General features: G+C 64.1%; 49 protein-coding genes and 1 pseudogene (2 of these 50 only partly in view). 10 read left to right on the top strand and 40 right to left on the bottom strand.

Features of this window, described 5'->3' with window-relative positions:
- Positions 1–1,218: the 5' portion of an FAD-dependent oxidoreductase gene (locus MTY59_RS09765; RefSeq protein ID WP_221045462.1), read on the bottom strand. It extends 216 nt beyond the left edge of the window; 1,218 of the gene's 1,434 nt are visible here — the first part of the coding sequence; the start codon lies at positions 1,216–1,218; the stop codon falls past the left edge of the window.
- Between the two features lie 263 nt (positions 1,219–1,481).
- Between MTY59_RS09765 and MTY59_RS09760 the strand changes: the two genes are divergently transcribed.
- Complete coding sequence (locus MTY59_RS09760) at positions 1,482–2,123, top strand: DUF5134 domain-containing protein (protein WP_221046356.1); 642 nt, start codon at positions 1,482–1,484, stop codon at positions 2,121–2,123.
- A 7-nt stretch (positions 2,124–2,130) separates the two neighbouring features.
- Here the strand turns inward: MTY59_RS09760 and MTY59_RS09755 are convergent, their stop codons facing one another.
- The 3 genes from MTY59_RS09755 to MTY59_RS09745 all read right to left on the bottom strand — a co-directional run bounded on the left by MTY59_RS09755 (position 2,131) and on the right by MTY59_RS09745 (position 3,722).
- The gene (locus MTY59_RS09755; RefSeq protein WP_221045461.1) at positions 2,131–2,871 is read right to left on the bottom strand and encodes an SDR family NAD(P)-dependent oxidoreductase; all 741 of its coding nucleotides are present in this window, start codon (positions 2,869–2,871) and stop codon (positions 2,131–2,133) included.
- Between the two features lie 11 nt (positions 2,872–2,882).
- Positions 2,883–3,167 carry a hypothetical protein gene (locus MTY59_RS09750; RefSeq protein WP_221045460.1) on the bottom strand — a complete coding sequence of 95 codons (285 nt, stop codon included), beginning with the start codon at positions 3,165–3,167 and terminating at the stop codon, positions 2,883–2,885.
- Positions 3,168–3,248: 81 nt separating this feature from the next.
- Positions 3,249–3,722: a GtrA family protein gene (locus MTY59_RS09745; protein ID WP_250160789.1), complete on the bottom strand. Its 474-nt coding sequence runs from the start codon at positions 3,720–3,722 to the stop codon at positions 3,249–3,251.
- Between the two features lie 161 nt (positions 3,723–3,883).
- Between MTY59_RS09745 and MTY59_RS09740 the strand changes: the two genes are divergently transcribed.
- Positions 3,884–4,915, top strand: coding sequence for a fused (3R)-hydroxyacyl-ACP dehydratase subunits HadA/HadB (locus MTY59_RS09740; RefSeq protein WP_221045458.1), 1,032 nt, complete (start codon positions 3,884–3,886; stop codon positions 4,913–4,915).
- Between the two features lie 36 nt (positions 4,916–4,951).
- Here MTY59_RS09740 and MTY59_RS09735 read toward each other — a convergent pair.
- The 8 genes and pseudogenes from MTY59_RS09735 to MTY59_RS09700 form a co-directional block, all read right to left on the bottom strand.
- Positions 4,952–5,161 (bottom strand): annotated as a pseudogene (locus tag MTY59_RS09735) (NAD(+)--rifampin ADP-ribosyltransferase); the annotation flags it as partial.
- A gap of 3 nt (positions 5,162–5,164) precedes the next feature.
- On the bottom strand, positions 5,165–5,914 hold the full coding sequence (locus MTY59_RS09730; RefSeq protein WP_221045457.1) for an SDR family oxidoreductase: 750 nt from the start codon (positions 5,912–5,914) through the stop codon (positions 5,165–5,167).
- 390 nt (positions 5,915–6,304) lie between these two features.
- Positions 6,305–7,477 carry an acyl-CoA dehydrogenase family protein gene (locus MTY59_RS09725; protein WP_221045456.1) on the bottom strand — a complete coding sequence of 391 codons (1,173 nt, stop codon included), beginning with the start codon at positions 7,475–7,477 and terminating at the stop codon, positions 6,305–6,307.
- Between the two features lie 3 nt (positions 7,478–7,480).
- Entirely contained in the window at positions 7,481–8,632 is a 1,152-nt protein-coding gene (locus MTY59_RS09720; RefSeq protein WP_221045455.1) for an acetyl-CoA C-acetyltransferase, read from the bottom strand.
- Between the two features lie 327 nt (positions 8,633–8,959).
- Positions 8,960–10,570: a PEP-utilizing enzyme gene (locus tag MTY59_RS09715; RefSeq protein WP_250160788.1), complete on the bottom strand. Its 1,611-nt coding sequence runs from the start codon at positions 10,568–10,570 to the stop codon at positions 8,960–8,962.
- A gap of 177 nt (positions 10,571–10,747) precedes the next feature.
- Positions 10,748–11,713, bottom strand: a complete 966-nt coding sequence (locus MTY59_RS09710; protein ID WP_221045454.1) for a DUF7064 domain-containing protein — start codon at positions 11,711–11,713, stop codon at positions 10,748–10,750.
- An 8-nt stretch (positions 11,714–11,721) separates the two neighbouring features.
- Positions 11,722–12,858, bottom strand: coding sequence for an LLM class flavin-dependent oxidoreductase (locus tag MTY59_RS09705; protein WP_221045453.1), 1,137 nt, complete (start codon positions 12,856–12,858; stop codon positions 11,722–11,724).
- An 11-nt stretch (positions 12,859–12,869) separates the two neighbouring features.
- Positions 12,870–13,985, bottom strand: coding sequence for a phosphotransferase (locus MTY59_RS09700; RefSeq protein WP_221045452.1), 1,116 nt, complete (start codon positions 13,983–13,985; stop codon positions 12,870–12,872).
- Between the two features lie 461 nt (positions 13,986–14,446).
- Here MTY59_RS09700 and MTY59_RS09695 point away from each other — a divergent pair, with 461 nt between their 5' ends.
- Complete coding sequence (locus tag MTY59_RS09695) at positions 14,447–16,153, top strand: phytoene desaturase family protein (protein ID WP_221045451.1); 1,707 nt, start codon at positions 14,447–14,449, stop codon at positions 16,151–16,153.
- A gap of 119 nt (positions 16,154–16,272) precedes the next feature.
- Here MTY59_RS09695 and MTY59_RS27665 read toward each other — a convergent pair whose 3' ends face one another.
- The 3 genes from MTY59_RS27665 to MTY59_RS09680 all read right to left on the bottom strand — a co-directional run bounded on the left by MTY59_RS27665 (position 16,273) and on the right by MTY59_RS09680 (position 20,679).
- Positions 16,273–17,766, bottom strand: a complete 1,494-nt coding sequence (locus MTY59_RS27665; RefSeq protein ID WP_284145689.1) for a PEP-utilizing enzyme — start codon at positions 17,764–17,766, stop codon at positions 16,273–16,275.
- 194 nt (positions 17,767–17,960) lie between these two features.
- Positions 17,961–19,025, bottom strand: coding sequence for a DUF7064 domain-containing protein (locus MTY59_RS09685; RefSeq protein ID WP_250160787.1), 1,065 nt, complete (start codon positions 19,023–19,025; stop codon positions 17,961–17,963).
- Between the two features lie 622 nt (positions 19,026–19,647).
- Positions 19,648–20,679, bottom strand: coding sequence for a hypothetical protein (locus MTY59_RS09680; protein WP_415822655.1), 1,032 nt, complete (start codon positions 20,677–20,679; stop codon positions 19,648–19,650).
- A gap of 220 nt (positions 20,680–20,899) precedes the next feature.
- On the opposite strand from MTY59_RS09680, the gene MTY59_RS09675 reads away from it, so the two are divergent.
- Entirely contained in the window at positions 20,900–21,538 is a 639-nt protein-coding gene (locus MTY59_RS09675) for a TetR/AcrR family transcriptional regulator (RefSeq protein WP_221045447.1), read from the top strand.
- A gap of 95 nt (positions 21,539–21,633) precedes the next feature.
- On the top strand, positions 21,634–22,749 hold the full coding sequence (locus MTY59_RS09670; protein ID WP_221045446.1) for a phosphotransferase family protein: 1,116 nt from the start codon (positions 21,634–21,636) through the stop codon (positions 22,747–22,749).
- A 71-nt stretch (positions 22,750–22,820) separates the two neighbouring features.
- Here the strand turns inward: MTY59_RS09670 and MTY59_RS09665 are convergent, their stop codons facing one another.
- From MTY59_RS09665 to MTY59_RS09645, 5 genes are all read right to left on the bottom strand, one after another.
- Positions 22,821–23,711 (bottom strand): DUF7064 domain-containing protein, encoded by an 891-nt coding sequence (locus MTY59_RS09665; protein ID WP_221045445.1) that lies wholly within the window; start codon positions 23,709–23,711, stop codon positions 22,821–22,823.
- The gene (locus MTY59_RS09660) at positions 23,711–25,222 is read right to left on the bottom strand and encodes a PEP-utilizing enzyme (RefSeq protein WP_221046353.1); all 1,512 of its coding nucleotides are present in this window, start codon (positions 25,220–25,222) and stop codon (positions 23,711–23,713) included. Before MTY59_RS09660 ends, MTY59_RS09665 begins: the two co-directional genes overlap by 1 nt.
- Before the next feature lie 330 nt (positions 25,223–25,552).
- The gene (locus MTY59_RS09655) at positions 25,553–26,707 is read right to left on the bottom strand and encodes an acyl-CoA dehydrogenase family protein (RefSeq protein WP_221045444.1); all 1,155 of its coding nucleotides are present in this window, start codon (positions 26,705–26,707) and stop codon (positions 25,553–25,555) included.
- A gap of 139 nt (positions 26,708–26,846) precedes the next feature.
- Positions 26,847–27,452: a MarR family transcriptional regulator gene (locus tag MTY59_RS09650; RefSeq protein WP_221045443.1), complete on the bottom strand. Its 606-nt coding sequence runs from the start codon at positions 27,450–27,452 to the stop codon at positions 26,847–26,849.
- Positions 27,445–29,073, bottom strand: coding sequence for a pyruvate, phosphate dikinase (locus tag MTY59_RS09645; protein ID WP_221045442.1), 1,629 nt, complete (start codon positions 29,071–29,073; stop codon positions 27,445–27,447). Before MTY59_RS09645 ends, MTY59_RS09650 begins: the two co-directional genes overlap by 8 nt.
- Before the next feature lie 430 nt (positions 29,074–29,503).
- Here MTY59_RS09645 and MTY59_RS09640 point away from each other — a divergent pair, with 430 nt between their 5' ends.
- A complete protein-coding gene (locus MTY59_RS09640) occupies positions 29,504–30,241 on the top strand; it encodes a TetR/AcrR family transcriptional regulator (protein ID WP_250160786.1) in 738 nt (245 codons plus the stop codon).
- 19 nt (positions 30,242–30,260) lie between these two features.
- Here MTY59_RS09640 and MTY59_RS09635 read toward each other — a convergent pair whose 3' ends face one another.
- The gene (locus MTY59_RS09635) at positions 30,261–32,276 is read right to left on the bottom strand and encodes an oxidoreductase (protein ID WP_221045441.1); all 2,016 of its coding nucleotides are present in this window, start codon (positions 32,274–32,276) and stop codon (positions 30,261–30,263) included.
- On the bottom strand, positions 32,273–33,490 hold the full coding sequence (locus MTY59_RS09630) for a cytochrome P450 (RefSeq protein ID WP_221045439.1): 1,218 nt from the start codon (positions 33,488–33,490) through the stop codon (positions 32,273–32,275). The genes MTY59_RS09635 and MTY59_RS09630 overlap by 4 nt, the downstream gene beginning before the upstream one ends.
- 180 nt (positions 33,491–33,670) lie before the next feature.
- Between MTY59_RS09630 and MTY59_RS09625 the strand changes: the two genes are divergently transcribed.
- Both MTY59_RS09625 and MTY59_RS09620 read left to right on the top strand, forming a co-directional pair.
- Positions 33,671–34,318 carry an NAD(P)-dependent oxidoreductase gene (locus tag MTY59_RS09625; RefSeq protein WP_250160785.1) on the top strand — a complete coding sequence of 216 codons (648 nt, stop codon included), beginning with the start codon at positions 33,671–33,673 and terminating at the stop codon, positions 34,316–34,318.
- 64 nt (positions 34,319–34,382) lie between these two features.
- Positions 34,383–35,168 (top strand): enoyl-CoA hydratase/isomerase family protein, encoded by a 786-nt coding sequence (locus MTY59_RS09620; RefSeq protein ID WP_221045437.1) that lies wholly within the window; start codon positions 34,383–34,385, stop codon positions 35,166–35,168.
- 2 nt (positions 35,169–35,170) lie between these two features.
- Here MTY59_RS09620 and MTY59_RS09615 read toward each other — a convergent pair whose 3' ends face one another.
- The 9 genes from MTY59_RS09615 to MTY59_RS09575 form a co-directional block, all read right to left on the bottom strand.
- Positions 35,171–35,827: a TetR family transcriptional regulator gene (locus MTY59_RS09615; protein WP_221045436.1), complete on the bottom strand. Its 657-nt coding sequence runs from the start codon at positions 35,825–35,827 to the stop codon at positions 35,171–35,173.
- A 141-nt stretch (positions 35,828–35,968) separates the two neighbouring features.
- On the bottom strand, positions 35,969–37,561 hold the full coding sequence (locus tag MTY59_RS09610; RefSeq protein WP_221045435.1) for an AMP-binding protein: 1,593 nt from the start codon (positions 37,559–37,561) through the stop codon (positions 35,969–35,971).
- Positions 37,562–37,582: 21 nt separating this feature from the next.
- Entirely contained in the window at positions 37,583–38,620 is a 1,038-nt protein-coding gene (locus MTY59_RS09605; RefSeq protein ID WP_221045434.1) for an LLM class flavin-dependent oxidoreductase, read from the bottom strand.
- A gap of 31 nt (positions 38,621–38,651) precedes the next feature.
- A complete protein-coding gene (locus tag MTY59_RS09600) occupies positions 38,652–39,848 on the bottom strand; it encodes an alpha/beta hydrolase (RefSeq protein WP_221045433.1) in 1,197 nt (398 codons plus the stop codon).
- 102 nt (positions 39,849–39,950) lie between these two features.
- Positions 39,951–42,311 (bottom strand): acyl-CoA dehydrogenase family protein, encoded by a 2,361-nt coding sequence (locus tag MTY59_RS09595; protein ID WP_221045432.1) that lies wholly within the window; start codon positions 42,309–42,311, stop codon positions 39,951–39,953.
- 15 nt (positions 42,312–42,326) lie between these two features.
- A complete protein-coding gene (locus tag MTY59_RS09590) occupies positions 42,327–43,433 on the bottom strand; it encodes a cytochrome P450 (RefSeq protein WP_250160784.1) in 1,107 nt (368 codons plus the stop codon).
- Between the two features lie 203 nt (positions 43,434–43,636).
- Complete coding sequence (locus tag MTY59_RS09585; protein WP_221045430.1) at positions 43,637–44,746, bottom strand: NDMA-dependent alcohol dehydrogenase; 1,110 nt, start codon at positions 44,744–44,746, stop codon at positions 43,637–43,639.
- A gap of 50 nt (positions 44,747–44,796) precedes the next feature.
- A complete protein-coding gene (locus MTY59_RS09580) occupies positions 44,797–46,011 on the bottom strand; it encodes a cytochrome P450 (protein WP_221045429.1) in 1,215 nt (404 codons plus the stop codon).
- Positions 46,012–46,233: 222 nt separating this feature from the next.
- Positions 46,234–47,334 carry a TIGR03857 family LLM class F420-dependent oxidoreductase gene (locus MTY59_RS09575; protein WP_221045428.1) on the bottom strand — a complete coding sequence of 367 codons (1,101 nt, stop codon included), beginning with the start codon at positions 47,332–47,334 and terminating at the stop codon, positions 46,234–46,236.
- Positions 47,335–47,456: 122 nt separating this feature from the next.
- Between MTY59_RS09575 and MTY59_RS09570 the strand changes: the two genes are divergently transcribed.
- Complete coding sequence (locus MTY59_RS09570) at positions 47,457–48,116, top strand: TetR/AcrR family transcriptional regulator (RefSeq protein WP_221045427.1); 660 nt, start codon at positions 47,457–47,459, stop codon at positions 48,114–48,116.
- 34 nt (positions 48,117–48,150) lie between these two features.
- Here MTY59_RS09570 and MTY59_RS09565 read toward each other — a convergent pair whose 3' ends face one another.
- The gene (locus MTY59_RS09565; protein WP_221045426.1) at positions 48,151–49,848 is read right to left on the bottom strand and encodes a class I adenylate-forming enzyme family protein; all 1,698 of its coding nucleotides are present in this window, start codon (positions 49,846–49,848) and stop codon (positions 48,151–48,153) included.
- Between the two features lie 18 nt (positions 49,849–49,866).
- The gene (locus MTY59_RS09560) at positions 49,867–50,730 is read right to left on the bottom strand and encodes an SDR family oxidoreductase (protein ID WP_221045425.1); all 864 of its coding nucleotides are present in this window, start codon (positions 50,728–50,730) and stop codon (positions 49,867–49,869) included.
- A gap of 164 nt (positions 50,731–50,894) precedes the next feature.
- Between MTY59_RS09560 and MTY59_RS09555 the strand changes: the two genes are divergently transcribed.
- Positions 50,895–51,461, top strand: coding sequence for a TetR/AcrR family transcriptional regulator (locus MTY59_RS09555; protein WP_221045424.1), 567 nt, complete (start codon positions 50,895–50,897; stop codon positions 51,459–51,461).
- A 9-nt stretch (positions 51,462–51,470) separates the two neighbouring features.
- Here the strand turns inward: MTY59_RS09555 and MTY59_RS09550 are convergent, their stop codons facing one another.
- From MTY59_RS09550 to MTY59_RS09520, 7 genes are all read right to left on the bottom strand, one after another.
- Entirely contained in the window at positions 51,471–53,396 is a 1,926-nt protein-coding gene (locus MTY59_RS09550; protein ID WP_221045423.1) for an oxidoreductase, read from the bottom strand.
- The gene (locus MTY59_RS09545) at positions 53,393–54,622 is read right to left on the bottom strand and encodes a cytochrome P450 (protein ID WP_250160783.1); all 1,230 of its coding nucleotides are present in this window, start codon (positions 54,620–54,622) and stop codon (positions 53,393–53,395) included. Before MTY59_RS09545 ends, MTY59_RS09550 begins: the two co-directional genes overlap by 4 nt.
- A complete protein-coding gene (locus tag MTY59_RS09540) occupies positions 54,619–55,065 on the bottom strand; it encodes a limonene-1,2-epoxide hydrolase family protein (RefSeq protein WP_221045422.1) in 447 nt (148 codons plus the stop codon). Before MTY59_RS09540 ends, MTY59_RS09545 begins: the two co-directional genes overlap by 4 nt.
- Before the next feature lie 8 nt (positions 55,066–55,073).
- Complete coding sequence (locus tag MTY59_RS09535) at positions 55,074–55,469, bottom strand: limonene-1,2-epoxide hydrolase family protein (protein WP_085079860.1); 396 nt, start codon at positions 55,467–55,469, stop codon at positions 55,074–55,076.
- 51 nt (positions 55,470–55,520) lie between these two features.
- Positions 55,521–55,952 (bottom strand): nuclear transport factor 2 family protein, encoded by a 432-nt coding sequence (locus tag MTY59_RS09530; protein WP_250160782.1) that lies wholly within the window; start codon positions 55,950–55,952, stop codon positions 55,521–55,523.
- Positions 55,936–57,537: a class I adenylate-forming enzyme family protein gene (locus MTY59_RS09525; RefSeq protein ID WP_221046349.1), complete on the bottom strand. Its 1,602-nt coding sequence runs from the start codon at positions 57,535–57,537 to the stop codon at positions 55,936–55,938. Before MTY59_RS09525 ends, MTY59_RS09530 begins: the two co-directional genes overlap by 17 nt.
- 65 nt (positions 57,538–57,602) lie before the next feature.
- On the bottom strand, positions 57,603–57,671 hold the final stretch of the coding sequence (locus tag MTY59_RS09520; protein ID WP_221045421.1) for a pyridoxamine 5'-phosphate oxidase family protein. It continues 456 nt past the right edge of the window; 69 of the gene's 525 nt are visible here — the last part of the coding sequence; its start codon lies beyond the right edge, outside the window — the gene reads right to left on this strand; it ends in the stop codon at positions 57,603–57,605.

The following is a 57,671-nucleotide window of genomic DNA, read 5'->3' as shown; positions in this document are numbered from 1 at the left end:
CACCAGCGCCGACTGCCGGCGCCATGGAAAGGCGGTGGCGCCGGGCGCCACCGTGGCGAGGGCGCCGTCCATCGCGTGCATGATGGCCAGCATCCGGCCGGCACCGCGGGGAAAGGCATTGACCGCCGCGGCGATCCCCTGCGCCACCCCCGCGTTGACGGTGGCGAAGACGTCGGACCCTCCGACGTACCCCAGCGGTGAGGGGTTGAGGTTGCCGACGGCCAGATAATTCACCAGGTCCATGTAGTTGAAGGTGTGGTTCTCGGTACCCGATGGCTGCAGTCCCACCGCCTGGGTGATCGCGGCCGCAGCGCTGTTACCCGACCCGGCCGGACAGGTCGCCAGGATCCGGCAATGCACGCCCATCGGGTCGACGGTGGCGTCCGCCAGCGCCCAGCTGCTGCGGTCGGCGGTGCGAAGCCAGTTCTGCCACCCGACGAGGACCTGCGCGAACGACTGTGGCGGGAAGTTGAGGTTGACGACGTCGACGTCCTTGGTGGGGAACGTGGCGAAGGTCAGCGAGGTCGTCACGCCGAAGTTGCCGCCACCGCCACCGCGCAGTGCCCAGAACAGGTCCGGGTTGCTGGCGGCGGACGCGGTGACCGCCTGGCCACTGGGCAGCACCACCGACGCCGACGTCAACTGATCGCAGAGCAGGCCGGCGTGCCGGGATTGGGCTCCCATGCCGCCGCCGAGCGCGTGTCCCGCGGCGCCGACCGACGGGCATGTACCGGTTGGGATGCCGCGGCCGGCCGCGGCCAGCGTCCGGTGCATCGTGTACAGGCTCGTCGCCGGCGTCACCGTCACCTGTCCGGTGGCGGCGTCGTAATTGGCGTCCCCGGGCAGTTGTCGCAGGTCCAGCACCATGGCGCCGTTGGCGGTCGACGCGCCGATGTAGGAGTGTCCGCCGCTGCGCGGGGCGACCTTGAGGTTGTGCGCGGCGGCGAAGGCCATCGCCTTTTGGACGTCGGCCGCCGACGTCGGGGTGACTACCGCCGCGGGTGTCAGCCCGTTGTAGTTGGTATTGAAAACCTGCTTGGCTCCGGCGAATTGAGGACTGTCGGGAAGGAGTACCTTCCCGCCGAGGGCAGTGGATAGACCCTCCCAACCGGTAGCCCTGGGATCGGCGGCGACCCGGGGTGCGCCGAGGACCGCTCCGGTAGCCAACGCGCCGACGGCGCCCCGCAGAAACGTCTGCCGCGAGAACTCACGCGCCATCGTCGGACTCCCGCGATTGCGTCATGCCCCGAATTGTCAGTCACGTGATGCGTGGTGCCGCACGACGTGTCGGGAGGTGATTGAAACGTGCCCGAACCGTTACCGCACCCCCGCTGCGCGGGCTGGGCTGCCGGCTCCTCGCCGACACCCTCGACTATGGTTGGCTCAAATACCCCGTAGGGGTACGGTGGCGCCATGGGCGCGGCATGGGTTCGGGGCTGGGTGGGGCAGACGATATTCGTCAGGTCACGATGTTGCAGGCCATGATCGGCGAACCGGGGCTGCGCTGGGCTGTCACCGTTCTGTTCGGCATGAGCATCGCCATGTACGCGTACCTCACTGTTGCACAACATGATCGGTGGACGGGCCGGCTGACTCACCTGCTGCATCTGACGATGTCGGTGGCGATGGTCTTGATGGTGTGGCGCGTTGGGCTTGACCTGCCGGCAATCGGTCCGGCGCTCTTTTTTCTGGTGGCCGGCCTTTGGTTTGTGGGCGTTGCGGTCTGGGCATCTCCGGCATCACGTCAGCGACTGAAAACCTGCTACTACGCGGTGATGATGGCGGCGATGGCGTGGATGTACGCGCTGATGAGCGGGGCCGTGCGGGGCGTTTCCATACTCCCGCACTCACAACCGGATTCGCCGGTCATGGACATGCCCGGCATGAAGCTGCCCTCACACGACATGCCCCCGGCCACGACCGCCATCTCCTGGGTCTCCGCGGCGAACTGCATCGGGGTGGCGGCGTTCGCCGCCGTGGCCCTGTACTGGTCCTACCGGTTCGTCGGCGAACGCCGGATGCACCGGGTGCCGACCACCGCGCGAGTGGTGTGGTGGGAACCGCTGTATCAGGCGTCCACCGCCGCCGGCACCGCGCTCATGTTCGACGCGCTCGTCTGGTAGCGATCTGCTAGCCGGCGCCCTTGCCGTTGTCGACGCGATAGACGGCGCCGTGGACCGCGGCCGCGGCATCGCTGGCGAGGAAGGCGATCACGTTGGCGACATCAAGGGGCTGCATCATGCCGCGTGGTGAGGCTGTGCGCATGATCAGGTCGTAGTTGGGATCCTCTGGCGCGCTGAACTGTTCGATCTGCGGCGTGAGCATGCCGCCGGGGCATACCGCGTTGACGCGCAACCGATCCGCGGTGTATTCCACCGCCAAAGCACGGGTGAGACCGATCAGGCCGTGCTTGGCGGCACAGTAGCCGGCCGAATACGCCTGCCCCTCGACACCGGCGATGGAGCTGACGTTGACGATGTTCCCGCCGCGCTCCAGCAGATGCGGCAGCGCGGCCCTGCACAGGTAGAACGGCCCATTGAGGTTCACCGCGAGGTCTTGTTCCCAATCGTCGTCGGTCATCGACTCCGTCCGGCGCATCTGGTGGCGCCCCGCGACATTGACGAGGACGTCCAGGCCGCCGAAGTCACGGACGCAGTGCTCGACCGCATCCCGGCAAGCCCGCACCGATCCGATGTCCACCGACGCGAATCCGCCGCGTTCGACGCCGGCGAACACATCGCGCAAGCGGTCGACATCGCGACCTACACCGAAAACCGTTGCGCCCTCGCGGGAAAACAACTTCGCCGTTTCGGCGCCCAGGCCCGACGATGCTCCGGTCACCAGAGCGACTTTGTCCTGCAATGCAGCCATGCCAATGCACACTAATAGGACCGCACACGCACCGCACGGCCGCGGCGAAATTGGGGCGGCGCAACGACTCTCAGCCCGTATCTGGCGGCCACGTCGGCGACGATGCGCTCGGCCCGGAAGCGCTGCTGGATCCGGCGCGCGGTGATCATCGCGAGCAGGTTGATGGCCTGCCTGCCCAGAGCGATCCGGCTCGTTCGCTTTCTCCAGCTCGTCGGCGTCGAGGCCGCGCGCCGCCCGAAGTAGTAGCCGGTGCAGGCAGCTGTCGCGAGTGCGGCGATGACCGCGATTAGCGTCACGTGTCGAGCGTCCTTCGTCGCCGTCGCGGTCAGGTCACGCGCGGGCCACACCTCGGCCAACAAGTGCGGCCGGCGCGCAGTTCAGCGGCGGAACACCACCCACCGCATCGCGCTGTACATGTACACCGCTTCACACATGCCCGCCGCAAGCCGCGACAGCTGATACTGCACTCCAATGGCAGCCAGCGCGGTGGTCATCCCGAGGATGAAGGCCGAGTAATTGACGACGACCACCACGACGTAGGTCATTACCTGCGGCCCGACCGGTGCGTGGGACCGGAAATTGAACGTGCGATTGAGCACGTAGCTGAGCGCGAACGCGCAGACGTAGGCAGCCGTGACCGCGATCGGCACCGGGAGGCCGAGCACGCCACGCAGACCCGTGAGGATCGTCAGATCAACGCCGAAGGTGAAGCCGTTGATCACACAAAAGCCCACAAACGTCGGTGCGACGAGCGCCCCCACCCCGAACGGCAACCGCCCGACGAACGCCTCACACCAGGTATGGAACCGGCCGGCCAGGCGTGATTGGCCGGTCGACGGTTCCGCTCGCACATGAGCACGGTGACATGACCAGGTATCCGCCACGTGATCAACCGGCCAACGCTGCGTTCTTTGCATTGTCCCGTTCGCCGGCGCCGACACCCTACGATGCCCGCGCTAGTGTGCTCTGGTCCGTCTCGCGTGACCACCTCGCTAGGAAGTTGAACAAATTCATGGCCGCAGCAGCAGAAACGTCAACGCTCGAATCACGCGTCGGCCACTACTACCAACTTGACGGCATCTACCGGGTCGCCAGCGAGAAGGTGCGCGAGTACGCCCGCGCAGTGCAGGACTACCATCCCGCGCACTGGGATGTCGCCGCCGCCGCGAAGCTGGGGTATTCGGGCCTGGTGGCCCCGCTGACGTTCACGTCGATCCCCGGCATGGTCGCCAATCGGCATTTGTTCGAATCGGTGGTCGTCGGTTACGACATGTATCTGCAGACCGAAGAAGTCTTCGAGCAGCACCGGCCGATCGTGGCGGGCGACGAACTGCACACGGACGTCGAGCTGTCATCGGTGCGCAGAATCGCGGGCAGGGATCTGATCACCGTAACCAACACCTTTACGGACTCTGCCGGCGAGCGGGTGCACACCATGCACACCACCGTCGTCGGAGTCACGGCTGAGGACGTCGATCCGGCGATGCTGAAGGCCGCGGAGAACGTGGTGATGCATGACGTGAACCTCACCGGTATCGACACCTCCGAGGCGGCCTACCGCAAGACCGTCCGCCCCGCGGGCGAGGTTCGGATCGCCCAAGGAGGCGCGGACCGCATCCCCGGGACGCCCTCCTTCGATGACCTGAAGGTCGGCGACGAGCTACCGGTGCACCATGCCCGGCTGTCCCGCGGCGACCTGGTGAACTACGCCGGCGTGGCCGGTGACGCCAATCCGCTGCACTGGGATGAGAACGTCGCCAAGCTGGCAAGGCAGCCCGACGTGATCGCTCACGGAATGCTCACCATGGGTTTGGGTGCCGGATTCGCCTCCGCATGGTCGGGTGACCCCGGCGCGGTTACCCGCTACGCGGTGCGGTTGTCCCAGCCCGCGATCGTGTCGGCCACCGGAGGTGCGGACATCGAATACAGCGGCCGGATCAAATCGCTGGACCCGGCAACCCGCAGCGGTGTCATCATCGTCGCCGCGAAATCCAACGGCCGAAAGATCTTCGGCTTGGCGACGTTGAACGTCCGCTTCAGCTGACTTGCGGATGACGCTCAAAACGAGTTTGTGACAAGCGTTTGAGCAACAACCCAGTCGCGTACAGAGCCCGCGCGTCTGTCGAGCTGCAGCGAAGGGATCGTCCTCGAGTACGCCCAACGGTTCCACGACGTATATGCGACCCGGGCCGTGGGCCAGCGCAGCTCCCCGCACGGCGGCATCCAATGTCCGCGCCACATAGACTTGGTTTGGCATCCGCATTTCGTCATACTGCAGCGACTTCGCCAAGCGTTACGCAAAGCGCTTGATCAGCGGCAGCGGCAGTACCCGCATGAGTTGCACCATCGGCCCCCAGGGCCACCAGGGCACCGCCGCCCGTCCCGGCTCGCGCTCGATCGCCGAAACCAATGACTTGACCCCAGTCTCGTTGTCCACCATCAACATTGTGCTCTGCGACTTGGCGGTCATCTCCGACTCGATATAACCGGGCTCTATCACCGAAACCTTAATCGGCCCACGCGCATACTCGACGCGCAACGCTTCGCCCAACGAACTCAACCCAGCCTTGCTGGCCGCGTAAGACGCCTTCACGCCCGGCACTCCCCTGACGCCGAGCACCGAGGAAATCAACACCAGGTGCCCCGATCCTTGCTCATGAAACATCTGCAGCGCAGTCTCGATCTGCACCAGCGCCGCCACCAAGTTGGTCTCGAGAGTCGCCTTGTTGGCCCACAGTTTGCCCGACCCCAGGCGTGCACCCTTGCCGATGCCGGCGTTGACGATCACCCGGTCGATGCCGCCGAGTGCATCCGACAGCTCCTCGAACACCTTCGGCACCTGCTCGTGATCGTTGACGTCCAACGCCGCGATGGCAACTCTTACATCAGAATGTTGTTGCACGAGTTCATCTTTGAGATGAGCGAGCCGGTCGGTACGCCGAGCGCACAGTGCCAGGTCGCGTCCCTTGGCCGCAAACGCGTGGGCCATACCGGCACCCAGGCCGGAACTCGCACCGGTGATAAGGATCTTCTGCCGAGTCACATCCGTAGTATAACCTCTTGAGCGAAAACGACTTTGGTCGGTTTGCTGATACTTTGATTGTCGGCGGCTGCCATTGCAGCTTCAGGCGAGGTCACTCATGAGCTCTTCTCCTCGGGAGCCGGACCTGCGGCGTATCGCTTCGCCGTCTGGCTTTACGTCCAGTGCGAGCGAGATGCGATCCCACGTCCAATCCATTGAGCGAGCCTCCCGCACGGCAACTTCGGTCGCCGTCTGCGCCGCACGACGGGCTTCAACGCCGTTGATCAGCATATGCATTGCCGTAGCGGGGGCAACGTCACCCCGCCACGGCAAAGTTTCAGTACGCCCGTCGAGCCGCTCGCCAGTGGCAGCGACGCAGGCCGCGGACACCGAGACTAAAACGGCGTCACTTCATCTCCGTTTGGAAGTCGGGTCCGAGCCGGCGATCTCGCGGCCGATGAGCTCCTTCATGATCTCCGTCGTGCCGCCATAGATAGTCTGCGCTCGGGTGTCGAGATACGCTCGAGCAACGGGGTATTCAAGCATGTAGCCGTATCCGCCGTGGAGTTGCAGACACCGGTCGATAAGGCGGTGTTGAAGCTCGCTGACGTACCACTTGCCTTTTGCCGCATCAACTGGCGAAAGTTCACCCGCGTTGAACGCTTCTACCGATTTGTCGACGTAGGCTTCCGCGATATCGAGCTCCGTTGACATCTCTGCCAGTTCGAAGCGGATGTGTTGCTTTGCGGTCAGCGGCTGACCGAATGCCTTGCGCTGTCGGCAATACTCGACCGTGAGGTCGAATATTGCGCGTGTGGTCGCGATAGCCTGTGCCGTAACACCTAATCGCTCGCGCGGCAAATGGCTCATCAAGTATTGGAGGCCGCTGCCTTCCTTGCCGAGCAGATTTTCGACTGGAACGCGGGCGTCGTCGAAGAATAATTCGGCAGTGTCTTGGGCCGGTAGCCCGATCTTGTCCAGCTGGCGTCCGTGTCTGAATCCTGGGGTTTCGCGCTCGACTACGAACAAGCTGAAGCCTCGCGAGCCCGCCTCTTGATCGGTGCAAGCGGCTACCACGATGAGGTCGGCCATGATCCCACTGGAAATGAACGTTTTCTGCCCGTTGAGAACCCAGTGCTCGCCGTCGCGGCGAGCGCTCGTGCGGATCCCTCGGAGATCGCTGCCGGCACCCGGTTCCGTCATAGCGAGGGCGCCGATCAATTCGCCGGAGGCGAAGCCCGGCAACCAACGTTGTTTCTGTTCCTCAGACGTGAGATCGAGGAGGTAGTGCAGCACGAGGTCGTCTTGGAGGCTGATGGTCAAGCCGAACGACAAAGCGTTGATTCGGGCGATCTCCTCGCAGACCACCATTCGGTAGCGGTAGTCGTGTTCACCGGCACCCCCGTACCGCCCGTCCACCTCCAAAGCGTAGATGCCCGCTTTGGCTGCGTGGGCGAACACGTCGCGGTCGATCCGGTGGTCTCGGTCCCAATCATGTTGGCACGGGACCACTTCTCGGGCTAAGAACTCCTTGACCGTTTCGCGGTAGGCCTCATGGTCAGGGCCGTAGAGTGTTCGGCGCACCGCCTAGAGCCTCTCGATGATCATGACATTGGCTTGGCCGCCGCCCTCGCACATGGTCTGCAGTCCGTAGCGGCCGCCGGTGCGTTCCAGCTCGTGCAGTAGCGAGGTCATCAAGCGGGCGCCGGTGCACCCGAGGGGGTGGCCCAGAGCAATCGCACCACCGTTGACGTTGACCCGGTCCGGGTCTGCCTCGAGTTCTGCCAGCCAGGCGAGCACCACAGGTGCAAAAGCCTCGTTGATCTCGACGAGATCGATGTCGTCGATCGAGAGTCCCGTTCGCTTGAGTGCGTGCCGGGTAGCCGGAATGGGAGCAGTCAACATGATCACCGGGTCGGCGCCACGCACGGACATGTGGTGAATTCGCGCCCGCGGTGTCAGTCCGAACCTGTTGACGGCATCCTCCGATGCGATCAGCAGCGCTGCCGCCCCATCGGAAATCTGACTGGCCACGCCCGCAGTCAGCACCCCGCCCTCAATCAGGGTCGGCAGGCTCGCCATCTTCTCCAGTGAGGTGTTGGCGCGTGGCCCCTCGTCCACCGTGACGCCCGCATACGGCGTTATTTCCCTTGTGAATCGGCCGTCGGCAATAGCTGCCACGGCGCGCTGGTGGCTGGTTAACGCAAATTTCTCGTTGTCCTCACGGCTGAGCTTCCACTGACTGGCGATCATCTCCGCACCGCGGAACTGTGAGATCTCCTGAGTGCCGAACCGGGCCTCCCATCCCCGGCATCCGGTCCATGGATCGCTCGCGCCAAAGGGCTCACCTGCGCCGAAAGCGCACAATATTGGATACTGGCTCATTTTCTGCACGCCGCCCGCGACGATCAGGTCCGCAGTGCCGCTCATCACGCCTTGCGCGGCGAAATGCAAGGCTTGCTGGGCCGATCCACACTGGCGGTCGATCGTGACGCCGGGAACCGACTCGGGCAGGCCAGCCGCAAGAGCCGCTGTCCGCGCGATGTCGCCGGCCTGGGAACCGATGTTGTCCAGGCAGCCCAGGATGACGTCATCGATCGACTCGGGGTCGATGTCGTGTCGATCGACGACAGTACGAATCACGTGGGCGGCCATGTCGGCCGGGTGCTCGTCAGCGAATCCACCACCGCGCTTACCCACAGGTGTACGAGCTGCATCAACGATAAAGGCTTCAGTCACTCCTATAATTTAACATAGACTCAAAAAATGCTGAACCGGTCCTGCCTCAGTCCATTCAAGTCGGCGGATGGGGTGGTTCCTCAGCGTGTTTGGGGTGGGTCTTGAGCACAGATCTCATGTGAAACCGAAGCGAGCGACGAACAGCGTTAAGACACTTTGGACTTCTCGCCGGAGAAGTCGAACAGTGGCGCGCGGTGGCGGTCCGGCGGTTTAACCCCGCCACAGCTCAAGTCGAAGCGTCTTACCTCGCGGCCGCCCTTCAACCGCATACACGGCAAGACTGGGCGACGTCACGCATCACGAGCAGGAACACTCTTATTGGGTGTATCACCCGATCACTTCGACGGTGCCGACATTGCCGTTGACCCGGAGCAGCGCACCGTCAGATATGCGATGACTGCCGGTCTCGGTACCGCAGACACACGGTATGCCGATCTCGCGGGCGACGATCGGGCCGTGGCTGAGCATGCCGCCGTGGTCGGTCACCACAGCCCCTGCCACCAGGAACAGTGACACCCAGGACGGGTCGGTGGTTTCGCACACGAGAATGTCACCGTCGTCGATGTCTACGTCGCCGGGGTCACGCACCACCCGCGCCCGCCCCTCGGCGATGCCGCCGCTGGCGGCCACGCCGGCCACTATCCCTCCGACGTCGAGCAGTTCGCCGGTAACCGTTGCGAGTTTGGTGATCTCCGGGCTGCCGGACCATGCCTTGGGCAGCCGAATACCTTGACGTTCGGCGTACTGCGCCACCCGATCGGCGACCGCGGCACGCTGATCGCCGGAGATTCCAGCTACCAGGTCGTGATACGAGAGGTGAAAAACATCCTCAGAGTCGGCGATGATGCCGCGTTCGACGAGCAACGCACCGAGCCTACGAGCCGTCGCACGGGCCACGTCGTAGGTGAGCAGGTAACCGGCTTTACCCTGTTCCCGCAGAGCGAGGAAACGGGCCGCCAGCTTGACGATCATGGCAGTGAGGCGACGCTTGAATCTAGGAGTCGTGGCCAACAATTCGGCGAGCGCCCGCTGGCGGGCGCTCGCTTGCGCGGCGCTGCGGTTGCGTGGTACACGCGGGCTTGCGGCGTCAATCGCCCGATAGTCGTCAAGGCGCGCCAGGACGGGAGCGGGGTTCTCGCGCCACGTGACGCCGATCAACTGACCCTCGTTCGGGCCGTGGTAGCCGTGTCGGTCCGTGAATTCGCCGATCGTTATCTGGTTGTGCGCCAACGCCCACAGATCGTGTGCGACCTCGTTTTCATCGGAACTGACGCCGGAGAGCAGTTGGGCTTCCAGTCCCGGCTTACCGGCGGCGGCAGCAGCAGCAGCGACCTTCTCGGCGATCGAGGAACTGATCATCGCAACGCCCATGTGAATCTTCATCATGTCCTCGAAGCGGCGCCGCGACCCGGCAAGCACTGCCAAGCAACCTTTTTCGTCGAGATGGGGGATCCTCGACAGCTGGTCGAGCCGCCATCTTCGGAGCTCGGCGAACATCGCGTTATGCCGCTTGGGGGTGCGCAGCATCCAGCGCGGGGCTTTCACGATGATCGCCGGGTAGCGCTTCCGGCTGTTCTCGTCGACGGTCTCAGGCCGCGCATACCCGAAAAGCTGCTGCTCGACGGCTTTTGCGGTAGTCCCCGGCATGACATTGGCGATTTCGCGGAATTTGTCGATATTCCCTGCGCCCCAACCGGAGAACACCGTGAGGAAGCAGTCCTCAACGTCCTCGGGCACCCGCAGCTCGTTACGGGCGAAGACCCCCAGGTCGACGAAAAGACGCCGGAATGACATCTCCATCGGCTCAAACGCGAACGTAATGCCAAACAGGGTGAACACGCCGGGAAAAGCCTCGGCAATGTTGCCGGTGGTCCACCGCACCCCGATACGCGGATCAACCGTGTCCAGTGTCTTGAGCATGTCGCTTACCCGCGTCACCTGACAATCCCCCGCGCAGCGTGCTGCTGAATATTTCGGAACGTCGACATAGTTTTCTCGGTGACAAAACCTGCTGCGGTAGAGGGCATCACCTCAGTCATAGCGTTCGCGTCCGTGCTAGTCGTCGCCTCGGTCCGAGCGGGCATCCGCGGCGATTTTGATCGAAGGCGCTCATGGTCATTGCCTTTTCGTCAGACCGCTGGCGAGCGCAGCGTTGATTGAAGTGCCGACGGGCGCGGTCCCTAATCGAGCGTTGTTGCTGATTTCGAAATCGCAAATCCCCCAGCGGTCGCCGCCCCCGGGAAATCGGACGTCGCAGATGGAGTCGACGTAATAGGCGTTGTGCAGCTGGGCCACGACGGCGTCGACGGGTTCGGCCCGAAGCTCGAAGACATCTCCGTCGGGCATCCACCAGCGGACTTCGCCGCCACGGTGCGTCAAACCATCGGGCTCGAGAAACGTCACAGCGTCAACGTCAGCCGCGTAGTTGACCTCTCCGTCGCGGACGAGGTAGCCGACCCTGACCATCGACTCGTCGGCGGCATGCCAGATGATTGAACCGAAAGACAGATCCGGGCCAAAGGTTCCAGAGATCCACCGGTGGCTCTTCAGGGTCGTCGCCTTGCGTAAACCCCACGAGTGGTCGCGATGGTACATCCCGTCAACGTCGAAACTCCGGCCATCGAGGCGGGCGCTGCCGCGGATACGACCCGACGTCTCGTAGTGGTCCTTGGCGAAATCCTCAGTCATGCTCCCCTGGGGCGGGAAGAAGTCAGTCAGCGGATAGAAGTTGTCCATGCGCAAGTCGATGTGTACGCCGGGTTCATTGATCACCAGCCTGGGCGCTCCAGCGTCGACATGCCACTCCGAGCCGCCGGAGCGAAATCCGCGTGGTGATGCGGCCGGCTCGAAGGGAAGTTGAAAATCGTTGCGACGAAGGCGGGTACCGTCGGTGGTGGCCACGAAGCAGTGCAAGGCTGACCGGCCACCGTCCGGTCGGTTCGGTTCGTGGCCGATCCGGCTGACTCCGCCGATCCCGGCGGCGCGGTCATACCAGTGCACGAACACACTTTCCTGCCAGTCGGGATCGTCGCTGGCCGGCTCGTGGCTGCCCTCGTCGTCGTAGGAATACTGCTTGCTCATCCTCCGCGTCATCCGTGTTTCTTCAAGCGGGCACAGACTTCGAGGTTCCTGTGCTGTCCGAGTTGTGCGTCCGCGGGGTCGAGGATGAGCGGCAGGATGTCACAGACGCTGACCCAGGTGGCCCCAGCCTCCACGTATTGCGCCACCTGATCGGCGACGGACGCCGGGGTGCCGTATACGAATGATTTCTGAGCCATCTCATGTGTTGTGCGGCTGAGCAAACCGTCGATCTCGGAGTCGGTCCATTGGACCGGAAGCAGTTTGATGGCGTAATGCCAGTCTCTCGGCAGCGGCGGTTCTATTCCCTCTGCGTCCCATGCGCTTTGGTCGACGCGACCGAAGACTCCTGCCATCCAGCGCATCAGCGGATTGTCTAAAGCCGCTTCGAGGAGTTGCTCATCTTCATGGATCAACGACATGAACCAGATGCCGAATTCGAAGGCTTCCGGGTCACGTCCTTTCCGCTCCAAGTCGGTCTTCAGCGTGCTAACCGTTTGAGCCCACGAATCCACGTTCGGGGCGACGCAGGGCACGATGGCAGAAAATCCGTCGGCGTACGTGGTGGCGAGGTCGAGAAGCTTTGGGCCTCCCCCCAACGCCCAGACGGTAGGTCGGTGACCACGCGCTTCGCCCAGCCAGGCGTTTTTGAAAGTCCAGTGATTACCTGCCAAGTTAACGGGTCCGTCGGTATCCCAGAACGCGTCGAAGGCCTTGAACTGATCTTCGAGACGTTCTAGACCCTCTGACCTGCGCCACCCAAAAGGTGTGATCTGTTTGGCCTCGCCCGCTCCGATCATGATCTTCGCGCGACCGTCAGTGAGGTTGGCCAGAGTCATCATGGTTTGGGTCAGCTCCGCAGGCCCGCGCCGGATGGCGTCGGTGCTGATCGTCACGCCGAGGCCGGGAGCCTTCGCCGCGAGGTAGGCGCTCATCGCGAACGCGTCGCAGTACGAGTCCAGGTCGGGCATCACCGTCGCCATGGGAGTGTTGCCGGGGCACCACAGCTGTCGCGGCCAGAAATTGGTCATCTGATCCCAGACGAGCAGTTCGTCGACGGCGCCGCTGTCCAAAGCGGCCCCGGCCGCCTGTCCGAAAGCCGCAGGGGGCGTGTAGCGATCACACGAGAATGCCAGCGCCGTGGTCACAGGTCGGCGGCTCATTTCAGCAGCTCCATCGAGTCCAGGTCGCGAACTTGGTGGGCATATGCGGCGAACATGCCCGCGAACAGCGCGTCGCCCCGGTCGGATCGCTCGAGTTGGACGGCCATTGGTATCGAGAGCATGAAACCGTAGAAGGCACACCAGCGATAGCTCTCCCACGCGTCGTCGAAGGAGAAGTCCGTGACACCACCAGACACCAGCCCGTCCTGGTATCGCTGTAACAGATCACGCTCGTGCCTTCGCCGATCCTCCAGCGAAAGACAACCACCCAGGTAAACGGCCACATCAATCAGCGGCGGACCGAGCTGGGCGACCTGCCAATCGATCACAGCGACCGGCTGGTCGGGCACCGTCGGGAAGAACACATTGTCCATGCGGTAGTCACCGTGAAGAACCGTCTTGCGCCCCTGATTCGTTCGCTCAGCCCATGAGTTGGCGTGGGGTGCCGCCTGCTCGGCGAGAGCGACATCACGCGAGTCGAGGCGGTCGCCGAAGCGCTCGAGAAAGTTTGGCAGCATCGGCTCGACGCCGGCGAAGAAGCCCTGCAGGCGTTGCGGGTTGGCCAACCACGTCAGTGCGGCCAGACTCGGGTCGGACCACCTCGGGGCGTGCAGCGTTGTCAGCCCGTCCAGCGCCCGCGCGGCTTGCTCCACGGTGCCACCGGCGATCATGTCTCCGGGTGCAGCGATCGGGCTGAGGTCTTCCAGCAACAGCGTGAAGCGCCCGGTCTCGGGCTCGATGTCAGCCTGGTAGACCAGTGGAATTCGGACGCCGACGGTAGACGCTATCTGTTGGTAGAACCCCACTTCGGCTTCGTAGAAGCCAAGGCTCACGCTGATACCTCTACTCCCGGCATCAGTTGACGGCAGCTTCAACATGACGGAGGAAGGTGCATCCGATTCCGCGCTGTCGTAGGCCAGGTTCAAACGCGCGACCAGTCCCAGTTGACCGACATTCATAAGGTCGCTGGTCACCTCCGTGACCTCACCCTGGTGCAGCGCGCCCGCAGCCTGCAGGGTGCCGGTAAGCCAGGCCGGTGTTGCCTGATCAATAGACTCAATGATGGCCGTGCGTCGGCGTTGCGCATCGACGGTAGACGTTGGGTTGACCATGGTGGCAGCGCTCCCGGCTTCGGTGACGTGAGTTGACTTCGCTTATTGAATCTATATTCAAGTAAAAAGCCTTGTACAGGATCCGGGACAAATTTGCCGTTCTGATGCTTCGCGGTTCAGCCGATTGGACGATGCGACCCTGGACCCCGGGGCCGGCCTCGCGGGGGGCGACGGTGCCGGGCATTCGCGGTCACGTCTCGACCGTGGGCCACCGCGCCCGAAGTGGGCTTCGACAGTGGGTTGTGCTCTGGATCGCATTGAGCATACAGTGTGTATGGTGCAACAGAATCGTGGCGATGACCACGGTGCCGATGACCCTTGTTCGAGTGTTCAGGCAAGCACGCACTTGGGCGGGATTCGGTAGGCGCCAACCCACTTCGGCCGCAACCGTGGCCTGACAATGGCAGTATTTAATATTAGTTAGATTTGAGTCTCGCTCTCGGACGATCGAAGGACTGGTGATGAAGGACGCTCTCCCGCCGCGCGAAGCCGACATTGTGGTTGTGGGATCGGGGCACAACGGGTTGGTCGCCGCGGCGTATCTCGCGAAGGCCGGGCTGGATGTTCTCGTCGTCGAGGCGTCCCCGACCGCCGGCGGTATGACGTCGACGAATTCCTTCGCCCCAGAAGCACCTGAGTACACGATCAACGAGGCGTCGATTCAGGCGTCGTTGTTCCGCACCACGACGATCGACCGCGATCTTGGGCTGTCGCGTTATTACGGTCTGCGGCAGACCGTAATCGACCCCGCACACTTTCAGCTTTCGGCTGACGGCGCGTCGCTGGGATTGTGGCGCGACCCCCGCAAGACCGCCGCAGAACTGGAGTACTTCTCGAAGAAGGACGCCCGCGCGCTGCTCGAGCTCTACGAGGTGATCGACGCGGCTGTCGAAATCGGGCTGCCCATGATGCAGACCAACGTCCGTGAGCCGGAGATCAAGAACATCATGAAATCGGCACGCGCTCTGCTGAAGAACCGGAAACAGCTGGCAGCGCTCGGTCGGTGGATGTCGAGCTCTCAAATGGAGGCGGTCGAGGAGAGCTTCGAGCACGACATGATCCGTGCACCGATGCTGAGCAGTCTCCCGTTCATGCCGTTCGACGCTGATATGTCTGGCTGGTCGCTGATCTACCTGGGTGTGCTGAGCAAGTACGGCGTGGCCATGTTCCACGGCGGCACCGGATCGCTGCCGAAAGCGCTGATCAGCGTGATAAAGGACAACCATGGTGACGTGATCACCAGCTCCCCTGTCGAAGAGCTGATCATCACCAACAACCGCTGCACCGGGGTACGTGTCAAGGGCGGAGTTGAAATCCGCGCTCGGCGTGCCGTTCTCACCGCATGCAGTCCCAAGACGACGCTGACGCGGTTGCTCCCGCGGGGCGTTCTGGAACCGAAGAAGCAGAACGCCGCCGACCACATCCCGACCCGCAAACGTGGTATCGCCGACGCAAAAGTCAATGTCGCGCTGTCCGGACGTATCGACATGTCCAAGCATGAAAAGTGGCGCGGCGACGGTATCGATATGCGGCAGGCGTGCAACTGCTACCACACGTACGAACAAGCCGTCGAGGCCGCCCGCGCCTGCGTGCGGGGCAAGGTGCCGGAGGCCATCCCGGGCCTGGCCCAGGTGACGAACTCTTTCGATCCGTCGATGTCGCCTCCCGGCAAGGACCTCTGGTGGTTCTGGACCGGGCTCACCCCGTCGTATCCCGAGGACGGCTGGGACGTGGCCCGCAAGAAGATCACCGACAGCATCATCAAAGACGCCGACGAGTATTACAAAGGCGTCGAAGACCTGCAGGTGGCCGTGCGTCCCTTGGTGCTGCCCGACATCGAAGAGCGGTTCTGGGCAATCGACGGCTCGGTCTACCACGTGGATCCGACCATCAGTCGCTTCGGTCCGAACAAGCCCGTCGCCGGATTCGCCGGCTACAAGACGCCAATCGACGGTCTCTACCTGACCGGGTCCGGCACCCACCCGGTCGCCGGTATCAGCGGCATGCCCGGCCAGAACGCTGCGCGAACCATGCTCAAGGATTTCCACCTTCAGAAGAAAGGTGAGCGCATAGCGGGCGTGCTGAAAGACTTGATGAGCTCACGCAAGACAGCAGACGACGACCCCTATTCGAGCGGTCAGAACGACCCCTTCCCGGTAGCGCGTTGATGTGAGGCGCCGTTCCCATCGCTGACGGGACGGCGCCGTCCAAGTGCAGCCAAACCGCAGATTCTGGGATGACGCGCAATTATCTTCGGGCAAGGCCGAATTCAGCGAAAGACGGCGCTCTAGCCAGACGGCTGCGCGTCGACACGCGATACGTCGTTCAGGATTTCCACGCGGCCAGTCGTACCGTCAACCCGCACCCGCATCCCGTCGCGCAGCGTTGTGGTGCCGGTGCGGGTGCCGGCGACGCAGGGCAGCCCCAATTCCCGGCAGACGATGGCGGCGTGGCTCATCGCGCTGCCGACATCGGTGACCACCGCTTCGGCGAGCGCGAACAGCGATGCCCAGCTGGGATCGGTCGCGCGGCACACCAGGATGGAGCCCTCGTCGATGTCGGCGTCATCGAGATCACGAACGACGCGCACGACTCCTTCGGCGGAACCGGCGCTCACCCCCAGACCTTCCACGACGTCGGGCTGGTGCTCGGGTGCCGGCCCGGTGGCCGCGGCAGCGGCGGCGGCAATCTCGGGCACGCCACGCCATACGTGCGGAAGAACGATCCGGTCGAACGTGACGTGGTCGGATCGACGTTGACGGACAAGATCAGGCCAGTCGCCACGATCACCACGCAGGATCTCGTCGATCGTCAGGAACATCACGTGCGTGGGATCGTCGAGCACACTCGCCTCGGCAAGATCCCGACCGACGACGCGTGATGCCGCGCGGGCGACGTCGACGGCTTGCAACATGCTGGCCCGCCCGGTTTCGCGCCACGTCGGCGCGTGCGCCGCGAATCGGATGAGCGCGCGTGCCGGGATCGATCGGATCGGGCCGAGCGCCTGCTCCAGCCGGCGGACTGCGGCCACATGCTCGCTCCGCCGTCGCAACACCAGGGCGTCAATGTCTTCACCGCCGCGACGGGAGCGGTATGCGGCGGCCAGATCCGCGACGGGTTGGGGATTCTCCCGCCATACCGTCGATTCCACCAGCCCCTCGCGGGGGCCGTGGAAGCCGTGCCGATGCAGGAAATCCTGGAGCGTGATCGTGTCGGCCGACAGGCTCCACAGATCGCGGACCAAGTCGAACTCGGCAGTCCCCTCATCGCTCTTGATGAGTTCATGCTGCACGCCGTCCAGCCCGGCCTTGACGGCCAACGCCTCGACGCGGCCCATCAGGCCCTGACACGCCATCGAGAGCACCATGTGCGTGACCAGGATTTCCTCGAACCGCCGGCGCGCCTCGGCCAGTGCCTGCACGGCCGAATCGCCCACCAGCGCCTCGGATTCGAAGACGGTAGCCCGCCACCAGCGGGCTGTATTCTGCGCGCACGGTTCAAGCTCGCGCATCGCGCGACGCAGTGCGCGGGGAAACTTCGCCGCGACGAACGGATAGCGGCGCATCTTGCGTAGTCCACTGGGCTCCGGTTCGCCATCGCGCTCGACCGATCCGAACAACTGAGCTTCCATGGTTGCCGCAGAGCCTCCCGGCACACGCGCCGCCATCTGGCCTAAGAGATCCACGTTGGCGATGGCATGGCCGTAGGCCACGGAGAGGAAGCGACCGTCGACGTCGTCTGGGATCGGGCGCTGCGATTCCGGCAGCACACCGAGATCCACCCAGCAACCGCGCATGGTGGACTCGGTGGGCGGGAAGTACATGGACCAGGTCAGCGGGGTGATCGTTCCGGGCAGGCCTTCATCGACGTTGGCGGTGGTCCATCGCCGCTTGGCGCCCGGATGATGAACCGGACTTGCGGCCAGTTCTTCCTCGGACAGGTCTAGGGCGGATTCCGACCGATTCAACGACACCCTCACCGCTCCTCAGTTGAGGGAAGCGCAGACGGTCGGTAGTCACGCTCGATGACGCCGTAACCGACTTCGCCGTCAGGCGCCACTACACGAACCGTGCTCTGCGTGACGACGAGAGGGTCGGGCTGGGTAACGACGTCGACTCCATTGATGTTCTCGTTGGGCTGTAGATACGTCAACGAATAGCCATGCAGCCACGTGGCTTTCAAAACCTCAGAGGAATGGTCCGCCCGCTGCAGGGTGACGTCCATCGAACGTGGTTCGTGAGTCGCGACCGAATGCAAACCGGTGACTCGGACATCGGTCCCCACCTCACAGACACCGGCCTGCTGAGTGCAGAAGGTGCGATGGTCGACCCTGCCGTCCTGACGCCAGTTCACCAGGCCGTTGAGCACGCGACCACTCTCGGGAAACACCAACAAGAGGAAGTGCAGCCCACCCAGCTGCCCGACGTCCCGTGGCCCGCTGGAATGGTCCCGAATTGCGACGCCGTCGATGTCCCAACGCTGCGAGCCCGCGGTCAGCGAGCCCTTCGTTCGGAATCCCTGGTTGTGGTGGAAGGAGGCCCAGCTCAGGCGGTCGATCCCCAGCGCCCCGTGCAGGTCCCACACCGGGGCGGCGGCTTCTAATTCCAGGTCGAAAGACAACCGGCGCGCCGGTCCGGCGCCCACCGGGCCTGCCGCCATTGCGCTGAGGTCACAGATAGCCCCAGCCCCGTCAAAGTGCAAGCGCCAGCTGCGCAACGGAGTAGTGCACGTGACTTTGAGGTTTCCCGTCGCCGGACCCCGATTGTCTGTTGCTCGCCCCCACGACCGATCGACCAGCAACTCACCATTGGGCAGCAACGCGATTACCTGAGCCCACCACAGATCGAGGTCGCTCGGCCACCTGCCGGTGTGCACGAATACACCGACTTTCTCCCGGGGAGACCATGCGTGGAAGAACATCGTCTCGCTCCAGCCCGGTGCATCAGCCGGCGCTGTATGCAACAGGTCCATCTCGGGTTCGACATTGAAGGGGTTGCTGCCAGTGAGTAACCGGCTTTCAGCGGTTACGGGATGAGACACAGCCGCCAGATTATAATCTGGATTAAATCCACGCAACACCTTGCCGGCTTCTGCGGTCTTGGCCTTGACGAAAACGTCGAAAAGCTACCGAAACCGATAGGACAATCAGCAGGACCCCTCTAAGATTCCGCCAAAATCCGTTGGCGCAGAGCGCATTCCATGAGATAGGCGACGAAAGCGACGGAACCCGCACCGCAAACAAGGCGCCACCTTAATCGATTGCCACGCGCCGGCACGACGTCCACCGAGTACCTTCTGGACGGCGAGCACCACGAGTAGTGAACTCGTCTCTGAAAGCAAGGTGTTGACGGCACCGAAAACTGTTGAGATTCGTGTGATCACATGCGACCGAACCGCTTCAGGCCGGTGGTTGTGGACCAGGAGTGCGCCACCTCGACAGCGGTCTGCATCGGAGAATCGGCGGCAGCAGACCGACCATAATGATCGCCGGAAACAGTAGGAGCACGAACACCGCACCGCAGGCGGCCATCGTTTCGCTGCACACCCTGCGTCATCGCAGCATTCCCTTCGATCACCGGCTGAGGAAGCCGGGTTGCGTCAGGCGTGCCCACGGATCAGTCGTGGGTCGCCCAGGATTGACCTGGGCGACCCACGACGATGATCAGACGGCGGTTCTGTCGCGCCGGGGATCCCGGCTTGCGCCGTTCGCGAACACCAAGGTCGGTCCGACGAGCAGCGCCTGAGTTGGATCTTCCGGGTCGGTGGCAATCCCGTCGCCGGCTCGCACACCGCCTTCTTCGCACATCTTCTGCCACATGGCTTGGCGCATCGCACGGCTGGGCGTGACCTTGCCGTAGGCGAAGATCCGCCACAGCGTCCAGTGTGGCGCCGGCAGGTCGTTCGGCCGACCGACGAGATGATGAAGCACGAACATCCAGCCGACCATCATCGCCATCATGATGGTCGTCGCCACCCAGCGGACTGCGACAGGCAGTGTCGAGTTGCTGGCCAGAATGTGCACCCACCCGACACCGAAGTAGTTGAACATCATGCCGCTCGGCGCCGCCAGCAGCAGCCAGAATTTCTGAGCGCCCTTCAATCGGGGTACCGCATACGCCAAGATCGCGCCAACGGTGACAAACGACGCACCGTTGATGAATCCCCACCAATAAGGGAAGTTCAGAAACTTGTACGGCTGCACGCCGTAGTAGGTGTAGACGCCCAGGTTGATGCCGATCGTCTCCATCAACGCATCGGTGAAGATGCCCAATCCGAGCATCATGACAAAGTGCCGGGCGTGTGCGCCATTGCGGATCACGAAGTAGCAAAAGTAGGACTCGAGGCCGAGGAACGCGACGTAGCAGAGCGGAATCAGGGCCGGCACCGTGATACCGAAGTTCGTGAACGCCGGCACCAAGTTCTTCGCCCAGTGCAGATGGCCCAGCATGTCGAGCATGGGCTCACACAGGCTGCACAACAGGCCGCTACCGATCACCAGCAGTGGGGTGTAATTCCGATTTCGCATCGCCGCGCGGATGGCCCATGGGAGCGCGAAGATGACCACCGCGGCCCCGGCGATGAAGAAGAAGGCGAGTTGCGCCGGTGCGCTGCATTCGAAGTCACCCGGGCTCGGCACGATATTGGGTGGCCATCCCTCGTGACCTACCAGCGGCCACGCGCTGACGCTGATCATCGAACTCATCCGAATCTGACCTTTCCGCCTATCCATCGGCATTCTGTGCAACAGCGAGAGACACCCCTGGGCGCCAGTGACGGCGCTGACAGCTCCCCGCAGGTGTGGACCGGCTCACACTAACACAATGTCCATACAGCGTGTATACCTAATTTGAAATTAGCTTAAAATCGTCATACGACACCGCTGAGGTGGGCAAATCGGGAGTAAGGTGGCGGCGATGACCGAAACGACGAGGCGAACGCTCGGTCGACGAAGAGTCGCAGACACCGACAGCGTCTCAGCAGCCGAGAACATCCTGGCCGCCACCACGCGCCTACTCGCACGCCAATCGTTGACGGACATCAGCGTGGCGCAGATTCTCACCGAAGCGAAAGTATCGAGGGCGACCTTCTACTTTTATTTCGCCTCCAAGTTCTCCGTCGTCAGCGGTTTACTCGAGCGCGCGATGGAAGACATCTTCCAGACAGTGCAGCCGTTTCTTGCTCGATCCCCCGAGGACTCGCCAACGGTTGCCCTGGAACGCAGCATTCGTGCCGTGACACGCGCCTGGCATCGACACCGACCGGTGTTCCAGGCGACCAACCATCACTGGCATGCCGAGCCCGAACTGCGCGATCTGTGGCTGGCGATAGCCGAACGATTCATCGCCGCCGGGGCGGCGGAGATCGAACGCGAACGCGCCGCCGGGATGATCACCTCGCCGATACCGAGCAGAATGCTTGCGGCAACCCTGTTCTGGGGCACCGAACGAGTGCTGCACATCGCGGGGCTGGGTGTCGAGTCGAGCCTTCGCGACGAGGAGAGCGCGGTCGACGTTCTGGTGGCCATGTGGCGAGGCACCCTGTACGCGGTCTGAATGCCGCCCGCGACTGAAGCCCTTGGTCGACCTTCGAGGTATATTCTAATCGCAGTTAAATTTTTTGTCGGATCAACATCAGATCGAGGGTGATCGTGGCGCTGAAGAACAAACTGGACGCGGATGCCGTCGGTGAACACCTTGCCGCCTGGCTGCCGACCGTGTTCGATGCCTCCGGGCCGGTCAAGGTGTCGAACGTGATGATTCCCTCGGCGAGTGGAATGTCCAGTGAGACGGTGTTATTCGAGGCTAGCTGGCGGCAGCACGGTGAGCTGGTGGAAGAGGGTTTAGTCGTTCGCATCCCCCCTCAGGACGGCGGATTGTTCGAGACCTACGATCTGGGCCGTGAACTCAGGGTGATGTCACTGCTGTCGGCGCACACCGACGCCCCGATTCCCCGGGTCCTTGCCCACGAGACCACCGGCGACGTTCTCGGTTCACCATTCGCATTGCTGGAGCGGGCGTATGGCGAAGTGCCTGGCGATGATCCGCCCTTTGTGACCGGGGGCTGGGTGGTCGACCTGACCGCCGAACAGCGCGCGACCATGTTCGACGAGGCTCTGAAGGTTATCGCGGACATCCAGCGGGCGGATCCGGTGGCGCTCGGCCTGACCGAGCTACTGCACGCCGACCTGGGCGACACGGTCATCGAGCAAGAACTGCAGTACTGGCAACGCTTCTACAGCTGGGCCGCCGGCGACACACTCAGCCCGACCATCGATAAGGCCTTCGAGCTGCTGGCGGCCTCCCGACCGACACAGGACAACCCGCTGGTCGTCTCCTGGGGCGACGCCCGATTCGGAAACCTCATGTTCGGCCCCGACCAGAAGGTCACCGGTGTCTTCGACTGGGAAATGGCCACCCTCGGGCGCCCCGAAGTCGACCTGGGCTACTTCTTGTTCTTCGACCGTGTCTATTCGGCCGGGATCGGGCTGCCGCGCCTGGAGGGCTTTCCGGACCGTAGTGCCGCGATAACACGTTTCGAGCAGCTCACCGGCCGCACAATGCACGACCTCGACTGGTTCGAAGCGTGGGCTGCGCTGCGGGGCGCGATCCTGCTGCTGCGCGTCGGCAAGCAGATGATCGAGCTGGGCCTGCTGCCCCCGGATGCGCCAATGCCGTTCAACAATCCGGCCTCGCAGGTCTTGGCGTCCCTGCTCGATCTGCCCGCACCGACCGGCGCGGTCGGGTGGATCACCGGGCACCGCTGACCCGTCCTCGGCCCCGTTGCCGGTCGTCCTGGTCGGCGCGGGTGCTCGATGGCTATCCGTAGAACACTCGATCAGAACACTCGGTGCAGGATGCCTTGCTCGAAAAATCCCGCACCGGAACTGTTTTCGCTGTCGAGCGACATGAAGTCGTCATAGGTTCCAAAAGACGGGCCCTCGGAGTCTGCGCCCATTGGCACAAAGAATCCGGCCAGCCTCGACGACACCGTCACCAGCCGGCTGCCACCCTCCGCGTCTCGCAGACGGGCCAACCGGAATTGCCCGGCAGCATCGCGCCCGAATGCGACGTCGACGATCGTGACCGATCGATTCGCGTCGATAAGGAACCCATCCGACCGTAGCGAGCCGTCTGCTCCCAGAAATTTCATGACGGTGACGAACGTGTCGCCGATGACGGCGACCAGACCCGCATACTCGATCCACTGCGCGGACTCGTCACGGAAACCCCAGGTGCGGTCCCGCATTCCCTGCGCTTGCACCGGTGACTCCACGCCGTCGAGCACCAGAGTGCCGTTGATCTCGCAGGCCTGCTGGAAGTGCTGCAGCGGCTTGCCGGGCACCAACTCGGGAACAATCCCACTCACCGCATAGTCGGCCGCGACGAACAGCGGAACATTGACCAAATCGGCCTGTAACCGCTCATGGCGCACTGCGATCCGGCCGTCGAGCCCGAATTTGATCGACGCGCTCTCAAAGCTGCCCGGTGGCAGATCTTCGATGATTTCCAGAATCTTGCCCTGCACGGACACGCTGCACCGGGCCCGCCGGGCGCCCGTTCCGTTGGGTGATGTGGAGACATGGAATGTGCCGAACACCTGGTTATGGGTGTCCCAGAAGGACAGGTAGGCGTTGTCTTTCCAGACCGGATCGGTGGGTCCGGCGGCGTCGGCGTGGATGGGTTCGGCCAATGGCCCCCATGTCTTGGTGAGTTCGGCAGCGGTCATCAGGTGGTAACTCCTATTCGTTGCAGGATTTCAACGGTTCCGGCGGCACCGTCAATGCGGATCAGGTCGCCGGTCTGCAGAGTGGACGTGCCGCGGGCGGTGTTCATGACGCATGGGATGCCGAGTTCGCGCGCGACCACCGCGGCGTGGCTCATCATGCCGCCGATATCGACGACGAGCCCACTGGCGAGAAACATCAGCGACACCCAGGACGGATCGGTGGTGCGCGCGATCAAGATGTCACCGTCGTTGATCTCGGCATCCGCGGGTTCGTCGACCACCACCGCGCGACCTTCGACGACGCCTCCGGATGCGCCTACACCGGCCAGGGTGGTCACATCCTCGGCCTCTCCGCCGGTCCGCACGACCGGTTGCGGCTGACCCTTCCATGACGACGGGACCGCGACCTGACGGTACTCGTCTCGAAGCTTGCGGCGCTGAGCCACAATGGTTTTGACGTCGGGCGGCAGGCTGGCGGACAGTTCGTCTGCGGTGAGATAAAATGCATCGTCGCGATCGCCGAGGACACCTTCAGCGACCAACTGGTCCCCGAGACGACGGGCACAGGCACGCACCACGTCGAGGCTTTGCAGGTATGAAACTTTCCCGACACCGCGCAGCGGCAGAAATCGGCGGGCGAGTCGCAGGACCAGCCGAGACTTGAATCGTTGCGCACCCCTGAACGACGCGTAGAAGCGGCTCTCGGCTGGCTTGCCCGCGCGGCGCTGCGCAGCGGGATCGCTGTCGGGCGCCGCCGTATCGTCCATCGCACGGTATTGCGCGATTAGCTTACGCACGGGTTCAGGGTTCTCCCGCCATGTCACGCTGGACAGCTCGCCCTCCCCGGGACAGTGGTAGCCGTGCCAGAGCAGAAAGTCCGAGAGTTCGAGGCTGCCGCGCGAGACGCGCCACAGGTCGGCCAAAACCCGGGCCTCCTCGTGAGAGCCGTGGCCGCGCAACAGTTCAGTGGCATCCACACCGGCCATGTCGGCCAGGTTGGTCAGTTGCTCGTGCAACGGCTGAATAGCGCAGGCGCTGACCACGGCCTGCACGGCGAGTGTTTGCCCGAAGCGGAAGATCGCCTCTGCCATCAACGATCGGAGCTGCTCGCCGGACAGCGAATCGATCATGCCGATCGCGCTGCGCCACCATGCGTCAGTTTCGATGCGTAGCCGCTCGATTCGCCGCGCGATGTGCAGCAGCGTCCGGGGGTAGCGTACGGCGATCCACGGGAGTCGCCGGATAGACGGCCTGCTGACGAAGTCATCGGGAACAAAGCCGAAGAAGTCCCGGGAGAGCGCTTCGCCTGACTGCCCAGGGATCAGATCACCCATTGCGCAGAGGAAATCCACCCGCACGGCCATGCGGCCATAGAAGGCACCAGTGATCCGGTGCTCGTCGCGCTCTGGGATGGCCGCCTGATTGGCCGGTAGCACACCCATGGCCACGAACGGGGCACGCAGTCCGAGTTCGCTGGCCGGAACCCACACGCTGGCGCACAGCGGCGTCATCACACCCGGGACGGCCTCCGCCAGGTTGACCGAACTCCACGACGCATCCGGAGGCGAAACGGCATGCAGGGCAGACGCCGCCACAACGCCGGCCGCTTCCGCCACGAGAGCCTCCCGTTACTGGGGTATCAGAATTTTTTTATCCATATTAAAATTATCATATACACTCGTCCCGCGGAGGCATAGTGCGAAACCGTTGATTGACACGGGAAGCTCTTCCATTCCCGTGACGTCGCCCGCGCACTGCTCGCGTCCTCATCCTGCTCGGGGCCCTACGCAAAAGGTAATGCCCCGCCCAGCTGAACGCCGACCGCCAAACCCGGTCGAGTGTCAAATACCGCCGCGCGAAACAAGCTGACCTGCAATGACATTGCGCTGAATTTCGTTGGTTCCCTCGCCGACAATCATCAGCGGCGCATCGCGGAAGTACCGCTCGACGTCGAACTCGGTCGAGTACCCGTAACCGCCATGAATCCGGACGGCATTCAGCGCGATCTCCATTGCCGTCTCCGATGCGAAGAGCTTGGCCATGCCGGCCTCCATGTCGGTGCGCTCGCCGCTGTCATAACGGTCAGCCGCATAGAGAGTGAGCTGCCGAGCGGCAGTGAGCTTTGTCGCCATGTCGGCCAGATAATGGCCGATGGCTTGATGCTTCCAGATCGGCTGACCGAAGCTCTCCCGCTGCTGGGAGTAGGCGAGCGCGTCCTCAAGGGCGGCCGTGGCCACACCGAGCGCACGGGACGCGACTTGGATCCGGCCGGTCTCGAGGCCCTTCATCATCTGCGTGAACCCCTTGCCGGGCACCCCACCGAGGATCGCCGATTCGGCGACGCGGTAGCCGTCGAAGGACAGCTCGCAACTCTCCACGCCCTTGTAGCCCAGCTTGGGCAGATCGCGCGAGATCGTGAGTCCCGGGCCGGGTTCAACCAATAGGATAGAGATGCCGGCGTGTCGCGGCGTCGCCTTCGGATCGGTCTTGCACAGCAGAGCAATCAGACCCGATCGGCGCGCGTTGGAGATCCAGGTCTTAGCACCGGTGACCACAAAGCCGTCACCGTCACGGACCGCGGTGGTCGTCATGCTCTGCAGATCTGATCCGCCGCCGGGCTCGGTGAGCGCCATGGTCGCACGCATATCGCCGGATGCCATCGCCGGGAGATAGGCTCGCTTCTGCTCCTCGGTCCCGAACAGTGTCAGCAATTTGGCCACCACGGTGTGCCCACCCATGGCCCCGGCCAGGCTCATCCAACCGCGCGCCAATTCCTGCGTCACCAGCACATAACATGCCATCGACACCGGAGAGCCGCCGTATTCTTCGGGGATCGCCAGTCCGTATATCCCGATCTGTTTCATCTGTTCGATCCACTTCTCGGGGTACTCGTTGTCGTGCTCGACCTCGCGAACTGTCGGCTTGACCTCCCGATCGATGAACCCGCGCACGGTCTCGACGAGCAGGGTCTCTTCATCGGTCAATACAGTGCTCACGCCATCACCTCTCGCGCCAGATTTTATTCTAGATTAAACGAGGGTTCGAGCACTTGATGCATGCCCACCCTTCTTTCGATCGGCCGGAGATGACGTGGGCCAAACGGTGATCGATGGCCGAGCCGACTACCCGACGCGTTTAGCTGGCGTGCCCGGCGCGTGCCTCATCCTCACGGGTGAGACCCGAGGCCTCGATGAATTCCTGATGCAGTTCGAACCATACGGTGTGGTAGGAGTCGGCGATCGGCCTGGCCAACCAACTGGTATCGCCGGCTTTGACCTTCGCCAAGGCCGACTCGAGTTTGTCGGCGTACGCCTTCAGCCGACTCAGATATGTTGCAGCAGAATCGATGACCGGCCGCACCATTCGGTGGACGTCATCGAGACGAGCAATCACAGCTGCGTCGTAGTCGAGGTCGTCGTGGGAGTTCGGTTGGCCGTCCTTGATCTGCCAGTCCGTTATGAGAGCTTTGAACTCGTTGTTGGCGTCACGGAAACTGTCGTAGATGCCGGCCAGTACATCTTGGTCGACGCCCGACCGCTCCTCAGCCAGAAGAGCGTTAAGCCGCTCGCGTCCCTCAGGACTGAGCCGGACAGTCTTTCCCTCGACGACGAGACCCTCTGAAATCAGTTGCGCCAGAGTCGATGCGACCGCTGCAGGATCTTCACCGACGGTGGCGATCAAATCCGGCTCACGCACCCGACCCTTGAGGCGGATCGCTTGCAGGACAGTTAAATCAGACATCGGTCAGTACCTTTGTGTTGTTGTCGAGTTGGTGCGCGACCAACATGGTGATGAGCGGGTGCGGGGAAACGACGTCGGTGAGGCCGGCAGCAAGCGCCTTAGCTACCGCTGATGGAGAGGAATCGGTAAGCACCGGGTAATCGCCCACGGCATGGCCGCGAATCGGGCTGACACGGCGCGCGATCTCGGCTAGCTCAGCAAGGTCCGGGGAATCAGTCTCGGACCACGCGGTGAGTTCCAGGATCCCCTCGCGCACCTCACCCTCGGCCCCATCAACCGTTATCAGCTTGCCCTCGAGCTCCGCGACGACCCCGTCTCCGCATCCGACGACGGCCGGTCTGCCTATCTCGCGGCTCACCACCGCGGCGTGCGATGTTGCGCCACCCGTCTCCGTGACGATTCCCCGCGCAGCCAGCATGCCCTGGACGTCGTCGGGGCTGGTGGCTGCACGCACCAGGATCACATCTTCCCCCTCCTCGGCGGCATCGAGTGCCTCGTCGACGTCGGAATATGCTTTGCCCGATACCACGCCTGGGCACGCCGGCAGTCCGCGTGCTAATAATGCTGCGGCTAACCGGGTTTCAGGGAGAAGCGCCGGTGAGAGCAGCGTCTCGATCTGGCCCGGTGTCACACGGCGCAGTGCCTCCGTATCGTCGATCAGCTCTTCGTGGCGCAACCGCAGCGCCAGCCGTACCGCAGCCTGAGCGGACCGCTTGGCCGCCCGAGTCTGCAGCAGCCACAGTTTGCCCTCCTCCACGGTGAATTCGATGTCCTGGACGTCTGCGGCGAGCCGCTCCAGGGTCTGCGCCGCGCTCATGAGTTGGTCGTAGACAGCGGGCTGCTCATCCCGCAACGCCGCGATAGGTTCGACATCGACGTTGCCTGAGACCACGTCCTCACCTTGGCCATTGGCAAGCCACTCACCGAATGGCTCGTCGGCTCCGGTGACAGGATTGCGCGAGAACAGCACCCCGGTACCCGAATTGCGCGCGAGATTGCCAAACACCATGGCTTGCACGACAACTGCTGTTCCTGCGTCGGCATCCAGGCCATGGTGTCTTCGGTACGCGACGGCCCGCGGGCTGTTCCATGAGGCAAAGACGGCTTCGATCGCTCCCCGCAGTTGCTGCCACGGATCCGCCGGTACCTCGACCTCTGGGTCACCTCCCAACACGATGCGCCGGTACATCTCGTTGAAGCGCTGGCGAGTGTCGCGGGCGAATTCAGCGGAAGCGGCGAGTGCGAGTGCCTTCTCGACGTCATCATTGATCCCGAGGTCGAGCACGGTGTCCATCATCCCGGGCATCGATAGAGCGGCTCCGCTGCGCACGCTGACCAACATCGGCCGTGGGCCGCGACCAAAAGTGCGGGATGTCTGATTCTCGAGCCCCCGTACATGCTCGCATACTTCGGCCCACAGCCGGTCGATGCACTGAGTGCGACCGGCGAAAAACTCCCCGCAAACGCTGGTCGTGATGCAAAATGCCGGCGGCACCGGCAACCCCTGCCGTCGCATCGAATCGATGCCGTACCCCTTGTTTCCAAGCACATCACGGCCAAGGCCGGCCCGGCCGTCCAGCGCGACGACCGAGGGACTCGCTCCCTCACCTATTTTTGACATGAGATTAGATTCTAGATGAGTGCCGAGATTTTGACACGAGATTAGATTTCTAGCGAAGTTCAGGCCACAGCGCATGACTCGGCCACGGGAGCCGGGCTGATCGCCCTGATATCGGCAAATCTCGGTGACGACCAAAACCGTTCGACCAGCATCATGAATCATGATGCGCTTCACCCTCGCGAGGGATCGCGTGCTGGTCCGGTCTCGCCGGTCCATGTCGACATCAACGAGACATCCGTCGGGTCTCGCGGGGGTTCAAGCCACGCTGCATGTCCTCGCCGAGCTCTTCGGGCCATCGAATTGGCGCATCCACTCGTTGCTGCTGTTAGCAAGAAGAGCGCGGCATAGCCGCAGGGTTCTTGCTGAAGCTTGGTGCTTGGTGGCCGGAAAGGCGGCGCAACCTACAACTTGTGTTGAATACTATTGAACCGTGCCTAGAAACCCGCCTCCTACGAAGGCCGACGCTGACAGCGCGAACTCGAAGTCGCAACGGACGCGTGCGCGAATTCTCGACGCAGCCGCCCGTGTGCTCAGCGTCAAAGGTTTCGCCGGGACGCGGCTGACAGATGTAGCGGATTACGCCGAGATACAGGCACCGGCGATCTACTACTACTTCCCGTCCCGGGAGGACCTGATCGAGGAGGTGATGTATTGCGGGATCCACGATATGCGGACGCACCTAAGGACGACGCTGGACGCACTGCCGGCGGGCACAGCGCCCATGGATCGGATCATGGTCGCGGTCGAAGCTCACCTGCGGCACGCGCTCGAACTCTCCGACTACACCACCGCGTCGATCCGGAACTCAGGACAGATTCCCAGCCGGCTCAGCAAGCGGCAGAAGAAGGAGGAGGCCGCCTACGGACGGATTTGGCAGGGTCTGTTCGCCGACGCCGTCGCAGAGGGTGATGTCAATCCCGAGTTGGATCCGCAGTTGGCCCGATTCTTGGTGATGGGAGCTATGAACTGGACTGCGGAATGGTGGGACCCTCGCCGCGGATCCGTCGACGCCATCGTGGCCAACGCGCAACTTTTGGTCCGAAGTGGTCTCACCTCGGCGACCAAGGCATCCGCACCGGCAACGCAACGCTCTGCTAAGCGTGCGGCGACATCGGCACGACCGACCGGCGCCCGCGCTCGCTCCCGCGCCCGTCGGCCATCTGAGTGACGCTGCCCGACGAGACCGCTTAAGTGGCACTTCCGCCCCAGCCGTATCCCGCGACCGGCCTAATCCAGGCTGGGTGAAGGGAGTCGACGGACTGCCGCCCCTCGACCACCGCCACCTCCAGCCGACGCGGTGAGCTTGCGTCCCCGATCACCCGCACTATGGGGCAAATTGCGACGAGTTCCTGCTGAAAGGGCCGATCTGGTGTCCCTCCGCTCATGAAGACCACATCGTCGAAAGCAAGTTGTTGGACTCGGTGCGGGGCCTCGAAACAGGCCACCTCGGCAGAACCGGGTGACAATCGGTGGATCACCGTTCGCGGGAAGAACGTGAAGTCGCCCTTCAAAAGCTTCGCTAGAAGTGGACCACCAACCATTTCCCACCGCATTTCCAGGTTCGCCGCTACCAGCGAATAACGGCTGACCATGAGGACGCGACGGCCGCTGTCGACGAGCTGTTGTGCGACGTCAGTGCTCTCGTAATGGCCGATCTCGTCGAGCATCAACACCGTGTGCCCGAGAGTGGCTCCGCGCAGAACGTCCCAACCGGTGTGGATGCTGACCGTGCTGATCCCGGGAAGCGGCAGGCGTGGCTGCAAAGTCTGGAATCCGTCCCGGCGGGGCTTGACGCCGGTAGCGACGATCACGGCGTCCGGCGCCATGCGCCGCACTGTCTGGGGGTCAGCGGGAGTCCGCAGCCGCACATCGATGGCATGCAAGCGCATCTGGTGCTTGTAGAAATCGAGCAACCTTGCGATCTCCGGCCGGGTGGACGGCACCAGCCTGAGCTGTCCGCCCAGTGCGTCATCCGTTTCCAACAGAGTCACGCGGTGACCGGCGATAGCCGCGCTGCGGGCCGCTTCCATGCCGGACGGGCCACCGCCGATCACAACTACCCTCAGCCCTGGCGCGTGCCGGACGATGGTGCCGTCACCGTGGGTCAGCTCTCGACCGGCAGCGGGGTTGACCGTGCACATGGCGCGACCGCGGGTGTTCAGCCCGCCCGCACAGCTCTGCAAGCACGCGATACACGGGCGTATCTCGGCGCCGCGACCGCTTACCGTCTTGGTTATGAGCTCGGGTTCCGCGAGGGTGGCGCGAACCATGGCGACGAGATCTCCGACGCCGGAAGCCACTATCTGATCGGCCTGTTGCAAAGTGGAGATGCGACCGGCGACGATCGTCGGCAGCGTTGTCACGCGGGTCATCCGTTCGGTGACCGGCAGCATGTATCCGGGTGGTTGATGCGCGCCGCCCATCAGCAGGTCGCGCGCGTAATGCGATCCCAGCGACACGTCCCAGAAATCGACCAAAGACTCACGCTCCAGCATCGAGATGAGCGTGATGAGGTGCGACGGTGTCGTTTGGTCCTCCGGACCGTCGGGAGACATCCGCAGTCCAACGGGATAGTCCCGTCCGACCGCGGTACGGACCGCACGGAGAACCTCCACCAGATACCGGGACCGATTTTCCAATGACCCGCCATAGTCGTCATCGCGCAGATTGGTCGCCGGGGAGAGAAAGCTCGAGAAGAGGTAGCCATGTCCGGCGTGCAGTTCGATGCCGTCAATCCCCCCTTCGCGCGCGCGCAGCGCGGATGCGACGAAGGCTTCGGTCAACTCGTCCATCATCATGCGGGTCATCGGCACAGGCAGCATCCCGAGGCCTGGATCGGGAACGTGCGACGCGGCCCACGGCGCTGAGCTGTCCCGGGTCAGCTGGGTCGGACCGCCATGCCAGATCTGCTGAAACAGCTTCATCCCCTCGGCATGCACGGCGGTGGTGAGCTTTGTCAGACCCGGCAGGACGCGGTCGCTGGTCAAATCGAGCATGGCCGGCGAACTCCAATGGACCTGCGCGACATCGGCGAATGCGAGCGCTACCCCACCACGGGCCCGAGCCACCAAGAACGCGATCATGTCGTCGCTCACCAACTGGTTGACCGCCAGCCCGCTGCCCTGGGAGGTGCGGACTACCCGATTGCGCAGCAATACGGGCCCGATGTGTATCGAGCTCAGCACATGCTCGTAGCCGCTCATCGCGGGACCGGAGTGAAGACCACCTCTAGCTTCGCGGGCCCACGGGTATTGCCGCCTCCCCGCCATTCAATATCGGCCGGGCCGCCCTCGTCGGACAGCCGGTAGTCGGGAATGGTCGCGAGGATCTCCTCGAGGACGATCAACATCTCCGTCACCGCGAGGTGCTCGCCGAGACACCTGTGACGCCCGGACCCGAACGTGAGGTGGGGGTTCGGCGTCCGATCGATGTTGAAGGAGAACGGTTCGCTGAATTTTGCCGGGTCGCGGTTGGCCGCACCGAAATTGAGCATCACCTTGTCACCGCGGTGTAGCAGTGCCCCCGCTCGATCGTGGTCGTCGACGACGGTGCGGGCCATGTGGATGATCGGCGGGTCGACGCGCAGCGACTCGTGCACCGTGGCTTTCATCAGGGCGGGGTCGCTGAGTAGGCGGTCCTTGAGACCGGGCTCGGCGGCAATCCGGAATAACATGCTGCCGATGCCGTGGACGGTCGTCTCGTGTCCGGCCAACACCGTCAGTTGCACCATGCCCAGCGCGATCTGCGGCGGGATCTCTGCACCGTCAATGCGGGCGTTCACGAGTTTGCTGAGTGTGTCGTCGGTCGGGTTGGCACGCCTGCTGCGGATCAGTTCTTCGAGCCAATCTTCCAACTCCTTGGCCGCCGCTCTTTTCGCCTCGATGCCCACCTTCGCCGTCGACAGGAAATTTCCGGTCAGGCGGCGCGCCACCGACCAATCCTCGCGCGGGAGTCCCAGCGCGAGGCCGATCGCCAGCGACGGCACGATCTCTGCCACAGATTGCACGAGATCGGTATGCCCATCGGCCGAGAACGCCGCGATGCAGTCCCGAACTATTTCGCGTAACTGCGGCTCCAGAGCCGCGACGGCTTGAGCGGTGAAAAACGGCATGACCAGTTTGCGGTACGGGGTGTGCTTCGGCGGGTCGAGTTCCGCCGGGACGACCGGCATCGATGCACCTGTTGGCGGGATCATGATGCCTGCAGTGGTGGTGTAGCGCTCGTGGTCGCGCGCCACCTCGAGCACATCGTCATAGGTGGCGAGCAGCCAGAAGCCGCCATATTGCTCACTCCACCCGACCGGGAAGTTCTGCCGAATCGCCGCGAGGGTTTCATGCAAGTGGGACTGCACGGTTGGGTCGGCGAAGTCGTAGTCGATCGCTGGGCAGCGAACGCTCCCCGGGGCATCGGTGGTCATCGAGGACTCCTCACCGCGAGTCGTTCCAGGGGGAGCGCGGAAGCCGGCCGAGGCAGATGCCACATTCGCCGCGCTGCGCCCTCGCGGATGTGCGGCCGCGCAGGGCATTGCGATTCGAGCTACCGCTAATCTAACGTCGTTAGGTGAAATTCGCAATCCCTGGACAGAATGGAGCGTCTGATGCATGTGCTGCTGTTAGGGGCAACCGGCAAGGTCGGCGCGCCGATCCGCGATGAGTTGCGGGAGCGTGGCCACCAGGTGACCGCGGTGGTTCGCGACGGATCGCGGCTGCCCCCAGCTGACGCGTCCCTACACCACCGGATCGGAGACGTCTTCGACGGCGCATTCCTCGACGCCGCTGCGCAGGGCACCGAAGTCGTGCTCTGTTCGGTGGCGCTGCGTGATGACGCCCAGCGTGATCGGACACCCGTGACGCTGATCCGTCGCGCCGCCCACGCCGCGGGCAGCGCGGGCGCCCGCCTCATTGCGCTCGGCGGTGCCGGCAGCCTCCGAACTGCCTCAGGTGTCGACGTGGTCGACACGCCAAGCTTTCCCGAAGTCGCCAAGCGAGAGTCACTGGGATTTCGTGCGGCGCTGCATGATCTGATCAACGATGCCCCCGAGGACCTCGTGTGGACCGTGGTCTCGCCGCCCCTCGCTATCGAGTTCGACGGGCCGCGCACGGCCAGCTACCGAACCGCCTACGACGATCTCATCGTCGACCAGGCCGGCGCCTCGCGCATCTCCGCCGCCGACCTCGCCGTCGCCGTGGTGGACGAGGTGGAAAAGTCCCAATATCCGCGCCGACGATTCACCGTTGGATATTGAAGGTCCGCACCCGAATACCAATCGCTGCTTGATTAAGGTTGGCGTGCGTCGATAAGCTGCACGGATGACAGTCCGGCACGGGGACCTTCGACTCGAACGCCACGGCAACGTCGCAGAGATCATCTGGGCAGCGCCCAAGCTGAACTTGTTCACCCCACACGTGGCCGACGCGTTCGAGGCGATCCTCGGCCAGCTGCCCAGCGACATCCGGGCTCTGCTGCTGCGCGCCGAGGGCAAGGTTTTCTGCGCGGGGGTTCGGGTCCAGGAATTCACCGTCATGGACGACCGGGCCGGCACGGATTTCAGCAGGCGCCTACTCACGTTGATCCGCCGGATCGAGCAACTGCCCATACCGACGGTGGCGGTCGTCCACGCGCTCAACCTCACGATCGGTCTGGAACTGGCGTTGGCATGCGACTTCATCTGGTCGGCCGAGAACGTCAGGATGGGCCTGGTCGAGGCCACCGTCGGCATCACGCCGGCGGCGGGCGGCACCCAACGCCTGGTCGCGCGCGCCGGCGTGGCACGAGCCACCGAGATGGTCTACACGGGACGGACCTACGACTCGTCGCGATTGCGCGAGTGGGGTGTCGTCGACAAGGTCCTGCCATCCGACCAGCTCCTCACCCAGGCCCGCGCCTTCGCCGATGAATTGGCCGCGGGCCCCACCGTCGCGACAGCAATTGCGAAACAGATCATCGCCGTGGCCCGCGATCGCGGCGTCGCCGCCGCCGACGACATCACCCCGGACCTGGCCGGACCGGTTCTCATCAGCGAGGACGCGGCGATCGGGCTGGAGACCATGCTGTCGCAAGGGCCGGGCGCCAAACCCGCATTCGTTGGTCGGTGACGCTAGGGGCGGTTACCGAGCTCGGCGGCAGGCAACCACCGTGCCTGACGTTCCTTCACCGCCGTGTCGATCGCGTCCAGAATGCTGTTGGTGACCAGGTCGTAGATCTCGTCGAAGGACAGTCCACGTTCGGACAATGCTTTGGCCAACGCCGGATATTGGTCGGCGTCGATGTCGTGCCGACTCTCGGGCGTATATCCCTGCGTTTCGTGCAAGGCGCTGCCGATGGCGAAGAGCTCGAGAGCATCGAGCAAGGGCATCACCGCCGCGCCCGGAACGCCCTCCTCGACCAACCGCTGCGCCGAAGTATCAAGCATGCGGGCTCCCATTCCGAGCGAGCGTTTGCCGACGATCAGCGGGACCAACGCGGGGTGCTTGAGTAGCGCGGCACGCAACTTCCGGGCATTTTCGGGCAGCCAATGCCGCCAGTGGTCGTCAGATTCCTCCGGAGCGCGGACATCAGCAAGCGCGAATTCCGCTGCACCAATGAGGATTTCATCCTTGTTGTCGAAGTGGTGATACAGGGAAGCTCCGTTGACTCCGAGGGCGTCGGCTAACCTACGGATGCTGAGCCCTTCGAGTCCATCTTCGTCGATGATGGCCAGGGCCGTCTCCAAGACTTTCCGCCGCGAGATCAGCGCCACCTTCGGTCGAGCCATGCGTGCTCCTCCCACGATGTTGCTGACAGCTTAACCAAACGCCGTACCTGCTGCTGAGCACCGCGACGGCGGTGTCATCGTGATGGGCTCACGCGCTAAGGAGTGGTCCGCGTTGTCGCGCCGATTCGTTGGACTCGGTCGTCACCGCTGTGCCAACGCCACGGTCGAACGTCCAGAGCCGTACTTCCGCTTCAGCTCGGCCTTCGGGATCTTGCCGGTAACGTTGCGTTCGAACGGCTCCACCACCAGGAAGTCGGCGGGCACCTTGTATTTGGCTAATCGGGTCCGACAGTGTTCGGCGATGGCCGTCGTATCGAGTTGCACACCGGGCCGCGGCACGATCAGCGCGCGACCGACCTCGCCCCAACGCTCGTCAGCGATCGAGATGACCGCGGCGTCGGCGACGTCGGGATGCTCCGCAATGACGCGCTCGACCTCGGCCGGATACACGTTCTCGCCTCCGGACTTGTACATGTCCTTATAGCGGTCGACCATCGTCAAATATCCGTCCTCGTCTTGGACGAGGGCATCTCCGGTGCGGAACCATTCACCCGCGAATGCTGAGGTGTCGTCACGGTCGCGGCGCCAGTAACCCGGCGTGACGGCCGGGCCGTGCGCCCACACCTCACCGGTCTGGCCGGGCGCGACGTCCTCGCCGTCGGGCCCTACGATCCGAATAGCGGTGTACTGCACGGGAAGTCCACACGAGCCGAACTTGGTCAGCGTGGCCGTGGGCGGAACGATGCTGACGATCGGACCCATCTCGGTGGAACCGTAACCGACGCTCAGCGGCAACCCACGATCGTGGAAGGCTTTGGTGACGTCCCAGTTCAGGAAGCCGCCGCCAATCTGACCGTGCCGCACGTGGTTGAAGTCAGCGTCGGCGAACGCGGGAACAGTACTCATCATCTGATACATGACCGGCGCCCCGGAGAAATGCGTGAAACCTCTGTCCCGGTCAGCAAGCAAGTCGACCACGCCGACCGGATCGAATCTGGGTGCTACCGCCACCGTTCCGCCCAGTGCCAGTACCGGGTTCGTCATGCTGTTGAGACCGGCCGCGTGAAAGAACGGCAACACCGCCAGATAACGACTGGACGACGACAGTCCGTAGGGCTGCACCGAGTTCAGCAGCTGGTAATGCAACGTCTGATGGGTGCAGATCGCCGCTTTGGGCCGGCCGGTCGTTCCTGAGGTGTAGAGGAGTTGCACCGGATCGGTGATGCGGCTTATCGGGCGGGCGGCTCTCGGTGCGGCGGCCGCAGCGCCGGCGACAATGTCGTACGCGCAATCGGCTGGAACGCCAGACTCGTCGGCTCCGGCCACGCCGGGGAAGGCTGCCAGCCGCGGGATCCCGGCCGCCGCCGCGATGTCGACAGCCACCTCGCGCATGCCGGCGTCGTGGATCAACACGATCGGATCCGAATCAGTGCACAGGAATTCCAGTTCCGGGCGAGCCAGCCGGAAGTTCAGCGGGACGAAGATCGCGCCGAGTCGCATACAGGCGAACTGCACCACTAGCACCCAAGGGTCGTTGTTCGCCAGCACGGCCACCCGATCGCCCTGAGCAACCCCCAGGTCGTCGGCGAGCGCGCCGGCCAGACCTCCAACCACCTCGTCGAGCGCGCGCCACGTCATAACCTCTCCGGTCGTGACGTCCTCGAGCGCGGGTGCGTGCGGCCTGCTGCGGCTGTGATAGCTGACCGGGTCAGAAGCCAGAGGGTGAACGCTCATAATCTCCGTCCTGCTGCGTCGTCAGTCAAGCTGCGGAATGACCGCGCTACCGATGAGTTCGACCATCTCACGGAATTCGCCCGCGGGCTGGCCACCCATGTCGATGTAGATGAGGTTGGTGGTGCTGGACAACAGCTGTGCCCAGGTGTTGAGCCGGTCGGCGACCTCTGCCGGACTACCCACGATCGCAGGGCCACGCGTGGTGAGGAATTCGAAGTCGAACGGCTTGTTGATGAATGGCGGCGGGTCCGGGTTGACCCTGCAGATGATGGTCTTCATCAGCTCGAAGTAGTTGTGGTAGCGCGGTTCCCACCGCTGTCTGGCCGCCTGGCTGGTTTCGGCGACATTGACATGCCAGCAGGCGCCGACCCGGGGTTGACGCGAGTGGCCGTACGAGGCGAACTTTTCCAGGTAGCTTTCGACCACCGGCTTGAACATCTCCGGATTGCCGAACGCCGAGGGCAGCATCAGATCGAGACCGAGTCGGGCGGCCAGTTCGAGCGACGATTCCGAGGCGCCACCGCCGATCCACAAGGGTACGGCGCCGACCGGCGCGGGTTGAAGCACGAAGTCGTCGATCGGCCCACGGTGGCGCGATCCGGGCCAGTCGATCTTCTTGCCCGCCCACAACTGGGTGAGCAGTTCGATGTTCTCGGCGAAGAGCTCGTGGGAGTCTTCCAATCGGTTGCCGAACAGCGTGTAGGTGGAGACGAAGAAATTGCCGCGCCCAGCGACCACCTCGCAGCGCCCTCCTGACAACGCATCCACGGTCGCATAGTCCTCGGCCACCCGTATCGGATCGAGGTTCGCGGCCAGCGTGACCGCGGTGGATAGTCGCAGGTGCTCGGTGCGCTCGCCGATCGCCGACAGGATCACCGGCGGTGCCGACGTCGTGTATTCCAGTCCGTGGTGCTCGCCGATATGAACGCCGTGGAAACCGACGCCGTCAGCTGCCACGGCAGCTTCGACGATGCCGCGATGCCGTTCGGCCGCGGTCTCGGTTGCACCGGTGACAGGATCGGTGACCATATCCCCCAGCGACATCAAGCTCAAATTCATGTTGGCCTCCTGTAGGAGTAGAAAGGGTCGGTCAGGAAGTGGCGAAGCCGTGCCGCTGCATCCAGTCGTGGACGTGATCCGCGGCTTTTGACAAGTGGGAGCGCTGGTCGTTGCCGGTGAAGTAGTGGTTCGCCTCGACCAGATCGATGCGTTCCTTGTCCTGGTGGCAGATGGCGTCGAACACCTGCTCTTGATGGCTGGTGGGTACGGCGTCGTCGGTGCCGTTGCACATCATGAGGATCGGGACCGACACCCTTGGTGCGGCGTCGCCTGCGTCGACCTGTGCGGTGTCCAGGCCCCACTGGGATAGCCAACTGCGCGCGGTGGTGAAGCGCATCAGCGCGCCCGGGCTGGTATTGGCGATCTCGGGGTCGCCGAGGTAGCTCCAGCGGGGCCGGCGTCCGTTGGGTTCGATGGTCGGATCCAGCCAGCGAGGATCGGCCATGGTGCCGTGTACGACGAACGCGTGCTCGGCGTGTGGGCGGCCGTTCCGACGAAATTCGTCCAACTTCTCCTGAGCGAACGCGGTGATCCGACGGTTGCGCTCACGTTGCCGGTCCCGGTATGCGGCCAAAAAATCCGCCGAGTATGGCGGTTGATTCGGGTTGGCCGGATCGTAGAGATCGAACTCGGCGTCGCGATTTCGCTCGGGCACCAATTCGTCGGTAACCGAGGCATCCAAGAATTCGGTGAGCAGTCGGTGGCGACTGCGGGGGGCGGCCAGCAACATCACGCCGTCGGCGGCCGTCAGCGTGGTTTCGGCCAGCGGCGTCGGCTCCCCCGCCGCGGTCTGGGTGATACTAGGTTTTTCCGCTTCGGCCTGGTAGCCCATCATCGGGGAGCCGCCGCCGCTCCACCCGGCCAGCACAACCTTGCGGTATCCCAGCCGTTCTTTGGCGTCGCGCACGCAGGCGCCGACATCGAGGAGATGGTTTTCCATCTGCAGCGCCGAGTCGCCCAACGTGTAGCGATTCGCGCAGCCGATGACATGCAGGCCGGTCCGCGCCAACTCGGGAAAGAACGGAAGGTAGGCCGGCGAGCCGATCGGGTGCGACGCCACGATCACGGTGTCGGAGTCACGGTCCCCGCGCAGTAGCTGGGCCTGACGCACGACGTTATCGCCGATAGTCCCATACACGTCCTTGCGCGCCGCCCGTTCGGTCGACACCACCAGATAGGGCGTCCGCCGGTACTTGGACCGCTCAACCGAGACTGGTTCGGCGGTCATAAGTAGCGCACTTTCCGCATGTTGCGCATCGCGTCCCTCATTTCCTGGTCATGGCGACCACAGCATCGTAACCATACATCGTTTGGTTTGTGAAGTCGCGGGTCAGGAACGTCGCGTCGCACGCCACGGGATGCCAGTGTCGACCCGAGGCTCACCAGGCAGGCCGAGAACGCGCTCTCCGAGGATGTTGCGCAGGATCTCCGAGGTTCCACCCTCGATGGAGTTGGCCAACGAGCGCAGATAAGCCTTGCGGACATCGTCGCCGCCGTACGCCGACGATGCGGTCGGCGCGGTCTCTGCGTAACCGTCGATCAACAGTCCGGCCGTGCCCGAAATGTCAACGCCGAACTCAAATATCGCCTTGTTAAGCTCGGCCATCTGCAGTTTCGCGATCGAGCCCTCGGGCCCGGCTTCCCGGCCGGCCTGCGCGGCCCTGACGTTCGTCAGGCGAGCGGCTTCTGCCTGCGTCCACAGCAGCATGAGCCGCTCGGTGGCGACGGCCGTCACCCGTCCGGCCGCGGCCGCCGCACGGTAAGTCGCGACGGCTCGGGCGATCGTCCCGTGTCCGCGGGGCGTGGTGCGTGCGCCGATGGCGATCCGCTCACTGGCCAAAGTGGTGATTGCGACTCGCCAGCCCCCGCCGACCTCACCGAGCACACTGGCCGCCGGAATGCGGACGTCCGTCAGGAACACCTCGTTGAATTCGGCCTCACCGGTGAGCTGACGCAGTGGCCTCACCTCAACCCCCGGCGTGTGCATGTCGAGGATGAAGTACGTGAGCCCTTTGTGTTTGGGAACGTCGGGATCGGTACGAGCGAGCAACAGCCCGAACCGAGCGACGTGGCCCAGCGACGTCCAGATCTTCTGGCCGTTGACGACGAACTCGTCGCCGACGGACACCGCACGGGTCGCCAACCCGGCCAGATCAGAGCCGGCGCCCGGCTCGGAGAACAGCTGGCACCAGATCTCCTCGCCGGAGAAACAGGGGCGTAAATAGCGGCGCTTCTGCTCTTCAGTGCCGTGCGCGTGAATGGTCGGCAAAGCCATCCCCAGCCCGATTACGTTGCGCGCCTGATGATCCGGACAGCCCGCAGCAGCGAACCTGCGATCGACGACCGACTGCAGCGAGCTGTCGAGGCCGCGCCCACCATACCCGGGGGCAAAGCTCACGACCGCAAGTCCGTCATCGAAGCGAGCTTCACGGAGCGCGCGATCCGATTCGCCGTCAGCCGGATCGCTGACCGGGTGTCGCCGCAGAAAATCAGCAACAGCTTCTTCGACCGCGTCGACTTCAGGCGACGGGCCACGGGGCTCCGTCTCGTTGAAGGTGCCTTCAGCGGCCGGCAGCCCGGACGCGCCGGCCATGTCGAGCAATTCGGCAAGCCGGGCGCGGTGGCTGGACGGGGATCCGAATAACAGCTGAGAGCTCTTGGCGCGCTTGAGATACAGATGCGCCGGGTGCTCCCAGGTGAACCCGATACCGCCGTGGATCTGGATATTGTGCGCCGCCACTCGCGTATACGCGTCCGAACACACGCTGCGGGCCAGGCTGGCTGCGACGGACAGGTTGGCCACATCGTGCACGGCCGTCCACAAGCCGTGGTAAACCACCGACCTCGCCGATTCGACATCGACGAGCATGTCAGCGCAGCGGTGCTTGATGGCCTGGAACGAGCCGATCGCCCGGCCGAACTGCACCCGGGTGGCGGCGTGCCGCACCGCGAGGTCGAGGGCCCGTGTCGCACCCCCGAGTTGTTCGGCGGCCAGAAAGAGGGCCGCCAGGTCCGCGCTGCGCTGCAGAGCGTCTGCGGCGCCACCATCGACGCCCAGCAGGTCAGCCCGCGCGTGGTCGAAGGTGACTTCAGCCAGCTTGCGGGTGGTGTCCATGGTGCTCAGCGCCTTGCGCTGGACCCCGTCGGCATCACCACCGACGGCCAGCAGGCACGGGCCCGCTGCACTGCGGGCGGCGACGAACAACACATCGGCCGCGAGCCCGTCGACCACTATCGCGGCGGTACCCGATACCTCCCACTGACCGGCGTGATTTGCCGCGGCCAACGTACTGTCCGCGGGGCCGGGGCCCGACCACGCCAGGGTCGCGATGGTCGTGCCACCGGCGATTCCCGGCAACCATCGAGCCGCGGCAGCGTCGTCATCCAGCGCGAGCAGAACACTCGCGGCCATGCCCACGCTGGACAGGAACGGCCCGCCGAACAACGCGGCGCCCATCTCTTCGAACACCACGCCGAGCTCGACCGCTGTCGCACCGCTGCCATCGAACCGCTCGGGAATTGCCAGGCCCTGCAGCCCCAGCTGGTCGGCCACGCGACGCCAGACCGCCGGGTCGAAGCCGATCTCGGTCTCCATGCACCGGCGCACCGACGCTTCATCCGAATGCTTGTCGAGGAAGTCACGCACCACCGCGCGCAGCTCCTCGGCATCCTCCCCCGGAAGGAAGTTCACACGTCTACCTCCGCGTCAGTGGACCACGTCGAAAACCAAGGGCAAACTCTCCGGGCCGTTCGCGATTCCCGCCGCCCAATGGACTTCGGCCTCGGGGTCGGCGAGGCGCAAGTTCGTGATCCGTTTCAAGAGCTCGTCGAAGGCGATCGCGATCTGGATTCTGGCGAAATGGGCTCCCAGGCAACGGTGCAACCCGAGCCCGAACCCGACATGGCCGCCGCGACGCAGATCGAACCTCAGGTGCGAGGCATCCTCGAAGTGCGTCTCGTCGCGGTTCGCCGAGTCGAACCGCACCAGGATCTGCTCGCCCGCTTTGATCTGCAATCCGCCGACTTCGACGTCCTTGGTGGCCGTTCGCCCGAGACAGCCGACCGGCGAGGTCAGCCGGATGAGCTCATCCATGTCCTGGCGGATCCAGGCAGGGTCGCGGAGCCGCGTTTCCAACTCGGGATGAATTGCCAACTGATGGGCGATACCGCCCAGCGCACCCCGCGTGGTATCCAGGCCTCCGAGGAACAGCACGGCCACGACGCCGAGTCGCTCCATCTCGGTGAGGTGTCTACCGCCTTCGACGGTCCCGGTGGAGATGGCGTTCATCACTTCGTTGGCCGGATTGGGGTTTTCCGTCTGTTCGGCGAGGTACTGCACGGACAGCGCGACGAGTTCGCCGTACGCCTCGTCGGTTCCTTCGACCGCGACGCGGACCACCACGTCTTGGGCCTGCGCCATTCGCACGGGGTCGTCTTCGTTAAAAACGGCGCGCGACAAGGCGTTTCCGACGAACGGCCCGGCGAATTCCCGGACGAAATCGAACCGACCGTTGCCAATGAATCCATCGATCAACTCGGCTGCGTTCTTGCGCAGTTCAGGCTCGAACTTCGTCAGGAAGGTGCGGGTGAAAAGGGGGTTCAGAATCTTGCGCAGATCAGGCTGATAGGGCGGATCGGCGTCCAGTGGGTTCAGTCCCACCGGAGACGGCCGAGGCGCCACACCCTTCGACGAGAAGGTGTATGGATCTTCCAGAATTCGTCGCACATCCTCGTACCGGAAGACCATGTACTGGCCACCGCCGTCGGCATCAGTGTGCGCGACAGGGCATTTTTCGCGGGCGTACGCGAGCACATCCCACTTGATCTTCTCGTGCGCGGGATCCCACATGTCGAAGTGCGGAAGCAGTTCTTCGTAATCGATCCCTGGGTTGGACACCATCCACCACCACGCCCTTCATCGCCACGTAGTCATCCGCGCAGTTCGCGCGGGAGCGTAAATCAGATTAAACCATCACCGTTTGGTTAGGGCCAGCATGCCGAAATAGCTTCGGTTGGTCAGAACGTGATCATGCCGCGCATGATGGTTCCGCTGAGCAAATCGTCGTAGCCCTCGTTGACCTGCTCGAGGCGGTAGGTCTTGGTGATGAGCTCCTTGAGCTTGAGTTCGCCCCGTTTGTACAACGAGAGCAGACGGGGCAGGTCGGCGTGCGGGTTGCACCCTCCGAACACGTTGCCGACGATCTCTTTCTGGCTGAGGATCACGTCGACCAGCACGACGTCGACGTTGGTCACGGTAGGAGGCGCGACGGATGTCAGGCAGGCGCGACCGCCCTTGCGGGTCAGCAGCATGAGGGGCATCAGCATGTCGCCACTCATCAGGCTTGCCGTCATGATGGTTTTGTCGGCCATGACACCCCGGGTCAGCTCGGTGACTAGAGGCATCGCCTCCTCCATCGACGCGACCGAGTGGGTGGCACCGAGCAACTCGGCCTGCTGCCGGCGGAACGGCACCGGATCGACCGCAACGATGACCTCGGCGCCGGCGATCCGCGACCCCTGGATGGCACTCGACCCGACGCCGCCGCACCCAACCACGACGACGGTGTCCCCTGGACCAACCTGTGCGCGATTGACCGCCGCCCCGAATCCCGTTGCCACGCCGCATCCCACGAGCGAAGCCAGCTCCAGCGGGATGTCGTCATCGATCTTCACGCACGAGTCTTGGTGAACCACGGCGTACGGGCTGAAAGTGCCCAACAACGACATCCGGGCCAAACCTTGTCCGCGAGCATGGGTGCGCGGTTTGCCGTCCACGATCGGCATTCCGGCCATGATGACGGCACCGTAGTCGCACAACACTGAATTACCGCTCGCGCACCACCGGCAGTGCCCGCACGCCGGCATGAAGGCCATCACAACGTGGTCACCCGGCGTGAGCCGCGTCACCCCGGCGCCGACCTCTTCCACGACACCGGCGCCCTCGTGTCCACCCACGATCGGAAGACCAATTGGCATGTCTCCCTTGACACCATGGTCGTCGGAGTGACATAGGCCGCTGGCGGCGAGCCTGACCCGCACTTCGCCGGGCAGCGGGTCGTCGAGTTCGACGTCCTCAACACTCCACTTCTGCCCGACTTCCCACAAGACCGCCGCCGTTGTTTTCACTGGTTCTCCTTCGTGACTGAAAAGTAAGGGAGCGCGCAGAAGTCGCGGATCTACCGGATGTCGAATTCGATCGGCAAGGCGTACAGGACGCGGCTCATCCCGGGCCGTCGCGCGATCTCGGCCCCCGGAGCAAGCCGCAGGTTGGTGATCCGTTCCAGGAGCGTGTCGATGGCGATGCGAATCTGCTGGCGGGCCAGGTGCATGCCGATGCAGCGGTGCACGCCCATACCGAAACCGACATGCGGGTTGCGTTCTCGGGTGTAGTCGAGTTCGTCGGCATGGTCGAAAACGTCGGCGTCACGGTTTGCGCTGCCGAAGTGCACCAGCACCCGGTCGCCGGCGTGCAGCTGAGTGCCGTTGAGCTCCACGTCGCGGGTCACGATGCGTCCCATCGCATTGACCGGCGAGGTGTACCGCAGGAACTCATCCAGGATCGTGCGTTCCCAGCCCGGCTTGCGCACCAGCTCCTCGAACGAGGGGTCGGTGGCCAGCTGGAGCACCATGTCGCCGATCGCGACCTTGGTGGTGTCCAGACCGCCGACGAACAGCACCTGCACGACGCCGATTTGTTCGGCATCGGTCAACGGGCGGCCCAGCACCGTTCCCGTCGTGACGGCGTCGACGATGGCTCCCGGCCGCGAACTCGCCGCGCGTTTCTCGACGAATTGCACCATCAGCTGGTAGAAGTCCAAGACACCCTGGGTGTCGCCGGTGATGAAGCGCTCGTTGCACTCCGCGGCGTTGCGGAAGAGCTCGCCGTCGTCGTCTTCGAAGATCACCGACGCCAGGACGTTGGTGACAAACGGTCCGGCGAAATCCTGCATTGCTTCGCATCGGCCCGACCCGACCCAGGTGTCCATGGCGCAGCGAGCGATCTCGCGGACGCGCTCGTCGCTGGCGGCGAGCCGTTTGGGGTGAAAGAACGGATTGAGCAACTGGCGAAAGCCGTGCTGCAGTGGCGGATCGGTATCCAGCGGGGGCAGTGGTACCCCGCCATTGCCGGAGATGTTGGTGTATTCCGTGGAGGAGAAGGTCTCGGAGTCGGTCAGCACGCGCCGGACGTCGTCGTAGCGGGTGACGATGTGGTAGCCGCCGTTGGCCGAGGTGTGTGGGACCGGACGGTGCCGGCGCGCGTAGCCCAGAATCTGTACTGATCGGTCCGCGTGCTCTTTGTCGAAGAAATCGAAATCCGGTAATAGGCCGGCTATCTCAGTTTCGGTCAGCACTGACGCGAGTTCGGCATCGCTATTCGCCGTGTCGGTCATGGAAACGGGGCCCCTCTCGCCGTGCTGCTGGTGCAGCATTGTGCGGCCAGCGATGAGCACGCCGACCGCCCGCAGCGATCCGGCTCTCCCAGCTTCGGAGTAGTCCAGATCACAGTCGCCATTAATCTAACGATGATTGGCTACCGCGAGCAAGTCTCGGCCGTCGGCGCGCCTTGCTTCGACTGTCACGACACGGGAAACGCCATCCGCGCTCGGCGGCAGTCAGACCCCTACCGAGGCCGGCCGGGCCGCGCGTTCACGCCAACACCGGATGAGCTCGGCATTCTCGGCCGGCGTGCTGCCGTAGATCGCGATCTCGTCGACCCCCGCCGCCCGGTACTCGGCGAGCCGGTCGGCACAGTGCTCGACGGAACCGATCGCACACGACTCGGCCATCCACTCGTCGGGCACGAGCCGTGCCGGCTCCATCAACTCGGCACGGTGGAAATCCTGATCGGCGTTCTTACCCATCAGCTGTTTGTGCGTCCGCAACTTGCCCAGCACCGACGGGTCCCAGCCGTTGGAGTTGGTCAGCGCCTCGCCGTGCCCGGGCCACTCGAGGTAGGTGACCGCACGTGCGTCCGCGTAGGCGCGCGTGCTGAACTCGTCCAGCTCGGCGGCCACCACGATCGGGTGGCAGATACGCAGCGAGGCCGGGTCGCGATTGCGGTCGGCGCAGGCATTGCGCAGCCGCTCCACCACCGTGTGCACCGCATCGACGGTGAGGAAGGGATAGAGCATCACGGCGTCGAACGCGTCGTGGGCGACGGCCTTGGCGAACTTCGGTCGGCCGTACCCGCACGCCCAGACCTCGGGCTTGGGAACATCACCCAGCACATCGATGGTCCGCAGTTGGGTGCCGTTGTAGTCGACCAAGCCGCCTTGCCAGAGTGCTTTGACGGTCTCGGCGTAATGAACGAAGTGGTCGTAGGACAGTTCCGGCATGTCCGGTAGCGGCACGCCGCGCCCAAGTCCGAGCACGAACCGCGGCCCGTAGAGGGCGTTCATCGTTGCGCCGAAGCTCGCTGCCACCATGGGGTGGCGCGAGGACGCCGACCACACCCCGGTGCCCACGCCGAAACGTGTTGTGCGCGCAGCGATCCCGCCGAGAATGGCGCCGGAGTCCTTGAGGTCGAAACGTTCACTGAGCCAGCCACGGCGAAAGCCGAGGCGCTCGGCGGCCTGCGCATCCGTCAGCGCGGTGCTGATGTGGGTGAAGCCGCGCTCCCGCTTGGTGGTCACCCGCCCGCAGATGAGGTAGATGCTGAGGTCGTCGACGACCGGCGCGAGTTGGCCGCTCGGGTCGTGATCCACGGTATCCATGTGCTGTGCTCCTCGGTGACGTCGGCGCGTGCAGCCGTGATCAATCCCATTGACCATCGGCATCTTTCAATCAATAACAGTAAGAGTACTTGTACGCAACGCTGCAGTGCGACAATTTGCAGATGCCGGCATCGCTGAAAGGTGGAGGCCAACTCACCCGTCGAACCGTGATCGCGAGCGCCATCGCGCTGATCGAATCCGACGGCGTCGACACGTTGACCATGCGCAAACTTGCCCGTGCCTGCGGAGCGGCGCCGATGTCGCTGTACCGGCACGTCGCCACGAAAGAGGAGCTGTTGCACGCTGTCGTGGATGCCTATCTCGCCGACGTCGAACTGCCGTCCACGGACGACCTGCCCTGGGATGAAGCGATCGAACGGGTCGTGCTGACCGTCGCGGCGGCATTCGACGCGCACCCACAGCTAGCGGAGATTCTGGCAGTTCAACCGATCGACGCCGCCGCGGTGTTGGACGCGATGGAACGCATCGCCCGAGCCTTGAGGTCCGCGGGATTCGACGACGGCGCGGTCAGAAGTGGACTGGCGACACTGAGTGCCTTCGCCACCGGCTACGCGCACCGGCGTGCTGCGCATCGCCGCGCCCCGGATGTCCGCGCACGCCGTTTCGGTCGCCTCGCCGAGGAGCCGGAACGTTTTTCGGCTCTATTGTCGGTCTCCGCGGGGGAGGGTCTCGATACTCCAGAAAACTTTCGCGTCGGGCTCGGATGCATCATCGACGCCCTGCGGCGTCAGGCGCCGGGCCCACGGCGTCGAGTCGGGTAGCCGACACGACCGGGCAACCCAAATCGTCACTGCCTCAACGATTGATCGCGGAACTGAGCTGTTCGATCAGCTTGTGTTTGCGGACTTTTCCGGTCGGTGTGAGCGGCAGGTCCTCGGCGCGGTAGAACACCACCCGCTTGGGCACCTTGAACCGCGCCAGATTGTCTCGGCAGAGGTCGAGGACATCGTTTTCGGTAATTGTCGCGTCCGGCGCCGGAACGACGACCACCCAGCCGGCCTCACCCCAGCGGTCGTCGACCATGCCAACAGCGAAGGCCTGGCTGATCTCGTCGTGGGATGCCAGCAGATCCTCGATCTCCTTGGGCATCACCAGTTCGCCTCCGCTCTTGTACAACTCGCGGCTCCGACCGGTCACCTGCAGGTAGCCGTCGGCCCGCACCCGTCCAAGGTCTCCGGAGAACAACCGCCCCTGCCGCAGCGTCGCGGCGGTCTCCTGTGGACGATTCCAATACCCGAGCATCACCGTCGGCCCGGACGACACCAACTCGCCTTCCTCGCCGGGCGGCAGATCTTTATGCGTCTCGGGATGCACTGTCGCGTAATGCACCAGAGCGTCGGTGCCTGGAATAGACGCGGCACCGGCCATTTTCGCCTTCCCGGCGGTTTCGGCGGTGAATTCCAACGGGTCTTCGGGTCGTGTCAACGTCATCGCCCCGCCGCACTCGGTCATCCCGTAGCCGGTGACGATCTCGCTGACACCGAGACGGTCTTCGACGTTGCGCCACAACCAGATAGGCGCAGGGGCCGACCCGCAGAGCATCGCCCGCAGGGAGGTGAGGTCGTAATCGCGGCGTGCGGCACTCTCGACCAACGCGACCGCCATGGTCGGCACGCACAGGATGTCACTGGCGCGGTGCCGGTCGACACCGGCGAAGTACCCTTCGGGACTGAACGTGGGCTGCAGAACGACCGCACCACCGGCGAACATCGCCGAGAGCAAGCCTTCGATGTAACCGAACATGTGATAGCAAGGCAACGAGAACAGAATGCGCCGCCCGTCCTCGTAGGCTCGTGTCAATGCCGACGCATAGGCGGTACGCAACACCGCGTCGTGGGTGACCAGTACGCCTTTGGGTGAGCCCGTCGTACCCGAGGTGTACAGCATGTCTCCGGGGTCGGTGGGGTGGGCCGCCAAATCGTTGGCAGCACCGCGGTTCTCGTCGCCGAGCTCACCGAGTCCGGGCACCGTCAGGCAGCCGCGGCGTGCCCGGCCGTCGTTGTCGAGCAGCACTACATCGAGCGCGAAAACGGACCGCGGTGAATCCCAGCCGGGCATGATCTCGTCCAGCATCGACTGATAGTCGAGGCCACGGAAGCCGGTCATGGTGACTAGCACGCGGCACCCGGCGTCATTGAGGACAAAGCGCAATTCGTCCTGCTGGTAGAAGAAGTTGACCGGAACGGCGATGGCTCCGACCCGAGCGATAGCGAACTTGACCGTCACAAACTCTGGGTAATTGGCCATCACCATGCCGACCCGATCGCCCGCGCGGACACCGAGTGCCGCGAGGCCGTCGGCGAGCCGGCGTGACTCTGCCGCCACCGCAACGTAACTGAGTTCTGCGTCGTCGGTGAGCACCAAGGACCGCTCGCCGTACTGCGCAGCGCACCAATCAAGCCACTCGGATAGGGTGTGAGATCGCCAAACGGGGAATCGCGCGCGAAGCAGGTCCCGTCGCGCAGCGATGCTCGCGGTCAACGACTTACCCACACCATGTCGGCCGCTTGCCTACCCCACCGGGTTGGTGCCGAGTTTTGCATGAGACATGTCGCTGATTTCGGCCCAGCGCTTGGTTATTTCGTCCAGAGTCGGCGGTGTGCCGAATGTGACGCCGTCGTTTTGGAACTGCGCGACGCGCTGCACCAGGCCGCCGCCGACGACGAAAACCGAACCGGATTCCTGGTTCTCTTCTGAAACCAGGTAACCGACGGCCGGCGCGACGTGGTCGGGGTTCAGCTTGTCGAGCACCTCCTGGGGTGCGATATCGGCGGTCATCCGAGTGGCAGCCATCGGCGCGACCCCGTTCGCGGTGATCCCGTACTTGGCGCCTTCGATCGCCAGGGTGTTGAGCAAGCCGACCAGTCCGAGCTTGGCGGCGCCATAGTTGGCCTGACCGAAATTGCCGTAGAGCCCGCTTGTCGACGTCGTCATGACGACGCGGCCGAACTTCTGCTCGCGCATGTGCGGCCACGCCGCACGGGTGACGTAATAGCCGCCGTAGAGGTGCACTTGAATGACCGCGTCCCAGTTCTCATCGGTCATCTTGTGAAACGCGCCGTCGCGCAGGATTCCCGCGTTGCTCACCACACCGTGCACAGCCCCGAAGTTATCGATCGCGGTCGCAACGATCGCCTCGGCCCCTTCCCGGGTGGCCACACTGGAATAGTCGGCGACCGCACGGCCACCGGCACCGACAATCTCGTCTACGACCTTGTCCGCCATGCTGGTTCCCGATCCGGAGCCGTCCCTTGCCCCGCCGAGGTCATTGACGACGACGAGCGCTCCGTTGCCGGCCAGAAAGTGCGCATAGGACCGACCAAGGCCCCCGCCGGCCCCGGTGACGATGACAACCTTGTCCTGCAATCCGGGCACTTATGATCCTCCAGTCGGTCTCAGACGCTGACAGCTTGGTTTAATTTAGATTCAAATTTTCACTCGAGTCAACCGGCGTCGGGCAGAGTCGCGAAGATCTGGCGGTTTCGAATCCCTTGCGCACGCCCACGCATCCCGCGACGCTGCAGCCGACTAAAGTCCCAATGATGGCGAACGGCGTCTCCCGAGGGGCCTACTTCGACACGGGTCTCGACGTCCTCTCCGACCTGGGTTACGGCGGGCTGAAGTTGGCCGAGGTGTGTCAACGGCTCGGGATCAGCACCGGTTCCTTCTATCACTACTTCGAAAACTGGCCCGCCTACACCCGCGAACTGGTCGAGCACTGGCGCCAGGTAAACACTGTTCGGTTGGTGGAGTGGATCCGGACCGAACCCGATCCACGCCGACGCATCGACCGCATCATCGACATCGGCCTGAATTTGCCCCACGGCGCTGAGGCGGCTATCCGCGCGTGGAGCAGCGTGGATGCCCACGTATATGCGGTACAAGCCGCTGTCGACAAAGAGCGTCACCAGATTCTTCGAGAGTGCGCATTCGAGATTCTGCGTAACGATCGGCAGGCGCAATTGTTCGCCGACTGGGCGGTCTACCTGCTGGTGGGCTACGAGCAGGCCACCTTGCCTCCCGACCCCGCCGCGCTCGAGTGGATTGTCAGCCAGTTGCTCGACGCCTTGGACGCCGACCGATTTTCTTCGGTGCCGCGCAACTGAGCGACGCGCTCATATCGCCAGCGCGGCCTGATGGGCTTCCTTGAAGCTGTCGAAGGCGGTTCGCGGTGCTACGGCGTCTCCGACCACCGAGTGGGGAATGCTGAGCGCCTGTACGACTGGAAGAAGACTGAGCGCCGGCTGCATCGGCACTGCGGCGACCACCGATCCGACGGCCAGCTCATCGATCGTCTCGCCGTCCGGCCGGACGATGGTGGCCACGCCGTCCTCCAGGTCGCCGAGAATGCCCTGGGTGATGATGCGTTTCAGCCGGCGGTGCCAGGTACGGGGGGCTTCGAAGCGATGCAGAGTTCCGCCGAAGGGCATCACCGTCTCATAGCAGGTGACAAAGGTGACGGACCTGCCGTCGGCGGCCAGCGCCTCGGCGACCAGCGCCGCTTCGTTGGTGCCGAGCGTGTCGTAGACAAGGACGTCGTCGTGCACGCTGCCGGAGAGCGCCGCAGCGGTGCTGATCATGTGTTCGGCGCCGACCAGGTCCGGCGCGAACGTCGCCCCCGTTGCCAGAACGACGTGATCCGGCGCGAGGTCGGCGAGCATGGCTGCGGTGACCTCCACGCCGAGCTCGACTTTGACCTGTGCTTCGGCGAGTTCGTTTACCAGATGGTCCAGCGAGCTGGCCAGGTCGGCTGCCGCGGTGAGTTCGACGGCGCGCAGCCGACCGCCGGTGCGTGTTCCGGCGTCGAGAATGCGAACTTGATGCCCGCGCTGCGCGGCGATCTCGGCGGATTTGAGACCCGCCGGACCGGCGCCGACGACCAAGACCTGCTTGCGGTCCGTAGCGGGCCGGATGCGGAGCTCCTCCTCGCGCAGCACCGCCGGATTGTGAAAGCAGCTTGTGGTCGGGGAACCGGCGAGCTTGCGGTCAACGCAGACGTTCGCCGCGACACAGGGACGGATCCGATGCCCCTGCCCGGACTCGAGCTTGCGTATCAGCGCGGGCTCGGCGATGTATGCGCGGGTCATGGCGACCAACTCACACTCCCCCTGAGTCAGCAGCGCCTCGGCGGTACCGGCAGAAGCGATCCGCCCGGTCCCGATCATCGGCACGGTGGTGTTCAGAGATTCGCGCAGCCGCCGCAGATAGCGGATGTTGGCGCCCTCGGGCTGCCGGTAGTTCGGGATCGCACGGTCGTAGCTCGGGCCCCCGTAGCCGACGGTGGTGTTGAGCACATCGATCTCGCCGGTGTCGAGCAGGCGTTGCAGATTTCCTGCGATACCTCGAGGGCCTTGCCCTCCGTCGTCGGCTGGCCGTAGGTCGTCGGTCGGGGTTCGATAGCCGAGAATGCGGTTTGCACCGATTTCGGCGCGGACCTGATCGATGAGGCAGCGGGCGAAACGGGTCCGATCGCCGCTGTCGGACGGCCCCCATTCGTCCTTCCGTGAATTGTTCCACGGTGTCAGGGACTGCTGAATCAAATACCCGTGCCCGCCGTGGAGTTCCACCCCGTCGCACCCCGCCTGTGCGACAAGCCGCGCCGCGCGTCGATAGGCGTCGAGGACCTGCTCGATCTCTGCGCCGGTCATCTTGTGCACCGGCTCGCCCTCGGGCGTCTGGGTGTGGTCGAACCCCCACAACGCCGGCCGGGAGACATCGTTGTCGGTGCGGAACGTGGCGCCGAAGTGCACCAGCTGCACGATCAGCGGCGTGCCCTCCCGGTGCACCGCCTCGGCCAGGCGCGCGTGCCGGTCCTGGAGCTCGGCCGGGTATTCGCCGAATGGGTTGACGTAAAACGGGTGGGCAATCAGCAGCCCTAGGCCGCCCGCAGCTCGTTGCCGGGCGAACTCGATGTACGAGTCGGCAGGCAGCAACGGGTTCCGCCAGGGTTCGCTGATGCTCGTGGCGGTCATAACGACGCGGTTGCGCAACTCCACCGTCCCGACCTGAAGCGGGGACAGCAGCGTAGGAAAACCAGTCACGAACCGGTCTTCTCCGGTGTGAACACGATCGGCAGTGACTCGACGCCCCGGGTGTTGCCGCCTCCCGTCCAGCGAATCTCGGCGCCCGGAGCGATCCGGGCGTCGGGCAACCTGCTCAACAACTCGTCGACCACCGCGGAAAGTTCGGCCACCGCGAGGTGTTCGCCCAGACAGCGATGCCGGCCGGTGCCGAACGTCACGTCCGACGGCGAGCGCGGCCGATCCAAGCTGAACGTGTGCGGCTCCGGAAACACCTCGTCGTCACGGTTGGCTGCGCCGAAACAGAGCATCACCTTGTCGCCGCTGTGTAGGTGTTGCCCGCGCTTCTCATGGTCGGCCACCACCGTCCTGGCCATGTGCATGACGGGCGCATCGAGTCGCAGGGCCTCGGCGATAGCCACATGACGCAGAGACGGGTCAGCCAGCAGCCGGTCCCGCAGGCCCGGCTCGGCCAGGATCCGGTAACAGAGGCTGCTGATACCGTGCACCGTCGTCTCGTGGCCGGCAGAGATGATCAGGCGAACCATTCCCAGGATCGCGGCGGGCTCAAGCGGGTCGCCGTTCTCGCCAGACAACGCCACACCGATGATCTTGCTCAGAGTGTCGTCGCCGGGCTTGTCGATTCTCTCGTCGATCTCGCGTTGGACGAAGGCCTCGAACCGTTTGGCGCTGGCCATCTTTTCGTCGAGACTCACCTTGGCCGACGAGAGGTACTCCATCATCAGCCGGCGCATCTCGTCGGCTCGATTGCGGTCCAAGCCGAGATAGTGCGCCAGTACCGCGGGCGGTACCGGGTCGGAGACAGCTGACACCAGGTCCGCGTGGCCGTCCGCGACGAACTTGTCGAAGCACTCCCGCACCAGCTCCCGGATAGCACCGTGGTTCAGCGCGACGGCCTTGTTCGTGAAGAACGGCATGACCATCTTGCGGTACGCGGAATGCTCGGGCGGATCAAACTCGGCCGGTACCAGGCGCATCGATGCCCCGGTCGGCGGGATCATGATCCCCTGCGTTGTCGTGAATACCGAGTGATCGCGTGCGGCGTCGACAACGTCGTCGTAACGGGTCAGCGTCCAGAACCCGCCATAGTTGTCGCTCCAGCCGACCGGGCAGCGACTCCGGAGATCCGCGAGAGTCTGGTACATCCGCGGTGGCAATTCCGGATCGCCGTGGTCGAATCCGGTGGACGTCGGCCTAGTGTCCGGTGATCTCCCCGACTCCCTCATTCGGAAACCCCGTGCCTCGTCCCGGCCGCGGTGGGTGCTGACACGACGGGTTGGCCGAGCTTGAGCTTTGAAATCCAGTCGTCGCAGTAATCGCGCCAAGTGGTGACCTTGTTTGCGTCGAATTCGAGAACTCCCGTAACCGGAATTTCCACGATCACCGTGCCGTCGGCGCGGTACAGGTTGTCCGACCTCTCCACTACCACTCGGCCCGAGGTTGCGAGCAAGGTCCGGATCGGGCACTCGACCGTCGCGATCTCGAGAACGTCGAACATCTCGTCGAGACCCTTCAGGCACTCATCGAGACCCGTCAGGGCACCACGGCCGCTGTTCCACCAGACCAAGTCGTCCGTGCCGTACCGGCGGAACGATTCCTTGACTCCTTCGACACCCGGTCCCCACATCTCGAGGATGTGTCGCACGATCCGTTCCTCATGGGTCATCATCGGCCGCCTCAATCGAGCTGGCCGACGGCCAGCAGCGGTCCCGGATCGAAGTAGTCGCGCCACTGGGTGATCTTGCCGTCCGCCCATTCGAGGACACCGACCACGGGAGCGGCGAATATCTCCTCTCCGTCGGCGTCAAACACCCGGTCTATCCGCTCGACCATCACCAGGCCCGGCGTGGCCAGCAGGGAACGGACGTCCACCCTGGTGCTGCTGAATTTCCAAGCCTGCGCTTGCGCAGTCAGCAGTTCGATGCACGCTTCAAGGCCTTCGACGCTGGGAATGCCGGTATTGATCCACTTCACGTCGGGGGCGCAATACCGCTTGAACGCATCGATGATGCCGTCCACCCCTGATTCCCACAGCGCGATCATGTCCCGCGTGTGGCGTTCTTCGTCAAGCATGTGTCCGCCTCCTTCGTTGTCGTAAGCCGATCGGTGGAATAACGCGCCGCGCTAGACGAGCGCGGGAACCTCCGAGACGCCGATCTGGCGCAGCACATCGGCCAGATTCCAGTAGTCGCGGTTCTGCGCGATCAACTCACCGCGGATGACACCGGTCGAAATCCCACGGATGGTGAACTGCTGGCCCTGTCCGGTGAAAACGCCGAAGCTGCCGTCGATCACACCGGACACGGTCCACTCGAAGCTGTAGCTGTCCTCGTCGACCACGAGGCTCTCCTGCACCGCATTGAAGGAGTCGCCCGCCGCCTCGAAGTAGAGGTCCCAGAAAGCCTGCACCGAATCTTTTCCCCGGTGGATCTGCTGGACAGCGAGGTCCTCGTAGCTGATGTCGTCGGTGAAGCACGCCAGCGCCGCTGGAACATCCTTGGCGGCGAACGCATTCCAATAGCGGGTCAGCATGTCTCGATTAGCGGCGACTGACATCGTGGCTCTCCTTCTGGTGAGTGACCAGGGATTCGTGGTCGGTTGGCGGGGGCGTTGCCGTAGCCGAGTGGTAGTGCTCACGCAGCGCCGCCTTGGCCACCTTTCCGGTGGCGTTGCGGGGCAGCGCCGCGACGACGTCAAGGTGTTTGGGGTACTTGTAGCGGGCGATGCGGCCCGCGCACGCAGAGTGCAGAGCGTCGAGGGTCACGTCGGCGCCCGGGCTCGCCACCACGACCGCCAGGCCTACCTCGCCCCACTTCGCGTCGGGGACACCGATGATCGCCACCTCGGCGACTTCGGGCAGGTCGATGAGAACGTTTTCGACTTCGGCCGCATAGACGTTCTCGCCACCGGATTTGTACATGTCCTTATAGCGACCGGCGATATAGAAATAGCCGTCGGCATCGCGGCGGGCCGCGTCGCCGGTGCGAAACCAGCCGTCCACGAAATACTGTTCGTTGGGCAGGTTCCAGTAGCCAGGCGTGACCGCCGGCCCCTTCAGCCACACCTCGCCGACCACGTCGTCGGCGACATCGGTCAACGTGTCGGGATCGACCAACCGCACCGCGGTATGCAGCACCGGCTTGCCGCACGTCCCCGACAACGCCCGCTCCAGTCCCTCCTCGAGCACCAGCGCGGCCGGGCCAGTCTCGGTGCCGCCGTACTGCGGGTGCAGCGCGACACCCTTGGCAGCGAAGGCCCGCAGCAGCTGCGGGGTGGTGGTACCGCCGCCCAGGACGATCTTGCGCATCGTGCCGAAGTCGGTGGTGCCGAACGTCGGATCGTCGACGAGGGTCTGAAGCAGCGACGGCGCGGTGGTCAGATGGGTCACCCCGTTGGTCTGCTCGCCGATGTAAGCCAGGATTGCCGCCGGGTTCCAGCGCGCCATCGTGGTGACCTGCCCGCCATGCATCAGTATCGGGTTGGCCAGCACGTTCAACCCGCCGGCATGGAACAACGGCATTGGGTTGAGCATGTTCACATCCGGGGCCGCGACCTGAGCCGCGGTGAGGATGTTGAAGGCATTCCACATCATCGATGCGTGCGAGACCAACGCTCCCTTCGGCGTACCGGTGGTGCCGGACGTGTAGAGGATGTGCGTGATGGCGTCAGGGTCATGGGGTTGCGGCGGCAGCGGAACGAGTCCATTCCCTGGCTCGGCGCTGGTCAATGTCTCCAGCTCGAGAATGGTCTGCACGCCCGCGGCGTCGGCCACGTCGCGCGCGGGTTCGGCCCAGGTTGCGTCGTGGGTCAGTGCGGACACGGCGGCGTCGATGCACTGGTGCCGCATCTCTGCGGTGACCAGCCGCCAGTTCAGCGGCACCATGACCACACCCGCCCGCATCGCGGCGAACTGCAGCACGAAGGCCCGTGGCGCGTTGTCGGCGACGACAGCGATCCGGTCTCCCGGCCGCAGTCCATGTGCCAGCAGCGCGGCAGCGGCCAAGCCCACTCGCTGCTCCAGCTGGGTCCAACTCACCTGCTCGCCGGTGTCGGCGCTGGCCAGCGCGATGGCGTGCGGCCGAACCGAAGCGTGGTGCGCGACCCAATCCGATACCGGAAATTGGAAAGTCCTCGACGGCATTGTCACCAGGCACGACCGTCTGAAGCCGGCGTCGTGGCAACGATGCACGGACAATGCATGTTTCGTCAGCCCGCCCTTCTCCTACGTGCCCGATGGCCATCGAAGGCATTGGTCCGCACGGTGGGCACGAACTT

Source organism: Mycobacterium senriense (genome assembly GCF_019668465.1).
GTDB lineage: Bacteria > Actinomycetota > Actinomycetes > Mycobacteriales > Mycobacteriaceae > Mycobacterium > Mycobacterium senriense.
This window is presented reverse-complemented; position numbering and strand designations above follow the sequence as displayed.

Bases quoted from the DNA above. Each gene is read 5' to 3' on its own strand.
- MTY59_RS09700 (WP_221045452.1), bottom strand. From the start codon at position 13,985: ATGGTCAACCCAACGTCTACCGTCGATGCGCAACGCCGACGCACGGCC.
- MTY59_RS09695 (WP_221045451.1), top strand. From the start codon at position 14,447: ATGAAGGACGCTCTCCCGCCGCGCGAAGCCGACATTGTGGTTGTGGGA.
- MTY59_RS09525 (WP_221046349.1), bottom strand. From the start codon at position 57,537: ATGCCGTCGAGGACTTTCCAATTTCCGGTATCGGATTGGGTCGCGCAC.
- MTY59_RS09545 (WP_250160783.1), bottom strand. From the start codon at position 54,622: ATGAGGGAGTCGGGGAGATCACCGGACACTAGGCCGACGTCCACCGGA.
- MTY59_RS09570 (WP_221045427.1), top strand. From the start codon at position 47,457: ATGCCGGCATCGCTGAAAGGTGGAGGCCAACTCACCCGTCGAACCGTG.
- MTY59_RS09615 (WP_221045436.1), bottom strand. From the start codon at position 35,827: ATGGCTCGACCGAAGGTGGCGCTGATCTCGCGGCGGAAAGTCTTGGAG.
- MTY59_RS09555 (WP_221045424.1), top strand. From the start codon at position 50,895: ATGATGGCGAACGGCGTCTCCCGAGGGGCCTACTTCGACACGGGTCTC.
- MTY59_RS09600 (WP_221045433.1), bottom strand. From the start codon at position 39,848: ATGACCGCCGAACCAGTCTCGGTTGAGCGGTCCAAGTACCGGCGGACG.
- MTY59_RS09620 (WP_221045437.1), top strand. From the start codon at position 34,383: ATGACAGTCCGGCACGGGGACCTTCGACTCGAACGCCACGGCAACGTC.
- MTY59_RS09675 (WP_221045447.1), top strand. From the start codon at position 20,900: ATGACCGAAACGACGAGGCGAACGCTCGGTCGACGAAGAGTCGCAGAC.
- MTY59_RS09710 (WP_221045454.1), bottom strand. From the start codon at position 11,713: ATGAGCAAGCAGTATTCCTACGACGACGAGGGCAGCCACGAGCCGGCC.
- MTY59_RS09650 (WP_221045443.1), bottom strand. From the start codon at position 27,452: ATGTCTGATTTAACTGTCCTGCAAGCGATCCGCCTCAAGGGTCGGGTG.
- MTY59_RS09610 (WP_221045435.1), bottom strand. From the start codon at position 37,561: ATGAGCGTTCACCCTCTGGCTTCTGACCCGGTCAGCTATCACAGCCGC.
- MTY59_RS09580 (WP_221045429.1), bottom strand. From the start codon at position 46,011: ATGACCGACACGGCGAATAGCGATGCCGAACTCGCGTCAGTGCTGACC.
- MTY59_RS09630 (WP_221045439.1), bottom strand. From the start codon at position 33,490: ATGACCACCGATGCCCCGGGGAGCGTTCGCTGCCCAGCGATCGACTAC.
- MTY59_RS09635 (WP_221045441.1), bottom strand. From the start codon at position 32,276: ATGAGCGGCTACGAGCATGTGCTGAGCTCGATACACATCGGGCCCGTA.
- MTY59_RS09755 (WP_221045461.1), bottom strand. From the start codon at position 2,871: ATGGCTGCATTGCAGGACAAAGTCGCTCTGGTGACCGGAGCATCGTCG.
- MTY59_RS09575 (WP_221045428.1), bottom strand. From the start codon at position 47,334: ATGGATACCGTGGATCACGACCCGAGCGGCCAACTCGCGCCGGTCGTC.
- MTY59_RS09660 (WP_221046353.1), bottom strand. From the start codon at position 25,222: ATGACGCCGCTGTGCGCCAGCGTGTGGGTTCCGGCCAGCGAACTCGGA.
- MTY59_RS09760 (WP_221046356.1), top strand. From the start codon at position 1,482: ATGATCGGCGAACCGGGGCTGCGCTGGGCTGTCACCGTTCTGTTCGGC.
- MTY59_RS09740 (WP_221045458.1), top strand. From the start codon at position 3,884: ATGGCCGCAGCAGCAGAAACGTCAACGCTCGAATCACGCGTCGGCCAC.
- MTY59_RS09645 (WP_221045442.1), bottom strand. From the start codon at position 29,073: ATGTCAAAAATAGGTGAGGGAGCGAGTCCCTCGGTCGTCGCGCTGGAC.
- MTY59_RS09665 (WP_221045445.1), bottom strand. From the start codon at position 23,711: ATGACCGCTGCCGAACTCACCAAGACATGGGGGCCATTGGCCGAACCC.
- MTY59_RS09530 (WP_250160782.1), bottom strand. From the start codon at position 55,952: ATGTCAGTCGCCGCTAATCGAGACATGCTGACCCGCTATTGGAATGCG.
- MTY59_RS09535 (WP_085079860.1), bottom strand. From the start codon at position 55,469: ATGCTTGACGAAGAACGCCACACGCGGGACATGATCGCGCTGTGGGAA.
- MTY59_RS09540 (WP_221045422.1), bottom strand. From the start codon at position 55,065: ATGATGACCCATGAGGAACGGATCGTGCGACACATCCTCGAGATGTGG.
- MTY59_RS09625 (WP_250160785.1), top strand. From the start codon at position 33,671: ATGCATGTGCTGCTGTTAGGGGCAACCGGCAAGGTCGGCGCGCCGATC.
- MTY59_RS09605 (WP_221045434.1), bottom strand. From the start codon at position 38,620: ATGAATTTGAGCTTGATGTCGCTGGGGGATATGGTCACCGATCCTGTC.
- MTY59_RS09680 (WP_415822655.1), bottom strand. From the start codon at position 20,679: ATGATCAGCGTCAGCGCGTGGCCGCTGGTAGGTCACGAGGGATGGCCA.